We start from the raw sequence: 57,671 nt of genomic DNA on the forward strand, positions 1-57,671 counted from the left end.
ACAAATTTTGCGGATAACATGCATTTCATGCGTAATCAGCACAATCGTAAGACCTAATCGTTTATTGATATCTACAAGCAAATCCAAGATCGCATCTGTCGTTTGCGGATCAAGAGCGGATGTTGCTTCATCACAAAGCAGAACCTTCGGATCACTTGCAAGTGCTCTCGCAATGCCGACACGCTGCTTTTGCCCACCGCTCAATTGGGATGGATAAGCATCCTCTCTGCCTTCAAGACCGACAAGCTTAATCAGCTCCAATACCTTTTTCTCACGCTCTGCTTTTCCTACACCAGCAATTTCTAACGGAAAGCTGATATTCTGTTTAACTGTACGGGACCAGAGGAGATTAAAATGTTGGAATATCATGCTGATTTCCTGACGAGCCTGTCTCAGCTTGCTGCCCTTTATTTTGGAAACCTCATATCCTGCAACAGAAACTGTGCCCTCTGAAGGAATTTCAAGACCGTTAAGCATGCGGATTAATGTACTTTTTCCTGCGCCGCTGTAACCGATAACTCCAAAGATTTCTCCTTTATCTATCGTTAAGTCTACACTGTCTACTGCAGTCACTTTTCCTTTTTTCGAAGGATATATTTTTTTGACCTTTTGAATATTAATCATGTCTTACTCACCTACTTTGCTGTCTTATCAAAAGTTCCATCTACTTATTATCGTAAATAGTGTTTTACGGAATTGTCTAATCCATACTTTGGGTACAAAAAAAGCCTTCCTGCTTATATAAAATGAGCAGAAAGGCATTATGATTTAACCTTCCTCTCATCTGTCAAAGCAATTGCTTTGTGTGAATTGGCACCATGTCATACTTTGACGGTTGCCGGGCTTCATAGGGCACATCCCTCCACCTCTCTCGATAAGAGTATAGAATATATAGTTATAATAAGTTTGCTGAATAAATTTGATAGTCGTAATGTAACATGGGAAAACAGAAGGTGTCAATCATTTTTTTTAAGTTCCTAATATAGTGTTTTTTCTGAATTATATGTTTATTTATTGTAATATTTTCTAACAATAATATATATGGTTAACTTTTCTAAAAATACTGTCAATATCCCACTCAAAAGACTTACTCGACGATAATCCTCGGAAACACTTACAATTAATTAACATTATTTCAAAATAAAAACTTCCTTTAAATTAAGGAAGTTTTTGGTTAAGAGCAGCTTTTACACCAAGCTTGTTCATTAACATTCACTAGGTGAAACAGTGATTCTAATAGCAACAGTTTTCTCAAAGATGAATGAACTTCCACATCCTGCTCTTTCTTCGCACGTCGGAGCAGCACTCTGCCTTCAAAAACGTCTTCAATGGAGTTTCGGCTGCCTTTTAATAAAATAGTGTGGTTATCAGCAGTAGGCAGTACGGTAAAAACACCATTCTTTAATTCTAAATAAAAGCTGCTTTCTCCGCTTTCAACCTTAATAATAAAAGCTTCTCTTCTAAGCAGCGGTTTTATGACATGACTTTGATTCAAATTTTTCACTAACTGATTGAAAATATGCCCCATTGCTTCACACCCTCTATATTTTCATATAGTAGGTAATTCTGTTTTCTCCCATTATTCCCTCTAAAAACACCTAAATACTTTTAGACATGTTTCACCATTTCCCGGGAAATACAAAAAATCTTGTCGAATGGAATACTTGTTAGGAAGACATTTTCTCTAATAAATGTGGCACTGATTCGAAACGGTAGATTTTTTCTGTTAATTGTCCCTCCTGAAAAATTAACAGGCAGGGTACACTTTCTATTTTATACTCCTCTGCTAACTGAGGTGCATAGTTCAAATCCATTTTCCCTATCGATACATTATTGTGCATTGCTTCAACAACAGTAAGCATTTTGCTCGCCACCATGCATGTTCCGCACATCGGTGTGTATAAGTAAAGAAAGAACGGCTCCCTTTCCCGCTCCTTTAAAGCAGACCGCAGTCCGTCTTCTGTGCATTCAATCATGACTATCTCATCCTCATATCTAAAAATTTAGGGTAGATATCTATATTCGCCTGCAGCAATGCAGCCGCAATATGATGTTCAGGCGCACTTGCAACTTCCCGATACATTTTATCAATATATATATGCTCTGCTTCTGGCAATTCCTTTCTGAAGAGCTTTCTGATTTTTTCTCCAGATGCATCTGCATCAACAAGAATATAAACATCCTTGTCAAATAAGTCTTCAATAAGATCATCTAATTTCGAAATCCCGATTGTGCCATTCGTACAAATAATATCTACTGGTTCTCTTACAATATCCTTTACTTTCCGCTTATCTGATGTACCTTCGACAATAATAATTTTTTCCATTATAATCACCTGAAGTATTATTTTTGCAGCTAGTATCCCCGCATCTTGCAAGTTATATTATGTAATACTTTAACATATTGCTAATTGGAGTGAAAGTTATCGGCATTTGAAACGAAAAGAAGCACCAAAACGGTGCTTCTTTAACATCAATCTTCGTTTGTCATTTTATCATATTGTTCTGCTGTCATTAATTGCTCTGCATCGGCAATATTAGACGGCTCAATAATAACCATCCAAGCTTTTTCATATGGAGATTCATTTACGTATTCAGGATTATCACTTAAATCTTCGTTTACTTCTACTACTTTGCCGCTGATTGGCGCATATAGTTCAGAAACTGTCTTAACAGATTCTACGCTGCCGAAAGGCTCGTTCTTTGTTACTTCGTCTCCAACTTCTGGAAGCTCAACAAACACGATATCTCCCAATTCTGATTGAGCAAAATGTGTAATTCCAATACGCACATTTTCTCCTTCAACTTTTACCCATTCATGTTCTTCTGAATAACGCAAATCTTTCGGTGCACTCATGCAATATCCCTCCAAATAGATTAATATCCTTCAAGCGGCACAATTATGTCCAGCTTTCTTTAAAATCCTCTTCCTTAAACCCTAACGTAACCTTTTTTCCATCAGTTGTGAGAGGACGTTTGATCAGCATGCCATCAGAAGCCAGTATATCTAAAAGCTCTGAATCTGACATATCCTTCATTTTATCCTTCAAGCCAAGATCGCGATAACGCTGTCCGCTAGTATTAAAGAATTTCTTTAATTCCAAACCGCTGTTTTTATATAGGTCTTCAAGCGTAGAGCGTGAAGGAGGATTTTCAACTATATGTACGTCTTTGTAACTTACCCCGTTATCATCCAGCCATTTTTTGGCCTTGCGGCAAGTACTGCATTTAGGATACCAATAATATGTAAGTTCCATATGATCACCTTACTTACTTATGTATTTTTTTGAACATATAATTGAATATTATCATAAATTAGGACAAATTCATAACAATGTCTAATAAATATATCTTTATTATAAAGTAAAAAAGAGGAAAAACCTGCCGCAATTCAGGTTTCTCCTCTTTTTCGAACTTATACGACGTACTCATTGGCTTTAATAACACTTTCGGCAGCTTCACGCTTTAACGCAATCAGCGGCTTCGGCAGGAATCTAGTATATTTTTTTAAGATCGATAACGCAAAGCGCAAATCATCACCAGACTCCATATATGAAAGAGTATTAGTTGCTTCATTATGAATGATTTGGAAAGCCTCCTGGCAATATATTTCTGTATATAGAACCTTTTGTTTTTCTTCTGTATTTGATTTGGCTATAGCCTTCTCGGTCCGTAAAATACAGGATTCCATTGCATATAAGTGGGAAATCATTGTCGCAATATGAGCAAGCACCTCTTGCTGCTGGTCTGCTTCCATCATAAATTTTTTCGCCAGTAAGCCTAACAGCATGCTCACTGCTTTTTTACCATTTGTCACAAGCAGTTTTTCCTGGGAAAGAAGGCTGTCATCAGGCTCACTTGGGATAAAGGTGAACATTTCCTTTTCAACTGCTTTTGCAGCAGCTATTAACGGAACTTCCCCTTTCAGTGCTCTTCTTAAATAGTTACCTGTCACTGCCAACAGGTTAATTTCATTTGTTCCTTCAAAAATGCGGTTTATCCTGGAATCACGATACATTCTTGATATCGCATACTCCTCCATAAACCCGTTACCGCCATGAAGCTGCAGACATTCATCAACGATTTTATCCAAAGCTTCAGACGCAAAGATTTTATTGAGGCTGCATTCCATACTGTATTCATTGACAAGCTTGGCGGGGATTTTCCAATCTTCTGTCCCCTCCAATGGATCAAGAGCTTCAGACAATAAACCAGCAGTCCGGTAAACAGAGCTTTCAGAAGCATAAAGGAGTGCTGCCATTGTAGCAACTTTTGCTTTTGTTAAGGGAAAACGTGAAATGGGGGTTTGAAATTGCTGACGATTATTAATATAAGGTATAGTTACTTTCAATGCTTCCTTACTTGCGCCAATTGCTCCCATACCTAGTTTAAATCTGCCAAGATTCAAAACATTAAGGGCAATTAAATGACCCTTGCCTTTTTCCCCGAGCAGATTCTCCTTAGGTACAAGGACATTATCGAGGATGACAGAACAAGTAGAGGAGCTTCTAATGCCTAGTTTATTTTCTTCCTGTCCAATAGATACACCAGGAAATTCACGTTCCACAATAAAAGCTGAATAGTCTTTGCCATCTACCTTGGCATACACAGTAAAGATGTCTGCAATCCCGGCATTAGTAATCCATTGTTTCTGACCTTTTAATATATAGTGCGTGCCTTCTTCATTCAATACGGCAGTTGTTTTTATTCCGAGGGCATCAGAACCGGCAGTTGGTTCTGTTAAGCAATAGGACGCAATTTTTTCGCCTGTAGCTAAGGAAGGCAAATATTTCTGCTTTTGCTGAACATTTCCGAATAAAATCAGGGGCAAAGATCCGATTCCGACATGAGCTCCATGTGTAATGGAAAAACCGCCGGCTATGGACATTTTCTCGGAAATAATGGCAGAGCTAATCTTATCAAGACCTGAACCGCCAAACATCTCAGGAACATCAGCTCCTAACAAACCTAGTTCGCCAGCTTCCTTCATTAATTCAAGCACCTTTTTAAAATCATGTTTCTCCATACTGTCAAGATGTGGCATAACAGCATTTCGGACAAAATCACTCGTCATTTCTCCAACAAGTTCATGTTCTTCCGAAAAATCCTCTGGTGTGTATACATCTTTCCAGCTCGTATCTTCAAGAAGAAAACTTGCGCCTTTTTTCATCATTTCTCCACTCCTTCTTTCTTAGTCACAATGGCAGCGGTTTGCCTGCAGTCAATAAGTACAGCATTCTGCGAAGTGTCTCCCTCTCCTTCAGTAAGTCAATGAATGCCTGCCTTTCCAAGCCAAGCAAATAATCTTCCTCCACTTCTGTCTGAATAGGCACATCGCCTCCAGTCAGGACATAAGCAAGTTTAGCTGCAATAATTTCCCCATGCTTTGTGATAGCGCCTTTACTAGCAAAATCCTGCACCTTCTTTTGCAAAAGGTGGAAGCCTTCCTTGCCGGCCACTGGTATTTTCTTAACAACAGGTGGTTCATAACCTGTCTCAAACAGTTTGATTACTGTTTGCTTAGCTTCCTCCATAACATTAAGACTGTTAAAAGTAATACTATCTTCGCTGCTTAAAAAGCCAATTGTTTTCCCTTCCTCTGCTGAAGTGGATACATTGCTAGTCAATATTGCTTCAAAAGCCTTCGCTGCAGCTGTGATTAAATGACTGTGATCGATACCATCTTGTTCATCCAGCAAGTTCAAGTACAGCTCCTTTGTGCCTCCTCCGCCTGGAATCAGCCCTGCGCTTATTTCAACAAGACCGATATATGTTTCAATCGATGCATGAATTTTGGCAGCAGCAAGACAGATTTCCGCACCGCCGCCTAATGTTTTGCGATGGCTCGCTGCAACAACTGGCTTCTTACAGTATTTGATACGCTTTAGAGCTTCCTGAAACTCTTTCACCACAATTTCTAATTCTAAATAATCCTGATTTTGCCCTTCAAGCAGCATCATAGCCAAATTTGCTCCTGCACTGAAGTTCTTTCCGCTGCTTCCAATTACAAGACCTTTTATGCTGTCTGTGCTCTCTGCAATCGTTACAGCCTTATTTAGCATCTTTATCATATCCATACCGATAATATTATTTTGACTGTGCATTTCCAATAGCAGGACACCATCGTCCATATTAACTATGCTTGCTGCTTTATTACCTGCTATCACTTTTCCGCTTTGCCTTTTATGCTCTAGCCGATATTGATCGTTTGTCAGCGGTATTGGTTCATATTTGCCATTATGGTAGTAGGAGCGCTTCCCATCGACACTCTTATAAAAGCTTGTAAACCCATTTTTAATCATGTCTTCTATCCATTCTGGCAGCTTTTGGTTCTCACCCTTAAGTTTTTCGAGGGATTCCGTTAAGCCAATCTCATCCCATGTTTCAAAAGGACCTTGTTTGAAATTGAAGCCTGTTTTAATTGCTAAATCAATTTGAAAAATGTTTTCCGCAATCTCCAGTGCATGCTCACCAGAATAAAGCAGATACGGCATAACAGTTTTCCATAAAAAAACGCCTGTTGGGCTGCTGTCATAAATAAGCTCTTTCAGCTTTTCGCGGCTTTTGCTTCGTCTTGGGATTTGTTCCTCTACATATTGCATTGTATGATAATCAAGCACGAGCATTTTTTCTTTTGTTTTTTTATAAAAGCCTTGCTTTGTTTTCCTACCAAGCATCTTGTGATTAAGCATCTCCAGCAAGAAGACAGGAACCTTATACTGCTCTTTTTCCATCGTGTCTTCTGTCCTGTTCCGCACATTTTTAACAGTATGGAAAAAAGTATCTAATCCGACCATATCGAGTGTTTGGAAAGTGGCGCTTTTTGTCCTGCCAATAAATGGCCCTGTCAGCCTATCCACTTCACTTATGGTCAAATCCATTTGAACCATAGCATCTAATGTTGTAAGAAAGGCATGTGCCCCAATGCGGTTTGCAATAAAATTAGGTGTGTCCTTTGCTTCAACAACTACTCTTCCTAAGACAGTTTCAGCAAATGTTTTCATATAGGAAATTACTTCAGAGGAGGTTTTATTTGTTGGAATAAATTCAAGCAGCAATATATACCGGGGCGGGTTGAAAAAATGGGTTCCTAAAAAATGTGTTTGGAAATCCTCTGATAAGCCTTCTTTCATCTCAGTAATCGAAATTCCTGATGTATTACTGCTAATGATTGCTCCCTGTCTTCTCACTGCATCTACTTTGCAGAAAAGAGATTTCTTAGCATTTATGTCTTCTGTGATTGCCTCAATAATCCAATCAGCCTCTTTCAGGGCTTCGAAATCATCTTCCATATTGCCAATTTCTAAAAGCTGCTCGTTAGATGCCGAAGTAAGCATGCTCGGTTTGCTTAAACGGATCCGTTCAAGCGCTTGTGCAGCTAAACGGTTGCGAACCTTCTTGTCAGCAAGAGACAAATCAGCCGTTTTTTCTTCATCCAACAGGCTATCCGGGACCTTATCAAGGAGCAATGTAGAGATCCCGACATTAGCCAAATGCGCAGCAATAGCCGACCCCATGATTCCGGAGCCAATGACAGCCGCTTTCTTTATACTGTACATTCATTTTTCCTCCTTTTATTTATATTCATATGCAAATTTAGTAAATCCCTTCCTATCTACAATAAAAAACAATGATAAACTTCACAATAACCATATGCGGAAATTAGCTTACAGGAAAAAAGTTTAACCTTTAATTCTGTTCAAATAGGCCATCCTAAGGATATTAGCAAGGAGGTGACAATTATGGCTAAGATGAAAAAAAACCCTTCTAAAGGCGGAGTTAGTGCAGCTAGTGTAAAGGGAGATGCTGGCCCAACAGTAGAAAATGACGGCGACGGCAAAAGGAACAGTCAAAACAATCAGTATAAAAAATAACAACTAGCTTTCATTCTTTATATAAACTTTTACAAGATATTGGAGGTTTTATCATGCAACAGCAATCAATGAGCAGCATGAGCCAAAATCAAGGGGTTATGATGGAGCCGCCGGAAATGGTGACAGTTAAAGATTCCTTGTACTTGGCAGATATGCTTTCCTGGAATCTCCTTGCGATGAAAAAGGCCCATTTCTTTGCTCAAAATATCCAGGATCAAAACATTAAGTTACAGGCAGAAAAATGCGGGCAAATGCATCAACAGCATTATGAGAAAATCTTAGCTCATTTAAATGAATCTAACCAAAGCAGTCTACAAGGACTGCAACAGCAGTGAACGGAGGTAGAGCATGAATCAGCAAAAAGTCCAAAATCCAGAAACACAAGTAGCCAAAACTCCACAAATGAATGACAGGGATTTCATCAATGATTTGCTGGCAACCGAAAAATACATGACTGCATCCTATTCTACAGCGCTTAATGAGGCAAGCAATGAGAAACTGTACGATGATTTGCTCAGCATTTTCACTGAAACGCAAAACATGCAGAGAGAGCTGTATGATCTCATGTTTCGTGAAGGCTGGTATAAGCTGGAATCAGCCGATCAGCAAAAATTGCAGCAAGCTTATCAGCAGTTTAAAGGATATGAGTCACAATTTCCTTATGGCAGCAGTTTGCAATAATAAAAAAATGCTAGTAGGCACAGGACTAGGAATAGTTGTCCTCCTACTAGCATCATATGATTTAATTTTTATTTTGCTTTTGATTATCATTTAAATTTTTTATTTCACTAATGATATCGACCACCTGCTGTTTCGCCTCAGGAAATTGACCATTCCAATGCTTCACTAAACTCGGCATTGATTTCGCCATCTGGTTGTAAAGCATCCAAATTTCCACTTCTTTCTTTAAGTGGTCATTTCCCTCTCCCAAAAGCAGCTCGGTGTATTTTGACAGTAATGAATCAAATTTCTCGAGAAATTCCTTATCCACTATTATTGCTCCCTCCCCATTTTTTGATTTGACATTATGTTCATTATATTTTATTATAAATTTAAATCAATTGATAATGATTATCAATCTTGATTAAACCGCACTAGCAGCTCACTATTATTTTTCCCCCTCATAAAAAAATAATAGAACCTGAGTCTGTACTAGAAAAAAAGATGTCCTAAGATTAGCAAGCTCCCATGGATCAGGAGCGCTGCTTATCAAAGGACATCTTTTTTTAATGACGTTATTCATCACTTGAAAACATATATTTTTTATAATGGTATCGAATGGAGAAAATTAGCCCGATTGCTAGCATATTTCCAAGCAAAGAACTTCCTCCGTAGCTGATGAACGGCAAAGGAATACCTGTGATTGGCAAAACACCAACAGTCATCCCGATATTTTGGAACACGTGGAATGTCACCATGCTGATAACCCCAACACATATGCATGTATAAAAGGAATTTTTTGTTTCAAGTGCAACCTTCGTAATATGGTAAATGAGCAGGAAAAACAAGCTGATGATAATGCTTGCGCCAATAAAGCCAAATTCTTCTCCGACTACACTAAAGATAAAATCAGTGTGGTTTTCGGGAAGCACTACTTCATTTGTGCCTATTCCTTTTCCTGTTGTTTGACCTGATCCGATCGCAAGCAAGGATTGGGTTAAATGATAACCTGTTGAACTTTGGTAGTTATAAGGATCGATCCAAGAGTATATCCGTCCGAACTGATACTCCTTCACTCCTAAGTATTTCTCCAACCACTCAGGATGCCATATAACCATATATAAAATCGATGTAGCAAGCGTTACTCCGCCAATAAAAATGGGAGCTATTATCTTCCATGTGATGCCTGAAATGAAAATCATCCCAACCATAATAGCAATAAGTACAAGAGACGTACCTAAATCCGGCTGCTGCATGACGAGCAGCAATGGAGCAAACGTAATACCACCTATTTTCAACAGCAATAAGAAATCCGTCTGCAAAGTTTTTACCAGATGCTTTTCCTGATGGTCTACAATAACTTTCGATAAAATCAGGATTAAAAATACTTTAACAAACTCTGATGGCTGCAAGGAAAAGCCCGGAAGCGTGAACCAGCTTTTTGCTCCGTTTATTTCACGGGCAATACTGCTTGGCGCAACAATCAGCAGTAATAATAAGACAATTCCAATGCCATACAAATACCAGGATAGTTTCTTAAGCTGATCAGAATCCAGCTGCATAATCCCAGCGATAATTCCAGTTCCAATAACATAAAAGACAACCTGTTTAATTACAAAACTTGAATCAGCACTGTATATGGCAATAAGACTTGCCAAGCTTAACAACATTAATATAAGTACAAGTGTAAAATCTATTTTTGAAGTATTTCTGTTTGGGGTCATATTTCATTACTCCTCGAATATGTGAAACTTTAAGGTTTTAAAATGTCAAAAAAACAAGATAAGCTCATTAATAGTTTGTACAATTCTTCATTATATTTGTAATTGCAGCAAATAACAACTTTCGACAAGCATTTAATCAAAATTTAATGTTTGTTACCCCAAAAAATCTTTCCAATAAAAAAAGAAGCTTAGAAAAAGCTTCTTACAGAGGCTGTTGGCAAACACCTTTAAAGTAGTAGATATCTCGCTTATGAGCAACAGAAATCACTCGCTGCTTGTGTGAGACCCAGTCTCACTAATTGAAGTAGAAGTTACCCCAATTAAACTAACTGCTCCTTTTCACCAACAAATAAATAAAGAGAGTTACTTACGATATATTTGCGTCACTTCCACTAATTCATCTGCAATTTTTGCAAGTGATTGAGTGGACACTGTAATTTCTTCAATTGCAGCCAGCTGTTCTTGTGATGATGCGGATACATTCATGGAGTTTTGGCTGTTTTCTTTGGCAATGCTAGTAACTTGATCGACAGAACCTGCGACTTCGACAATGCTGGCATTGATGTTTTTCGCTGCATCAAGGATATTTTCCATCTGTGCGCTCATATTCTCCATGCTGCTTGAAATCATATTGAATTTTTCCTTCGTGTTGTTGGTAATATTGATTCCGTCTTTAACTTCATCTGTCACTCTTCTCATTGTTTTCACAGATGTGAGAGTATCTTTTTGAATTTCATTAACTAATACAGCAATTTGTTTAGCTGACTGATTTGATTGTTCTGCAAGCTTTCTGACCTCTTCTGCAACAACGGCAAAGCCTTTTCCAGCTTCTCCTGCTCTTGCTGCCTCAATAGCAGCATTAAGAGCAAGCAAATTTGTCTGATCAGCAATTTCTGTGATGACCTTCAAGAATTGGCCAATTTCTTGGGAACGTTCCTGCAGAAGTTCAATGGTTGTGTTCGACTCTTTCACTGAATTTTGTATTAAACTCATTTGCTGAACGGTGCTATCCACAACGGCTTGTCCTTCTTTAGCCCCCTGCACTGTTTCATTAGTAGATGTAACCATCGCTTCTGTGTTTTTTGCGATATCTCTTATTTCATTGTTAACAACAGCGACAGCGTCTGCTACACTCTCCATTCCCCTTGTCTGTTCCTCTGATCCAACTGCAACACTTTGAATCGCTGCAGAAATTTGTTCCGATACATGGCTTGTTTCAACTGCATTAGCAGTCAATATTTCTGCAGAGGAATTAACCATGTCTGCTGTTTCATTTACCTTATCAACCATTGCCTTAATAGAGTCCTTCATTAAGACAAATTCATCTGTAAGCTGGCCGATTTCATCATTAGATTTTTTTTGCAGAGTATTATCAAGATGTCCTTGGCGTATTTCCTTAGTCGCAGCAAGCAAACTTTTAATAGGCTTAATAATAATTCTTCGCGTAAAGAAAGAAGCAATTAACGTAGTGAATACTAAGTTAATAATTGTATTAATAATCATGCCTAATTCTGGCGCAAAGATTCCTGCCTCTCTAAGCATTTCATTTAATTGTATGGAAATAGGCGTGCTTATTATTGTAGCCAACACTATAATGAAAGCTATTTTTGTTCGTAAACTATGAAACAAATTTTTCTTTTTCATATACAACCGCCCTAACTATTTGTTTTTATAGGATATTATACCTAATTATTTTAGGTAAATATAGCACGAAATTAGTATAACAGTCATCCTTTTTGCTTTTCCTTTGAAATAATTCAAAACTTTTATACTATAACCTATAAAAAAAGGACCATTATGTGCATTGCACATAATGGTCAAAAGTGAGAGGAGGTTATGGGGTTACGGTATAAAGAAAAGCGCTGTATTTCTTTCGGAAAAGATGATACAAGCTATTCTTTATACTTATTAGATATGCTTTTTCTGACGAAAAGTGAGGGCTTTCCCCTTTTCAGCTGAAAAAGGGCAAGCATCTTACCTTTTCCTTTATAAGGTTTGTCCTGTCTCCGCTTCTAAACATACAAGTCAAGCCATATATTATACAGATTGTATTTACTTAGGGAGCTGTATGTAAGGAGGTTACTCTTTGGAAAAACTAAAAAGACTCACTAGTGTTCAATATTGCATGCTTTGGACATTTATCAGCACGCTGATCTTCTATGCTGCAACAGATATCTCCGTGTACACGGTCGCTGCACTAATTGCAGGAATTGTACTTTCCTTCATCAACCTGCTGGAAGATGAGGTCATCCATCAAAAAATACGTGGAGATTAATTTTTTTTTAATTTCATGTATAAAAACAAAAAAAAGGGACCACAATGTTATTACAAAGTGTAATTCCCCCTTTTGTTAAAGAGGTATTAGGCCATCATCCCCCCTAAGGATTTTTTAGCCGAATACCTCTTTTTTTTTATTGCAGCAACTGCAGAAATTTTTTCGTCCTTGCTTCCTTAGGAGCAGAGAAAAACTCCTCTGGAGTTCCTTTTTCCACAATATAACCGCCGTCCATAAACAGGACTTCGTCTGCTGCTTCTCTGGCAAATTTCATTTCATGTGTGACGACAATCATCGTCATCCCTTCTTTGGCAAGATCCTTCATTACCTTTAAAACCTCACCGACAAGCTCTGGGTCAAGTGCTGATGTTGGCTCGTCAAAGAGCATTACTTCCGGCTCCATTGCCAGCGCTCTTGCGATGCCTACACGCTGCTGCTGTCCTCCAGACAGCTGAAATGGATAAAAATCAAGCTTATCAGCCAAGCCAACTTTTGCAAGAAGCAGTTCCGCTTTCTTCCTTGCTTTTTCTTTGTCTTCTTTTTTGACGATAACAGGTCCTTCCATCACATTTTGCAATGCAGTCTTATGCGGGAATAAGTTATAGCCTTGAAAGACCATGCCTGTTAATTTTCGAAACTCTGTCACTTCTCTTTTGGAAACCTTTTGAGAAAAATCGATGCTTTTATTACTGATGCCAATCGTTCCTCCTGAAGGTGTTTCAAGCAAATTTAAACAGCGAAGCATTGTCGTTTTCCCTGAACCTGATGGTCCGATTACAACAATTACTTTCCCTTTATCAACATCCAAGTTGATATCCTTCAAAACTTCCAGCTCTCCAAAGCTTTTGGACAAACCTTTAATGTTAATCATATGGCATCCTCCTTTCTGCGCAAAAGTGCGTGCCTATTTAAGTAAATGCCTGCTGAATCGATCTTCCAGCCTTTGCTGAACGATGGATAATGGGAAACATATCAACCAATAAAGCAGAGCTACTTCTGAATACAATAATAAAAACTCGTAGTTGGTGCTTGCAATCTCCTGTGCTTTCCGGAACATTTCTGTCACTAGAATTAGGGCAGCAAGCGATGTATCCTTCACCAAGCTGATGAAAGTATTAGATAACGGCGGCAGTGATACTCGTGCTGCTTGTGGAAGGATAACTCTTTTTAAATTTTGTGTATATGTCATCCCAATCGAGTAGCCTGCTTCCCATTGCCCTTTAGGAATGCTGGAAATGGAGGCACGGACAATTTCTGACGCATAAGCCCCGACATTCAAAGAAAAGCCGATAATTGCTGCCGGCACCGGATCGATTGTAAGGTGTTCAGTACTTATATTTGGAAGTCCGTAAAAAATGATAAACAGCTGTACTAATAATGGCGTCCCTCTAATGATGGAAACATATATACGTGCAATAATTTGAAAAATCTTTATGCTTGATAACCGTGCTAACGCGGTTACTACTGCGAGTATAAGACCGATGATGAATGACACAATGGCTAAAGGCAACGAATACAAAAAGGCCCCCTTCAGCAAAGGCAGAAGGGAACTTGTTGCTATATCCGTATATCGTTGGAGCTGCTCCGGATCTGTGAAGATATTATTTAAGAACATCTTCCCCGAACCATTTCTCAGATATTTTTGTGTATGTGCCATCATCGATCATATCTTGAAGTGCTTTATTGACTTCATCTACTAAAGAATCGCTGCCTTTTCTGAACATTAAGCCACTTTGTGCAACATCATCTGCTGTATCAGCAATCACGATATCTACATCAGGCTTTTGTTTTTTGTAATCTAAGAAGGATAGCTTATCATTAACTGTTGCATCAACACGGTTAGAGTTTAGCAATTCAACCGCTTGGTTAAAGCCATCAATACCGACAAGTTCAGCACCGTATGACTCTGCTGTTTTCGCATAGTTGCTTGTTAAGGACTGAGCTGATTTCTTCCCTTTAAGATCCTCAAAACTCTTAATGTCTGAATCAGACTTTGTAACTAAAACAGCAGTTGAAGAAATATATGGATCAGAGAATAGGTATTTTTCTTTTCTCTCATCATTAATCCCAACTTGGTTTGCAATCATATCAAAGCGTTTTGCATCAAGACCTGCAAAGATTGCATCCCATTGTGTTTCTTTAAATTCTACGTCGACACCAAGACGCTTGCCCACTTCTTTGGCAATCTCCACGTCAAATCCAGTTAAGTCGCCTGTTTTTTCATCATGAAAAGTAAACGGAGCATATGTACCTTCTGTACCAACGACAAGCTTTCCATCACTTTTCACTTTTTCAAGAAGATTCTCACTGCTGCTGTCAGCATTTGAATCTTCTTTTTCTGCATTGCTGCCACATGCAGCCAATGCTATAGTTAAACTTAATAATAAGCATAGCAGTAAACTAAATTTCTTCATGCAAAAATCCTCCTAATTCCGATATGTCTTGTCAGACAAAAGCTATCATATTATATCGTGAAGTTATTTGTCAAAACATATTTACTTTCAACTATATTTTCACCAAAAGTCTGCTTGTTAACCGCATTTTTATAAAAGAGAGCAAAAAAATAACCATCATTTGATGGCTAGGAAATATGAATAAGTGCAAAAGAAAAATGAAAATAACTTAAAAGGAAGAGATAGGCTGCAAATGAAAATAATGTTGCAGTTTCCCTTCATATATATGCTCCATTTTATAATCATCAAGCAAGTCATACGGCGTTACTAATGATGGGTGCTTATTCCAATACAAAGCTCCGCTTTCATGAAGAACGGAAGCAACAAACTGTGAGCAAAAATACGCGTTTTTACGCGGAAAAGGAATGTTTAACATAATAAAGAATAAACCGAGCAAATTGTAGCGGTAACAATGCTTTTCTTTTTCAATCTGCTGAATAATCTCCTTCATCTTATCAAGCTGCTCTTTTGTGACGCGAATGCTGTAAATCGCGCAACACGCATTTCTAAAGAAGTCATCCCTTATATCTTCTCTGACAAATCCGCCTATAAACGGATTATTCGGCTTCTTTCGTCCAAAGCTGTAAACCTCAATCAACTGGGAGTCAAAAGAAATAGAGGCATGGTTATGCGGTTTTTTTGTAAAAAGCTTAATGCACCGTGTAAACAAGGTGCCAGTATCACTTAGTATTAAATAAACAATATGCTCATCCATTCTTTACCTCCACCAAAAAACCGTTTTATTGTATAACGACTAACATATGCAAAAAGTTTCCATTTATTGAAAAAATGGTTCATTTATATCAATAGGAATATATCCATTAAATGAAGCATTTTCCTATCTTTATCATATATACTAACAGCTTTTTGGTGAACAATCTTTAGTATTATCTTTGCTCGGACTAAAGTCTTAGAGTGGGATTAACACAAAAAAAGAGCGGACAGTTCTCCGCTCTTTTTCTTGCTGACATTAAGCAGTCGCTTCTGAAAATTGACTGTAATACAAATCTGCATAAAAACCTTTTTGCTGAAGTAATTCTTCATGATTGCCCTGTTCAATCACTTGCCCGTGTTTCATGACAAGGATGATGTCTGCATCCTTAATTGTTGAAAGCCTGTGTGCAATGACGAAGCTGGTTCGATTTTTCATTAGCTCTGCCATTGCCTCTTGAATTTGTGCTTCCGTTCGAGTGTCAACACTGCTCGTTGCCTCATCTAGAATCAGCAGGCTTGGGTTTGCCAGCAGTGCCCTTGCAATTGTAAGCAGCTGCTTTTGTCCCCCGGAAATATTCGAACCATCTTCATTAATGACTGTGTCATAGCCTTCAGGCAATGTGCGGATGAAATGCTCGGCATTTGCAAGCATTGCAGCTCTTGTTATTTCCTCATCTGTCGCACCTTGCTTACCATACGCTATATTGTCGCGAATCGTCCCTTTAAACAGCCATGTGTCTTGCAAAACCATGCCAAACATACTTCGTAAAGCTCCTCGATCCATTGTTGAGATATCAACACCATCAATCTTAATAACCCCGCTGTCAATATCATAAAATCTCATCAGCAAGTTAATCAATGTAGTTTTTCCAGCACCTGTCGGACCAACAATTGCCACTTTCTGACCCGGTTTAATTTGAATCGTTAAATCTTTAATAAGCTCCTCATCTTCTTTATAGCTGAAGTAAACTGCATCGAAGTCTACTGCGCCCTGCGGCTGCTCTATAACCTTCACTCTGCTGGTATCTTTCGGCTCCTCTTCTTCATCGAGCAGCTCAAACACCCTCTCAGCAGAAGCAATCGTCGATTGAATGATATTTGAAATATTAGAAAGCTGCTGAATCGGCTGTGAAAATTGTCTTGCATATTGAATAAATGCTTGCACGTCCCCGACAGTAATTCTGCCTGCCGAAACAAAAATCGCCCCGATAACAACAACAAATACATAGCCTAAATTATTGATGAATTGCATCAATGGCATAATAAGCCCAGAAATAAACTGAGATCTCCAGCTGGATTCATACAGCCTGTCATTAATGCTGTCGAATTCCTCCATCGCTTTTTCCTCATGGCCGAATGCCTTAACAATCTGATGCCCGGTAAACATCTCCTCGATATGCCCATTTAACGCACCGAGTGTTGCTTGCTGGCTCCGAAATTGCACTTGTGAGCGCTTAGCGATTTTTACTGTCGCTAGTATGCTTAAGGGAATAGTTAAAAAGCATACAATGGCAAGAACAGGACTAATCGTAAGCATCATAATAATAACACCGACAAATGTAATGACAGATGTAATCAATTGAGTGACACTTTGCTGCAGCGTATTATTAATATTATCAATATCATTAATGGCTCGGCTCAATGTTTCACCATGTGGTGTTCTGTCAAAATATTTAAGCGGAAGTCTTTCCAGCTTTTCGTGCACCTCTTGGCGAAGCTGGAAGATTGTCTTTTGCGAAATATTAACCATAATGATCTGCTGTATATACATAAACAACGCACTTATAATATATAAAAGAATAAGCCAGACAAGGACCTGTCCGATTGCAGCAAAATCTATTTCTGCCCCTGGCACACCGTTCATTTTATTCATCAGCCCATTAAAAAGCGTATCAATTGCTTCAGCTAATATTTTCGGGCTGAAAATGGAAAAAACAGTGCTTAGGATCGCAGCGGCAATCACAAATAAAAGCTGGATTTTATAGGTACCAAGATAACGAGCAAGCCGTTTTAGCGTCCCTTTTGCATCCTTAGCTTTTTGAACAGGCATTCTTGGGCCACCATGTCCTCTTGAGGGAATAGGTGAAGGATGCTTGCTTTGATTATTATGTCCACTCATACTGTCTCCTCCACTACACCTTGTGACTTCACGATTTCTTGATACACACTGCAGCTTGCCAGTAATTGCTCATGTGTGCCAATCCCTGCAATCTTTCCTTCGTCTAAGACGATAATAGTATCTGCATCTTTAATGGTGCTGACCCTTTGTGCAACGATTACAACATTTGCATCCGTAATTTCCTTATTCAACGCTTTTCTTAAATTAGCATCTGTTCGATAATCAAGGGCGGAAAAGCTGTCATCAAACAAGTAAATGCGCGGCTTTCTTACAAGTGCTCTCGCAATGGACAGACGCTGCTTTTGTCCGCCTGAAAGATTTGCGCCTCCTTGTGAAAGTTCTGAATAGATGCCCTTCTCCAGCTCATCGACAAACTCCTTCGATTGGGAAATCTCCAAAGCTTTCCGTATTTCTGCCTCTGTAGCATCTTCCTTTCCAAATCGGATATTATCGGCAATTGTCCCTGTAAAAAGGACAGCTTTTTGCGGCACATAACCGATTAGCTGGCGCAGATCGCCTTGAGCATACTCCTTTATATTCATTCCATCTACAAGTATTTCACCTTTATTCACATCGTAAAATCTTGCTATTAAATGAAGGATTGTGGATTTCCCTGAGCCTGTCCCGCCAATAATGGCAGTTGTCGTTCCAGGTCTCATTTGAAACGAAAGATGCTCAAGCACTGGCTTTTCTGCCAAGGGATAAGAGAAACTCACATTCCGAAATTCTACATCTCCTCTGCGTAGCATTTGACTGTTTGTTTCGTTATCCTTCATTACTGGCGAAATTTCAAGTACCTCATTGATACGCTCTGCAGAAGCAGAAGCACGAGGCATCATTACAAATATCATGCTGACCATCATAAGAGAAAACATAATTTGCATTCCATATTGGACAAACGCCATGATGTCACCGACCTGCATATTTCCTTGGTCTACCTGAATAGAACCGAACCAAATAATAGCAACTGTAGATAAATTAAGAACAATCATCATAATCGGCATGGTAATCGCCATAATTTTATTGACCTTTAAAGCAGTAGTGGTCAAATCTTCGTTAGCATGACGAAAACGTTTCTGTTCAAACTCCTCTTTATTAAAGGAGCGAATTACACGAACACCAGTCAAATTTTCTCGAAGCACACCATTAAGGTTATCAAGCTTGTTTTGCATCACCTTAAATAATGGGATGCCCTTTTTTATAACAAGATAGATAGTAAGTGCGAGTACCGGGATGGCCACTAGGAATATCAAGGACAGCTTCGCATTTTTTGATATTGCCATTACAATCCCGCCGATACACATCATTGGCGCTAACACAACCATTCTTAATATCATCATTGTTACTTGCTGCACTTGACTTACGTCGTTTGTTGTTCTGTTGATTAGCGAGGAAATTCCTACTTGATTTGCTTCCTCTATTCCGAAGCTCTCTACCTTATAAAACATCTTTCTTCTTAAGTCCTTTGCAAAAGATGATCCAACTTTAGAGGAGTAATAGCTTGAAAAACAAGCACATACCGTGCCAAAGGCAGCGACTGCAATCATCAATCCGCCTAGTTGCAGCATTAGAGGGCGGTTATCCTTTACAATTCCATTATCGACTATATCAGCCATAATTGTCGGCAAAAACAGTTCTGCCAGTACTCTGAACAGTGTTAATAACAGTACGATCGCAACCCCTATCTTATACGGTTTTAATCCTAGCAGCAGCTTCTTCATTCATTTCCCTCCAATCTTCCTTCATTGTTGCTATAATCTCTCGACAGCTTCACTGTATACCTCATTTAGCAACTCAATAAACTTATTATTAACTGCTATATCTCTTGCTCTTTTCATACATTTACTTTGTACTATCATTTCCTTTATCTTTTAAAGAAAACCTTTCAACCTGTCTGTTCCTATTTATAAACAAAGCGAAAATTCTTCCTTTCATTAGGCAGGCTAACTAATTATAGGAAAGGGTATTTTTGATGTCAATTAATATAGAAGAACAGCAATCTTGCACAAAAAAACCCGCTTTGCCGGCGGGTTTTTGTCTTACACTTTAAATTTATTAACAATCACAAGCAGCTCTTCTGCCATTTTTGTCAAAGCTTTAGCAGAGGAATTAATTTCTTCCATGCTGGCAAGCTGCTCTTCTGAAGCGGCTGCCACCTCTTGGGCACCTGCTGCATTGCCAAGTGCAATTGTGGCAATATCATTGGCTGAGGAGGAAACCTCTTGTAGGCCTGCAGACATTTGCTGTGCAGCCCCAGATACGTCTTCCATTTCCGGACCCATTTCTTTTGTGCTTTGTATAATTTGGGCAAACTTGTCAGATGTAGCTTCTGAGATGGATAATCCTGCTTCAGCATTTTTTGATACTTCTCCCATGATGACAACCGATTGATCTGTATCTTTTTGAATGTCAGCAATAAGGGCAGAGATAAGCTTAGCAGACTCCTGCGATTGTTCTGCAAGCTTGCGAACTTCATTGGCAACAACGGAGAAACCTTTGCCGTGCTCTCCGGCTCTTGCTGATTCAATGGCCGCATTTAAAGCCAGTAAATTAGTTTGATCAGCAATGGAGCCAATAACTTGAATGATTTTGCCGATTTCCTTGGAGCGGATATTTAATTCCTCAATCACTTTATTTGATTGCTTAATAGACTGGTGAATAAACTGCATTTGTTTCAAGTTTTTCTCAACAAATGCTCCGCCTTCTTCAGCCAAATGATGTGCATCCTTGGAAAGAGCTGCGACAGCAGTTGATTTATCTGCAATCTTCATTACATCTTGAAGAACTTCCTCTAACGAAGTAGAGTTTTGCCCAATACTTGTCGTAATGTTCTCTGCATCATGAGCAATTTGCTGCACAGATGTAGTCACCTGATTAGAAGCAGCTGTCGTTTGACCAGCACTTGCCACCAATTGTTCAGAAGAGGCAGTCACCTGCTCCATCGAATGATTCAGACTTGTAACAACATCTCGCAAGTGACTCTGCATGCTTGTAAAGCCTTTGGCAAGCAAACCAATTTCGTCCTTTGCTTTAATCGAAATATCTTCTGTTAAATCACCGGCGGAAATTCGTTCTGCACTTTTAGCCAACAGCTTCAATGGCATAATAATAGAGCGGATAATATAGAAAATAAGTGCGCCGCCAATTATAATTGCCGCAATCAGCACAATCGTTGTTGTTGAAAAAATAGTCGAAGACGCCTTTCCTATCTCCGATTGATCCATAACGCCAGCAATCTTCCAGCCTGTTTTTTCATCAGACTCATAAATTGCTAACCTCTCCTGCTGTTCGTCAGTAAAGGCCACTTCTCCTTCCTTCTCTTTATACATTTCCTGAATCCACTGTGAATTATCCTTTGCACCAGTATTTGAATTAGGATGATAAATATAGTTTCCTTGTGCATCCAGGAGCAGCATATATCCTTGTTCACCGATTTTCGAGCCTCTGATCATATCCTTTAAAGAACTGATCTTTAAATCGATTGCAATGGCACCTTTTTTTTCATACGTAACCTTAGAGAACGTAACAATCGAATTCCCTGTTCGCTCATCCTCCCTCGGCTGGAGCATCACAACATTCCCGTCTGAATTAACAGCTTCCTTATACCAGGTTTGATCGAGAAAATCTATTCCATCTGGCACTTCCTGATTTGCATTTATGTATACTTCGCCATCTTCCCTAACATAGTAAACATTAAGAACATCTTGGTTCTGTCCTAAGTATTGGGTGAATATTCTTCTTATTTCATTTCTGTCTCCGTCGAGCATTGAATCATCAATTGCATTCGCCATAAAGGTTGCATCCTGCTCTTTCTTAGTTGTTATAGATGCAATTTCATTATGAATAAACTTGACACTTTCATGTGAGGAAACAATTAGATTTTGTTCAATTTTATCTTTTGCTATTACATAGGAAACAATGGAAATAATTAAGCTGGGAACTAGGAGAATAGTGAGAAAGGAGAATATAAGCTTTTTTCGTATAGATACGAACTTAGTCTTTGTCTTTCTATTTTTCCCCAGTCTTGCAAACACAGTATTAATTTCTTTTTTCCAGTTTCGTATGCTAGCTGTTACTTTAGTGCCACCTTCTTTCTTTTTGAAAAATTTAGACTTTTTGCTTTTCATGAATACTACTCCTTTTGGGCTATTTATGAAAATATTCATATAAATCAAATTACCTATTCATTATAGCAAAAAACTAAATTTTTCTGAATAAATTATTTATAAAAAATATTCTTTTTAGTCGTTTATTGTCACTTTATGTTGTATTTCTCCTTTTCGTAAGTAGCTTTTAATATTTCCTAGCACCATATCTCCTATTCTCGCTGAACATTCCTCTGTAGCCCCGCCTATATGACTAGAACAGATAACATTATCAAGCTCAACTAATTCAAGCACAGGCGGTTCCTTGCTAAAAACATCTAATGCAGCTCCTTTTATCTTGTTAGCTTTTAAACAGGCGATAAGCGCCTTTTCATCGATTAAATCTCCTCTAGCAATATTGATTAAATAAGCAGAGCTTTTCATTAAGGAAAGTCTCGTTTCATTTATTAAATGATAAGTTGATTTTTTTAGACTAGTGCTGATTACTACATAATCAGATGTGGCTAGCAGTTCTTCCAGACTGACAAATTGCACACCAAGCCTTTTTGCTTCTTTTTCATCTTGGTAATTTGCAAATGCGACTATATCCATATCGAAACCTGTTGCCCGCTTGGCAACTTTTTTTCCAATTTCTCCAAATCCAATGATTCCAAGCCGCTTTCCTTCAATTTCATTGCCCATATGCAGCAGCCATTTGCCGTTTTTAACTATTTCATTTGATTTTGTTAAATTTCTTGAAACAGACAGCATCAAACCTATTGCAAGGTCTGCAACAGAAGATGCATTTTGGCCGGGAGTATTTGTAACCATAATGTCCCGTTCTGATGCAGCAGCCAAGTCAATATTATCAACACCAGTCCCAAACTTGGAAATATATTTGAGATTTGGAGCATTTGCTATCGTGTCTCGATCAATCCGCTCTACCCCAGTCACAATAATTTCTGCATCATGCAGGTAATCTGTTATACTTTCCTTTTTTGTTGTAATACTTGTTACCGAAACACCAAGCTTGCCTAATTCCTCCTCGAGCTTTCGCTTCTCTTTCGTAAAACCCTCACTTAAAGACAGTAAAATATTTGTCATGATTCTTCCCCCCATTAAATAACTGCTCACATAATAGTTGTATTATACAAAATCTTCTAACTAATTTCACATTCAATGGAATAATTTCTAACATAAAAAACCAGCTCTTTATTAGAAGAGCTGGTTTTTATGAGGATTAGTAAAAAATTTTTCGGCAATATTGCTGTAGCCTCCAATGTTAGGCAATGCTCCTGGTTCTTTGGCAATTAATGCACCCATTATGTTCCCATTGCAGGCATAATCAGCAGCCTTTTGAATGTTGGCAGGAAAACCATCTGTATAAATACAGTATAACACTGCCCCCATAAAGGCATCTCCTGCCCCTGTCGTATCAACTGCCTGTACTGCTTTGCTCTTAACATGCTGCACTTGCCCTTGAAAAACAGCATATGACCCGGCTTTTCCTGTTGTCACAAATAAAAGGGGAATATTCATTTCTTTTACTCTACTCAATGCCGCATCAAGACTTTCTTCCTCTAGTAAGAAAAGAAGCTCTTCCTCTGAAAACTTAACAATGTCAGCAATCGGCAGTAAAGACAGAATAGTGCTTCGGCAATGCTCTTCGCTCTCCCATCTTTTCAAGCGGATATTGGCATCAAAGCTAATGTAAGCACCATGGTTTTTTGCTGTCATAATTGCTTTTACTGTTGCCTCCTTTGCCGCTTCATGAAATAAGGTTCCCGAGCCAAAATAGAACAGCAATTTATTCAAGAAGGCTTCCTCTTTAATATCATCAACTGACAGGACATCATCAGGTGTCTTATTTTCATAGGAGTGGAAATGCCTGTCCCCATTTTGATCTAAATGAATGTAGACACTTGGAAGCAGCTTTCCTTTCGACAGCACACTATAATCAAGCTTAATATTTTCCTTAGCCAATTGTTCCTGTACAAACTGGCTATCTTGTTCATTTCCGAGCTTTGTCACATAAAAGCTTGGAATACCGAATCTGCTTAAATGGACTGCCAGGTTCACAGAAGCTCCTCCAAGCCGCTTTTCATAATTGTCATTGTTCTCATTAATAGACAAATAATCTATAAAAGCATCACCGATAGCAATTGCCCCTTGATGTACTATTCTCATCTTCTTATTCCTCTCTATCTGTTCATATTCTCCTATTTTATTGTAAAAACCAAATAATGTGAAACCCTTTTGGTTTTTTTCCCGTTAATATATTGGTGGACTTAGTTTAGTTCCTATGGCTTATGGAAAAGAGGGTAGATGCCTATAGAAATGGGAGTTTTTCTTTTCAAATAAATTTGTTATGATAGATAGGACATGCGCATAAAATCAATAGATTATTAATTACATATAAAGCATTAGGAGTGGATAGTTTGGACGTTTTATGGGAAATAGTTGTCGCCATCATCTTAGGGATTGTGGAAGGACTAACAGAATTTGCACCTGTTTCCTCAACAGGTCATATGATCATCGTGGATGATTTGCTGCTTAAATCTGGAGAATTGTTTAACCCTCAGGTTGCCAATACTTTCAAGGTGGTTATTCAATTAGGGTCTATTTTAGCTGTTGTCATTCTTTTCTGGGGTCGTTTTATGAATTTACTTGGCCTGAAAAAAGATATTAACGGCAAAAAAATCGAAGGACCTAAATTAAGTCTTGTACAAATTATTATCGGTTTACTGCCTGCTGCAGTTCTTGGCTTCCTTTTTGAAGACTATATCGATTCGAAGCTCTTTGGCATTCGCACAGTCGTTTACGCATTGATTGCTGGAGCTGTTTTAATGATTATTGCTGATTATGTACAAAAAAAGAAAAAAATCACAGCAGAAACTGTCGATCAAATCACTAATAAACAGGCATTCTTCATCGGCTTGTTCCAGTGTATCGCTTTATGGCCTGGTTTTTCCCGCTCTGGATCTACTATATCAGGGGGAGTGCTGATGGGCTTAAGCCACCGCGCTGCAGCAGACTTCACCTTCATCATGGCAGTTCCAATCATGGCAGGAGCAAGCTTTTTATCACTATTGAAGAACTGGGAATACATAACTGGAGATGTTCTGCCGTTTTTCATCGCAGGCTTTATCAGCGCATTTATATTCGCATTGATTTCCATTAGATTCTTCTTAAAATTAATAAACAGAGTTAAATTGGTGCCATTTGCCATTTACCGCATCCTTATAGCGGTTATCATCATTCTTGTATTCTTCTAAAAGAGAAAGCTTTTAAGCTTTCTCTTTTTTCATATAAAAACCAATCAGTATAAAAGAACTAATTTCCTTCATTTTATGGAATACTGGCAGGAAAATACTTTTTATTTCTCCCTTATTTTGTTAACATGCAAAAAGTAAGTTCAAATCCAAGGAGCCTGCCAAAAATGCCAAACATTTCGAAGGAAACGGAAGACATCAAGGAATTGCTGCGAATGATAGACCATTTAAGGGATGAGTTGGTCCAAATTGCTTCAAGCGAAGGCTTTTCAAGTCCAAATACAATCAGGACAAGCCAGCTGCTTGATTCCTATATAGTTAAGTACCAACGAATGTGCAAAAAAAAGAAAGATTAACTACAAAAAAACAAGTGCAATAAATGCACCTGTCCTTATATTAAATCCTATTTTTATCCTTAACCTCTAAAATATCCAATAAGAAAATAAAAATTGGAATACCTACAATCAGTCCCCATACCCCAAAGAAATGCTCTGAAAAAATCAGGACAATAAAGGTAAAAAATACAGGTAAGTCAGTTTTTGAGGACATAAGCTTCGGATTAAGTATATATGCTTCAATTGCATGCACTACCATTACAATAATAATGACTGTTACTACCTTCGCAATACCGCCTATCGAAAACGCAATGATACATAATGGAATCAACGAAATAATGACGCCCGCAACAGGAATAAGCCCTAATATGAAGATCATCATGGCAATGCCAAACAGCTGCGGGAAACCTAGAAAGTATAAGGAAATCGTCGTCAAGCCACAGTTTACTAAAGCAATAATGAATTGTGCCTCAATTACCTTGCCAAAGGTTCCAGCAAATTTACTCCCAAAATAACTCAATTCACGATAAATCGGAGCAATCTTGCTTTCATTGAACTTATGAGAAAACTGCTTGAGCCGGTCTTTCTCCAATAAGTAAAACAAGCTTAAAATAATAGCCAAAAACAGCTGCAGACCAAGTTTACCGATATTCGTAAAATAACCGAGAACGAAGGAAAAGCCCTGCTCTAAATAATTAAGGACCTGATAACGGCTAATTGTCTCTATCATGTAGTTGATAACCGGATTATCATTCGGTCTCATGTAAAAACGGATTATATTGCGCACCAATTGTTTAATTTCTTCAATAAAGACTGGCAAATAGGCGGAAATTCCGTACACTAGCGCACCTATGACAATGATATATAATGCGATGGCAATAATGCTCCGCTTTATAGGAAGTCTTTTGGAAAATAACTCGACAAATCGATCCATCAAAAAAGCAAAGATGAACGTAAATAATATTAAGTTAATCATACTGCTCACTGCATAGAGGATGACAGCAAACAAAACAAGAATAAAGAATCTCTTTATATCCTTGTTAGCAAAGATATTTTTGTACTCACCCATAAAAAGACTCCTGACACCAATAAAATAAGCGATTCAAGTTAATCACTTCAAACATGAAATTTCTTCCAGCGTTATCCAAAAATTTTTTAACTTTAAAAACTTTCCTATATCTTATTATCAATTTAGTTGCACAAAATAACAAGTGTAATTTATTAAGGATGGGAGGAAATTCGAATCATTCATCAGGACAACCCCCTTTCAACACTTGTCCTTTTCTCCTACTGTTTGGTAAATAGTGGTTGTTTTTTCACAAAGCTGTCAAACTCAGCATTTTCAAGCAATAATGTTTATATTTTTTTGAAAATTTCTTCTTTACAGTTTATTAAAATCCTAGTAAACTGGACAAAAGTTTCAACTTTAGATAATTTTCGATCTATTTCGACATCAGGAGGTTCTTATGAACATTTTTCGTAAAAAAGCTGTTTCCACTAGCTCAGCTACTTCGTTAAATCGTGTACTTGGCGCATTTGACTTAACCATGCTAGGTGTCGGCGCAATTGTTGGAACAGGGATATTTGTTCTGACAGGTGTAGCAGCAGCAAAGTATGCCGGACCTGCACTTATACTTTCATTTATTATCGCTGGGCTTGCATGTACATTCGCAGCTTTATGCTACTCTGAGTTTGCATCGATGATACCAGAATCAGGCAGTGCATACACATATAGTTATGTAGCTTTTGGAGAGGTTATCGCATGGATACTCGGCTGGGACTTAGTGCTAGAATACGGACTCGCATCGGCTGCGGTTGCAAGCGGATGGTCCGGATATTTCCAAGGCTTGCTTGCAGGATTTGGCATCCATTTGCCGACCTTCATGACAAGTGCTTATAATCCTGCAGCAGGCACGTATATTGATATCCCTGCCATAGTAATCGTATTTATTATTACACTCGTATTAACGAGAGGGATTAAAGAATCATCGAAGCTGAACATCGTGATGGTTGTCATCAAGATTGCTGTTGTTCTATTATTTATCGCAGTTGGGGTTTGGTACGTAAAACCAGATAACTGGGCACCGTTTATGCCATTCGGTTTCCAAGGTGTCGCCACAGGTGCAGCAGTTGTTGTGTTTGCATACTTCGGTTTTGACGCAGTTTCCACAGCAGCTGAAGAAGTAAAGAATCCGCAGCGGAACTTGCCGATCGGAATCATATCTGCATTAGCTATCTGTACAGTTCTATATATTATTGTATCCCTTATTTTGACTGGAATTGTGCCTTTCGCACAGCTTGACGTTAAAGATCCAGTAGCATTCGCATTGGCTTTTATAAATCAAAACTGGGCTGCCGGTCTCATTTCACTAGGTGCCATCATTGGTATTACAACCGTTTTAATGGTAATGATGTTTGGGCAAACTCGTTTGTTCTATGCAATCAGCAAAGACGGTCTATTACCGAAACCTTTGCAAAAAGTCAGCCCAAAGAGCCAAGTGCCAATTGTCAGCACATGGGTCACTTCTGCTTTAGTTGCTACTTTCGCAGGGCTTGTCCCACTTAACCAGCTAGCAGAGCTTACAAATATCGGTACATTATTCGCATTTTCAGCAGTTTCACTAGGAGTCATCGTATTGAGAGTCAAACAGCCTGATTTAAAGAGAGGCTTTAGAACACCGTTTGTTCCGCTTATCCCAGGCTTGGCCATTGTTTTCTGTGTATACCTTATGCTTCAGCTAAGCTCATTTACATGGAAAGGATTTGCTGTATGGCTGACAATCGGACTAGTTATCTATATCGGATACGGCTACAGAAACAGCAAGCTTAACGCAAATAAAGCATCATCCTAATAAAAAAAACGGGAATCAGATGATTCCCGTTTTTTTTACTCATTATTTGGCCGTTTAAATGGCCACCAGTTTGCTTCACCGAAATTCTTGACCATAACAGGGATAAATAGCGGCAGGATAATCAATGCATACAGGAACAAGCCAACTAAAACAATGCTTGCTATTTGCAGCAGTGACAGCATGCCAGATGGCATCATCGCTGCAAACGTCCCACCTAAAATGACTGCTGCTGAGATAATGACAGTCCCCATTTTCTTCATTGCTTCAAGCATTGCTTCTCCAATCGATAAATCTCTGTATTCATTGAAGCGATCCATTAAGAAGATACTATAGTCCACTCCAAGTGCGACAAGAATAACAAATCCGAAGAACGGAACAGCCCAGCTTATTCCCGTGTATCCTAACAGATTGACGTAAATCGCTTCATTGATTCCCATCGCTGTATAGAATGTCAAAATAAGTGAACCGATAATATATGCCGGCATGATGATGGAACGGAATAAGAAAATGAGGACGATTCCAATTCCTACAAGCATCCACAGCACCGTTTTCGAGTAATCCTGATTAGACATTGTGCGCAAATCCGCATTGGTGCTGGTAATTCCCCCAACTGCCACTTCTGCATTTTCTAATTTCGTTCCCGTAGTTGCTCTTTCCACCGTATCCTTTATATCGTCAATTTGGTTGATTGCTTCATTAGAATAAGGGTTCGCTGAAAAGACTACATCCATTGTCATAATTTTATTATTTTTAGATAAGTAAGCATCTAAAGCCCCTTGGAAGTCATCACTTTCTAGCACCTCCTCAGGCAAATAAAATTGATTTTGGTCATTTTTGGATAAACCAGATAAATAATCTGTTGCTGAGTTCAAGCCGTCTGACACTTGATCAAGCCCGTCAGCACTTTGATTCAAGCCCTCAGTCAAATCGCCAAGCTGTCCGTTAATGTCACCAAATCCATCAAGCAGCTGCTTTTGTCCATCACTAATGCTTGTAAGTCCGCCTGTCAGCTTCGGCATATTATCGACAATTTGTCCTTGGCCGTCAGCTAATTGGTTTAAGCCGGCTTGTTGTTGTTCGATGCCTGCGATGAGCTGTTCTAGGCCTGTACTTACAGCAGCTTGATTTTCTAAAATTTCGCCATATGTGTTGTTGGCTTCACTGACACCTGCTTGAAGTTTAACTAAGCCTGCGTTTATGTTCATAATACCACTATATAAATTAGGTAAGTTATTTTGTGCGCCCTGCACTGCCTCTTTTATACCTTTATAAGCAAGGTCACTGCTAATACCATTGTATCTTTGTTCAAGACCGGTAAAGTAATCAGGCTCAATCTTAGCAAAACCGTCATTAAGTTCTTTTAAACCATCTTCAGTCTTCTTGTAATTAGTAAGAAGTGTAGACAAGTTTGATTCTGTTTGTTCATAGCCAGCCAGCAATTGCTGATGATACTTAAGAAGATCTTCAGCACCTGACTTCGCTGTCTCCAGTCCTGCTTTAATCTCATCAGACCCAGCAGAACCTTGACGGATACCGTCTTCTATTTTAGCTAAGTTCGTCTGTATTGTACCTAAATTTGTTTTAACTTCATCAGTACCTTTAATCAAGTCATTAATGCCACTTGTTGCGTCATTTAACTGAGGTCCTGATTTGGACAGCTGATCGCCTGCTTCATGCAAGCCATCGCTGATTTGATCAATGCCGTCCTTTCCTTCGCCAAGGCCTTCTTCTAATGTTTCAGCCTGCTTGGAAATATACAAATCTTCGATTGGTTCTCCTGTAGGTCTTGTGACAGAGCGGACATCTTTAACAAGGTCTACTTTCTCTAATTCCTTGCTGATGTTTTCTGCCAAGCCTAGATATTCAATAGAATCCATTTCTTCATCATTTTTAATGGTAATGGTTGTTGTCATCGATTCACCTGGACCAAAGCTGTCAGCAATTGCGTTGAAAGCTTTGATGGACGGTGCATCGTCGCCGATTTCATCCAATGAGTTAAAGGAAAGTGTTCCATCATATGTAACAAGGAATGGAACAGTGATTGCAGCAACAATGGCAAGTGCAATAATAGGGCGCTTGATGGAGAAGCGGCCGGCAATCTCCCAGATTTTACTGTCACCATGCTCTGCACTGCCTTTTGAAGGCCAAAAGATCTTCTTCCCGAGCAGCACCATAATGGCAGGTACGACTGTAAATAACGCTACTAATAATAATGCTACACCAACAGCAACTGCTGATGCTGATTGATACAGCTTAAACTGAGAGAAGCCGATAGCAGCAAACCCGATCATAACTGCTATTCCGCTGAACAGCACTGTTCTTCCTGCATTTCGATATGTCTCAACAATAGCTTCTGCAATACTTTCGCTATGCATCATCTCTTCCTTAAATCTGCTTAATAAAAGAATGCAGTAATCTGTACCGATACCAAATAGAACGGCAACAAGGAAGATTTGTGTGTAATTAGAGATAGGGAAATCGAATTTATCAACAAGGATAGATACGATTGACTGGGAAGCCAAATAGCTCAATCCGACTGTTATAAGCGGTATGAACGGCGCTATAACCGAACGGAATACTATTAAAAGTACAGCAAGTATAAATACGACCGTTATACCTTCTGTCTTTTTTAAGCCTTCTTCTGAGCTTGTTGTTAAGTCTTGGTCAATCATCCAATTACTTGTATAATAATGATCTACTTTAAACTCTTCTAATTCGTCATATAATGCCTTACTGACTTCTTCTGCTTCTCTGTCATTCCAGCTGACCTTTAGTGATACAAGAATGGTTTTGCCATCGTCAGAGACGAGCTGGTCTTTAAGACTTTCATCTGTGAAAGAGGAGAGAATTTCTGTGATGCCAAGCTTTTCCTTGTCTGCTTCTAGCTTTTTAACAGCCTTCTCAGTTTCTGCCTTTTCCTCTGCAGTCAATTTCTTGCTGCTATGAAAAACAAGTGCAACTGACGACTGATCACCTTGGTTCTCTTGGCTTTGAATCTCATCCATGATTTCTGTTGCTTTTGCAGAGGAAAAAGTATCTGGCACACTTACCTGCCCTTTCTCTCTGACAAGATCCCCCATATTCGGAGCAATCATAAACAGCCCGACAATAGCTGCTATCCACAGAACAAGAACAATCCATTTTCCTTTGAGAATGCTATTCACTCTTTGACCTCCGTCTTCGTATCTTTATTTTCTTCTATTAATTTGTCCAGCTTTTCAAACGTTGCTAAAAAGCCTGAAATTTCCTGATCATCAAATTTATTGATAAGACTCTCCACTAAGCGATGTATTCTTTCTTCCATTTTCGTAAAAATCGCATTGCCTTTTTCTGTTAATGTCAAATAAATGACTCTTCGATCTTTTTCATCCCTTGTGCGTTCAATCCATTCTTTTTCAAAAAGTCTATTAATAATAGATGTAATCGCACTTTTATTAACACCGAACACTGCAGCCAGTTCAGAAGATGTACAAACCTTCACTTGGTTAATGTGGCGCATTGTGTAGTGCTGTTCACAAGTGAGAACATCTCCGATTTCCATTCTAATGAGATTATCCAATTTCCGGTTTACAGAGAAATTGATGTCTACATACCTATCGACGACATCTTTAATTTTTTTGCTGCTGATTGCTTTCACCCCCAAATAATAGTTCAACTACTTAACTATTAAACATTTTAACTTTCTCCTTGTTTTTATGTCAATCAGTTTCTTTTTATTCTTTTATTTTTTCTCATTGCATAGAGACTATGCTATAATGACCTCAAAATGAAGGGGCTAATGCATATGAAATTCACTAATGAAAACACACTTATGGAAAGACTGGGAATTGAAATAACAGAAGTAAAAGAAGATGGAACATGCATTGCCACAATGCCTGTTGATGAAAGAACAAGACAGCCTTTTGGCTACTTGCACGGCGGCGCTTCTGTTGCCTTAGCAGAAACGGTTGCAAGCTTAGGTGCTGCAAGTCTTGTCGATTTAGAAAGCACAGCTGTCTTTGGCCAGGAAATTAATGCTAATCATATCCGCTCCAAAAAAGACGGAATCGTTACAGCAATCGCTTCTGTCATCCATCAAGGAAAAAGCAGCATGGTATATGAAATAAAAATTCAGGATGAAGAAGGCAAACTCATATCGATTTCCCGCTGCACGATTGCAGTCGTGAATAAGCGTAAATAAAAGGGCGCATCCATAAGATGCACCCTTTCTTTATATGAATTAGTTTGTACTTATATCCCTGATTTCAGGCGGACTGTCCAGAACAGTTTCTATATAATTTTTACCCCAATTGTACATGCTGTCGAGGATAGGCATTAAGCTTTCCCCTTCTTTCGTAAGGGAATATTCAACCTTCGGCGGAACGACTGGATAAACGACTCTTTTTACAATAAGATCTTCCTCTAGTTCACGAAGCTGGTTTACAAGCATTCTTTGTGTAATACCTGGCATTAATGCCTTTAACTCACCAAATCTTTTCGTCCCCTCTTTGCCGAGATGCCATAAAATCAGCATTTTCCACTTTCCGCCGATAATACCTAAAGTCAGCTCTTTCTCACAATTGAAGACCTTATCTTCCATGCGGCTCATAGACACTCCTCCATTCCTTTTCCCATACTTAGTATACTTTTAGACACTATATATAAATAAAGTGCGTACTTACGTATTAAAATTATAAGCCGTATAATCGACATTGTACAAGAAATAGGAATCAAGGCGGCTTTGTTAGGCAAATAATAAAAAGCCCCAATCAAAAAAGGAGTGTTTAAAATGAAATTACAATTAGCATTAGATTTAGTAAATATCCCGCAAGCAATTGAAGTAGTATCTCAAGTAGCAGATCATGTTGACGTTGTTGAAATCGGAACACCGGTTGTTATAAACGAAGGTCTTCGCGCTGTTAAAGAACTGAAAGATGCATTCCCAAACGTGACAGTTCTTGCTGATTTAAAAATCATGGACGCTGCTGGTTATGAAGTAAGTCAAGCTGCTGCTGCAGGAGCTGACATCGTAACAATTCTTGCCGTTGCAGAAGATGAATCCATCAAGGGTGCTGTAGCTGAAGCGAAAAAGCAAAACAAACAAATCCTCGTTGATATGATTGCTGTAAAAGATATTAAAGCACGTGCTAAAGAACTAGATGAGCTCGGTGTAGACTATATTTGTGTACACACTGGCTATGATTTGCAAGCAGTCGGCAAAAACTCTTTTGAAGACTTGAAAGCAATTAAAAGTGTCGTAAAAAATGCAAAAACAGCTGTTGCAGGCGGAATTAAGTTAGATACTCTTCCTGAGGTTATTGCAGCACAGCCTGATTTAATTATTGTCGGCGGCGGCATCACAGGCCAAGATAACTTACAAGAGACTGCTGCTAAGTTTAAAGAATTGATCCTTCAAGGGTAACAGACTATGAACACAAGCGGATACTTGGAGGCTGTTTTAGCTGAGCTGAAAGAAGCCTCCACACATGTTTCCACTGAGCAGACTGACTCTCTAGTTGAGGCAATTTTGTCAGCCAAAAAGGTATTTGTTGCAGGAGCAGGCCGCTCTGGTTTTATGCTTAAATCCTTTGCAATGCGAATGATGCATATGGGCATTGATGCATATGTAGTCGGTGAAACTGTAACTGCCAACTTCGAAAAGGAAGACTTGTTGATTATCGGCACTGGATCAGGTGAAACGAAGGGCCTTATTTCGATTGCTGAAAAAGCGAAAAGTATTGGCGGCAATGTCATCGCTGTGACGATTTTTCCAGAATCCACAATCGGCAAAATTGCTGATGCAGCGATTAAACTGCCTGGATCACCAAAGGATAAAACAAACAGTGACTTTAAAACAATTCAGCCAATGGGCTCCTTATTTGAACAGCTTATGCTGCTTACACTGGACAGTGTCATCCTGAAATATATGGAAGTAAGAAATCTTGATTCCAATACAATGTATGGTAAACATGCCAATTTGGAATAAACTTATATAGGCTGCCTTATAAGCCAAAGCCAATTGATTGTATAATGGTTCCATTATATAGTATATTGGCTTTGGCTTTATTTAGTCTGTCTCTTGTAGACTTAACTAACTTGATAAAGGAGTAAATAAATTATGCAATCACTTAAAGGAAAAACGGCATTAATTACAGGTGCTGGCAGAGGCATCGGACGTGCGACTGCTATTGCACTTGCACAGGAAGGCGTAAACCTAGGATTAATTGGGTTAACAGAAGGCAATTTAAAAAAAGTTGCAGAAGAAGTAAAGCAGTATGGTGTATCTGTTGCAATTGCAACAGCAGATGTATCTGACAACCAATCTGTTATTGATGCTGTAAACAGTATCAATCTTGAGTTAAAGCAAATAGATATCTTAATTAACAACGCTGGCACTGCTAAATTCGGCGGCTTCCTCGACCTATCTGCTGAAGAATGGGAGAATATCATTAAGGTAAATCTAATGGGTACTTACTATGTAACAAGAGCGGTGCTTCCAGGAATGATTGACAGAAAAGCTGGAGATATCATTAATATTTCCTCAACAGCTGGACAAAAGGGCGCACCTGTTACAAGTGCATACAGTGCTTCTAAGTTTGCTGTATTGGGATTGACTGAATCGTTAATGATGGAAGTGCGCAAGCATAATATCCGTGTAACGGCGTTAACACCAAGCACAGTGGCTACAGATCTTGCCATCGATACAAACCTGACAGACGGAAATCCAGAAAAAGTAATGCAGCCAGAAGATTTGGCTGAATACATGGTTGCACAATTAAAGCTTAACTCTCGTGTATTTATTAAGACTTCTGGTATGTGGTCTACTAATCCATAAGAAAAAAGCAAACTCGGCGGACGAGTTTGCTTTTTTTCACACCTTTTTCGCATAAATAATATAGCGCTGCGGCGCATTGCCAACAAAGCTGAAAGGATAGCAAGTGGTCAAGACGAGCTCTTCTTTCGTATTATCCAACGTAATAATAGTCTGATCATCTGCTTCAACAATCTTTGTGGACGTGATTTCATAGGAGAAGCTTCCATATGGAAGCACCACTCTCAGCTCATCACCGAGTTCTAATTCACCAGCCCTTCTGAACACCGTATCACGATGTCCTGATAAGACAATTTGACCATTTTCGTTCGGATAATAGCTGCCCTTAAAGTGTCCGACACCTTTTTCCAAATCATCCGGATCTGTTCCTTCTACAATCGGCAAGTTCCCTTCGATTTTTGGTATTTCCAAAATGCCGACCGATTCCCCTGTAGGAGGCACGAAACGATTATCCTGCTCCTCATCCACCCAATCGTCCTTTTTCTCTTTAACCACAGCTTCTGCCTTTGATAATGATTGCTCTGTTTTCACCTTTGTTTCAGCTATATTCCATGCTCCCAATCCGAGAAAAACCGCTCCTCCTACTATAAGCAGGAGGGCAAACCATTTCAATTTTTTCATTATCAGCTTACGCCTTTCTTCTTTTTACGAATAGTACAACACTTCCTACTACTAGCATCATACACCCAATCAGAAGATAATTATAGTCCATTGTTGCTGTATTCGGCAGCACAGGTGTTGGATTTGTCTCTTTATCAGGTGTTTCTGGACTCTCACCTGGCGTTTCTGGACTCTCACCTGGTGTTTCTGGATTCTCACCTGGCGTTTCTGGATTCTCACCTGGTGTTTCTGGACTCTCACCTGGTGTTTCTGGATTTTCACCTGGTGTTTCTGGACTCTCACCTGGTGTTTCTGGATTTTCACCTGGTGTTTCTGGATTTTCACCTGGTGTTTCTGGATTCTCACCTGGTGTTTCTGGATTCTCACCTGGTGTTTCTGGATTCTCACCTGGTGTTTCTGGACTTTCACCTGGTGTTTCTGTGTCTTCATCAGTGATTTCAGAAATTCGTTTTTCTGCACTGTATGAAATCGGCTCTGTAAATGACTTAACAAAATCTACTGTCGCCTGCAGATCATCCGGTCCTTGTACAGGATTTTCACCGAATTCAGTTAAACGGTATTTGTCCGTAGTATGTGGGTACATATAGTTATTAACAACAACTGTATATGTTTTAGACAAGTCTAATTTTGAGCCGTCTGGCAGCATTAAATCAACTACTTCTCCAAATTCACCAAGTGATGCATCCCACGTATACTTAAAGCCTGCAATGCTTACATCTGGACCGTATGAGCTGAATTGAGTATTAAGCACTTCTTTTAATTCAGCACCTGTCAGCTCTAATTTAACTAACGTGTTACCGAATGGTTGAATATTAAACAATTCCTCCCATGTGATTTCACCTTGAAGCAAGTCATCACGAATTCCTCCGCCGTTCATTAAAGCAAAATCACTGTCCATTGCTGCTACCATGCCATCAGCAATTAAGTTACCAAGTGCATTGTCACCGACTTCCCCTTTAGAAGCGTAACCACCTAAAATATCCGTTGCCGCTACTCCAACAACTTCCTTCAGCTTAGGGCCAACTATGTCTTGATATTTATCAAGAATTGCTTGCACTTTTGCATCTGGTGTAACTCCCTCTTGTTTCACATCTACTATTTCAGCAGATTTCTTCACAATGTCCTTCGTAACTGGATCGATTTCTAAATCAATATCAGAAAACGCCTTGCCATATTCCCACGCTTGAACAATCAGCTTATTATCAACTAAACCGTTTATTTTCACATGATTATGTGCTGCAAAGATAACATCAACCGCATCATCCACTTTGTTCGCGATATCAGCGATAGTTCCTGTAATTTCTCCACTGTTTGCATCTTGATTTCCAGGAACATGAGTAACCACTACAATTGCCTCTATTCCTTGCTTTTGAAGCTCAGGAACATATTTATTGATCGCTTCTGCTTCATCTGTGAAACGAACATTTTCATTTCCTTTTGCAATAATCTGGCTTGGTGTATCAATATTTGCCACACCGATAAAGCCTACTTTTACGCCATCCACATCTTTAATTGTATATGGATCAAGCACAAGCTTACCTGTATCCTTATATTCCACATTTGCTGCAACAATTGGGAAGTTCATGCCGTCATAACCGGCAGTGCCATTCGGGTGCTCGCCGCCATTAATCATGCGGAGCATCTCGTCCACACCTTCGTCAAACTCATGGTTCCCAACAGTTCCGACATCAAAGCCTAATGCTTCCATTATCTCAACTGTCGGCTCATCTTGAAGCAATGCAGAAACTGGTGAGCTGCCGCCAATCATATCGCCTGCATGAACAAGTAATGTGTTTTCATTTTCTGCTTCATGCTGTTTTAAATAGGTTGCCAAGTAAGAAGCATAACCATAATTAACGCCATCTACTGTTCCAGTAACATCTATTTTACCGTGTAGGTCATTTACACCTAATAGCTGTGCTGAAATATTGCCTGTTGGACCATCAGTAGCATTCACTTCTGAGATTCTTCCCGTATTGTAAGAAATCGGACCATTGAAGCTTTTCACATAATCAACAGTCGCTTGCAGGTCTTCTCCCCCTTGAACAGGGTTTTCACCAAGCTTAGCAAGCAAATACTTATCGCTGCTATGTGGGTACATATAGTTATTCACTGTTATTGTGTATTTGCCATCTGGATCAATTTTTTCTCCATTTGGCAAGAAGATATCAACAACTTTACCGAATGATCCTTGCTTGCTGTCCCATGTATAGGAGAAGCCGCCAATACTGACATCAGGACCATAGCTGCTGAATTGGCTGTTCAAAATTTCCCGTAAGTCATCACCACTTATTTCCAGCTTAACTAAAGTATTGCCAAATGGCTGAATATTGAACAATTCATTCCAAGTAATGTCACCAGCATTTAAGTCATCACGAATGCCGCCGCCGTTCATCAGCGCAAAGTCACTATCCATTGCAGTAAGCATGCCGTCTGCAATCAAGTTTCCGAGCGCATTATCGCCAACTGCACCTTTTGTAGCATAGCCACCTTCCATAATCGTTGCTGCTTCTCCAATTACCTCATTCAGCTTCGGACCAACTTCCTCCGAATACTTGTTTAAGATTGCAGAAACCTCTGGATCAGGTGTGACACCCGCCTGCACTACATCAACAATATCAGCAGATTTTTTAACGATATCACCAGTTGCTGGGTCAATTTCAAGCTCTACATCTGCGAATGCTTTGCCATATTCTCCAGCTTGAACAATCAGCTTATTATCAACAACTGCATCAATCTTCACATGATTATGGGCTGCAAATAGAACATCGACTGCATCGTCTACGTTTTTCGCAATATTAGCAATATCACCTGTCGCACTGTCACCTGATTGATTGCCAGGAACGTGAGCAAGGACGATGATTGCTTCAACACCTTGACTTTGCAGCTCTGGTACGAATTTGTTGATTGCTGCTGTTTCATCTGTGAAGCGAATATTTTCATTTCCTTTACTGATAATCATATTTGGCGTATCAGTCGTTGCAACACCGATAAATCCAACTTTCACGCCTTCAACTTCCTTAATTGTGTATGGATCAAGCACTAGCTTACCTGTATCCTTGTATTCTACATTTGCCGCTACCATTGGGAAATTAATGCCATCATAGTTTTCCGTTCCGTTTGGATGCTCTCCGCCATTAATGAGGCGCAGCATTTCGTCCACACCTTCATCGAACTCATGGTTTCCGACTGTCCCAACATCGAACCCTAATGATTCCATAATTTCTACAGTTGGCTCATCTTGCAGCAATGCAGATACAGGAGGACTACCGCCTACCATATCACCAGCATGTACAAGCAGTGTATTAGGATTTTCAGCTTCTCGTTCACGTAAATATGCAGCTAAATAATCCATTCTGCCAATTGTGTTTGAACCATCTGCATATTCTTCGCTGATCTTCCCATGCAAATCATTAACGCTTAAAAGCTGCAGTTTAATATTTTCCTTGCTTCCTTGATTTTTAGCTTTATAGCCATTTGTTTCTGCTTCTTCTGCACTTGCAAAGAAGATGCGTTTTTCAACAGGCACCTCTGCAAATTTAGAAGGCTCCACATATTCCTTTGTCTCAGAATTTCCGACATATCTCGTTAATCCTTTACCTTGCTCTCTTGCCCGGAATTCAAATGGCAATTCTTCTAGAGGATTCTCTGCATTCCAGATACCTTTGCCATTGTCCTTTGCTTCTTTTACCGCAGATTGAAACTGATTATATTCAGCTTCCTCTCCGATTGGCCAAATGAAGTAAGTCGATGCATACCCTTGTTTAACCATTTCCAAGTTTGTATTCAAGTTATCGCTCTTGCGGATGATTTGAGCAAGCAGTCTTCCATAGTCATCTGTTGCCTCTTCTCCGACCTTAACGATTACTTTATCACCTGGTTTTAATAGGGAATTTAAATATGCCTTTGCTTCTTGTCCATGCTCTAGCTGACTTTCATCAGCAGCATTTTTTGGAGTATGATACGTTTCCGGTGTATCAATATTCACGTAACGCACCTTTGTCGCCCCAAGAACTGGTGATTCAAGATGAATAGTATCTCCGTCTACTACACTGCTAACAGTAGATTCATATTCTCCTGCTGAAGTTGGTGCATCAGGCTGCTCAGCAAGCAATGTTACGTCAGATGCCTTTCTTGGCAACACTTGGTAAGTATTATATTGACTCAATACACCTGTAAACTCATACCATTTTCCTGCTTCAATAGCAGATATAGCCTGTGTTCCTTCCATTACTCGCAATGTTGTTCCATTAAAGTTCTCATCAATTACGGAAACATTATAGCCCCCTCCAGCTGGAGTGGCAGGAATGGATTGTACATACCCTTTAAACTTAACTAACTGGCCTTCTTTTTGCTCAGCAAGACTAGCATCTGCCATGTTTTCTAGTGAAAATTCAATTGGTGCTGGTACTGCGTTTCCTTCTGATATGATTTCAATTCCATCAGCATTTGGTGCTATTTCCAGCAATTTGTTATATTCTGTGACTTTTCCTGTTACTTTTACTTTTTGTCCCTCTTTTAGGGCCGGGAAACTGCCAGCATTATTTGCATATAGATTGATACCTGCTGTATCATCTTGAATATATGTTGATAGCTTACCGCCGCCGATTCCTTCATTATCAGCAGTTACAACACCTTCAACTGTTACAACTTGTCCATTTTTTGCTCGTGCATCAGAAATAGAGATTTTGTCTGTTGGAGTGGAAGGAGTTTCCTCTTCCTCTTGTCCTGGGTTTTCACTTCCATTGTCTGTATCTCCAAAAGTATGCTTGCCAAGATCAGCAAAATGATCAATATCATAGATATCCCATTCTAATGCTGGATCAAAGCTCTCACTTCCAATGCTTCCTTTCGTTACAGAGCTTTTGCGAATAAGAGTATGGTTTTCAGCAGCACCATCTCCCCATTTTTCTTGCACACCAACAGTGCCAAACATATCGATGACTGCATCATTTTTTTTGAGCTCAATTACATCGTCACCATTAAAGTTGACGACACCATGCTGAATATCAGCCTTTTCCTTTATTGCGGCGCTGGCAGAGCTATGTGTGATAACATACACATCTCCATCTGCAAGCTTCCCTTCAAGCTTTAATGTTGTATTAGGTTCTGTCTTACCATTGGCATAAAGTACCAGACTATAGCTGGCAAGATCTACTTCACTGCCAGTCCCATTAAAAATTTCAATTGCTTTATTGTTTGAGCTGCCTTCTATGTATTCAGAAATAAATAAGTCATCAGCCGTTTGGCTTGCAGCAGAAACACTTGGAGTAAAATTGCCTAAGAAGTTCGGTATAACTAAAGTGAAAATTAGCAATATTGACAAAATTTTAAAACTTTGTTTCCCCTTCATCTATATCCTCCTTGGTCCATAAATTGCCTTACCAATTAAAGATATCTTAATATTGTAAAATTCACACTAGAATTCTGTAAAAATATTAGATAATTTGTATTATTTTGATTAAAATGATTAATTTTTCCTATAATTTGTCATTGTTACCTCTACAAAACTACCAATTTATCGACAATTTATATTTTACATTATTTGTAAACCTCTTCATTCACAGCTTACTCCTTTCAAGACAAAATCACTAAATTTTTTTAGCAATATAATAAATTCCCCTTTTTTATTCCATAAAAAAACTAGCCTAATCATTTTCCGGCTAGCTTAACACTTCTATACAGCTGTTATTCTTCAGATGGAATATTTAAAATCTTAACTGTCTTAAATGCAGGTATAATCTTAAAATTCAGGTTCCAATTGGAAGAAACTACTTCAAACTCCTGGTCTGTGACAGAAAATTGCATTACTACATCATTTTCTTCATCCAGCAGGACATAAGAATTCTGATTTGCGAACATTTTGTAGGATCTGTCCGCTAGAAGCGTCCAGCCATTTAATAATTCATGCGTTTTATTGGCCAATCTTTCTCCTCCTTTTTCTTTCCTATAATCGATTGTCATTATAACATGCAGTCTGCCCAATTTTTCCGTTTTCTTTCAAGAACACATTTTTAATGTCAAAGTTATGCAGAGATTATGAGTCTGCATGGGATGATCCATTTCAATATTGAGATTTCCTCTCCAAAATATATATATAATGATTAGAGTTTACTTAGTCCATCATTGAGGAGCTTGGAACATGTACAATACAATTTACCTAGTCAACTTCAGTTTTTATAAGATTATGGAGGACAATGTCAAACTGATCGATACTCATGTAAATCAGCAGGCAACAGAGAATAAAGAAAGCTTGGAGAGCCTTTTACGACTGCTTGGGTTTGAATTCATTGGCAATGATGATCTTTGGGGAGTTAGAACAGATAACATCATTATCATCGCTGAAATAAGCCAGAAAAAAAGCAGGGCCAATAAGCACTACCCATTTCAGCCGCTTTAATAGCAATCATAAAAATAGAAATGTCTTGTGCCATTTAATGAGGAGCACTGAAGTTGTACGTTGAATAAAATAACACATCAAGTTCCTGCACAACTAATGTGCAATCAGCCCCTTTCCCCATTGTTCAGTTTCAAATTCTAAGAATGGAACAATATAAATCAAGCTGGCAGTAAGCAAACGAACGAGCCTAGCCTTTGAATTAAGAAGTGTTACTGTTAACATTCTCTGTATTTTCATACATAGAATACGCAATTTCAAAAAAACCTCTAATCGGCTGCTGCTCACTCATGGGGAGTTGCTCTTTTTCAACACGGGGACTTATAAATTCAGATCAGGTTATACTATCTGTAAAAATTTTTTAAGGAGGCATCACCTATGATTGATAAAGTCTGCACCATTGGACCTGCAAGCAGCAAAGAAGAAATCCTCCAAGGGCTTGTCGAAAAAGGAATGACTATTATCAGGTTAAACATGTCACATGGCAGCCAAACAGATCATCTCGCTGTTATAGAAGCGGTTCGAAGCATAAGCAAGACAACAGGAATTGCCATCAAGATACTAGGAGATTTGCAAGGGCCGAAAATCCGCTTAGGAAAAATAACGGGAGATAAGGTATTGTTGAAGGATGGGGACAGCTTCATGCTGACCGTTGATGAAATAGATGGAGATAACACACAGGCAAGTGTTGATTACAAGGGGTTTATCCAAGATATAAAGGTTGGAAGCAGAGTCCTTATTAATGATGGTGAGGTAGAGCTTCATGTTGTTGAAACAGGGGAAAGCACCGCCAAAACGATTGTTAAAGCAGGGGGAAGCATCGCATCTCGAAAAGGTGTCAACGTTCCAGGAACATCCCTGTCGTTACCTGCTATTACAGAAAAAGACAAAGGGGATATTGAGTTTCTGTTAAAGCATGATATAGATATTATCGCATGCTCCTTTATTCGAAAAGCAAATCATTTACAGGAAATAAGAGAATATATAAAAACATTCACCAACACTCCGCCAAAGCTGATGGCAAAAATTGAGACATTAGAGGCAGTATCCAGCTTTATTGATATTTGTGAAGCAGCAGATGCTATCATGCTGGCAAGGGGTGACTTAGGTGTGGAGCTTCCTTATTATTGGATACCTCTCTTGCAAAAAGCGATACTTGCTGAATGTAATAAAAGCGGAAAATTCGTTGTGACTGCTACACAAATGCTTCAGTCTATGACAGAAAATGCTGTTCCTACAAGAGCAGAAGTAACAGATGTATTCCAAGCTGTTTTAGACGGCACAAATGGTGTAATGCTTTCAGCAGAGAGCGCTGTCGGAAAGCATCCGCTAGAAAGCATTCATGTGCTTACCACAGCAGCTGCTTTCTCTGAACGTTTTAAACAGACTATGCCTGACAGCTACACTGATCTCATCGATTTACTAAAGCAAGAACTATGATATACAGCTGGAGGATCACCCTCCAGCTGTATTGTCATTTCCTTAAAGGAAGCCACTCAAGCACATCCTGAATTTTTTTATCCCAATATCCCCATTCATGTTCTCCTGGAGAGAATTCATACGTATAGTCAAATGCAGTATGTTCACAAGCCTGCTTAAACCGCTTATTATCTTCAAATAGAAAGTCCTCTGTGCCGCAGCATTGGTAAAGGGAAGGTTTCACGTTCTGATCCTTTACCTTTTCTACAAGAGAAAATAGATCATGCTCTGTCCCTCTAATGCTGTTTTCTCCAAAGATAAGCTGATAAAGGCCACCTTCTGATCTATCTTGAAGTGTTTCTACATCCATTGCACCTGAAAGGCTGGCTGCTGCGATAAAACTATCGGGCTTATTCAGAGCCCATTTGAATGCTCCATAGCCGCCCATCGACAGGCCTGCCACAAAATTATCTTCCCTTGCTTCTGATAAAGGAAAAAAAGACCTTGCGACCATAGGCAGCTCCTCTGTCAAAAAAGTCCAATATTTGTTGCCGTAAGCCATATTTGTATAAAAACTTCTGTCAACCTGCGGCATAACTACTGCTAAGCCAAGGGGTGCCGCATAGCGCTCAATAGATGTCCTTCTTGTCCATATCGTGTGGTCATCACTCAGCCCGTGAAGTAAATAGAGTGTCTGGTGCTTATTCCCGCTGACAGTATTTTTCATGCCAATTTGTGCGTTTGTTTCCTGCGGCAGAATTACTGTCATCGAAGTGCTCAATTGCAAGCTTTCAGAGAAAAAATCACATTTAATCAATGCCATATTGCCTGTCACCTCTCCTATTATTTAAACGCTTTCACATAAGGGAATTATAGCCGTTTTTTTCCTGTTTGGGAATTCATCTGCTCTTTCCATCCCTTTCCTAAAAGAGAAATACAAGCAGGCTTAATGAAACATATTTTTTTCTGTTTTTGCAAAAGCTAAAACAGAATCCTTATCGTTATGAAGGAGAGAAAAATGTGGACATAAATTGGTATATACTGTGTGCGGCAATTCTGTCAGGGGCAGCAGGATGTACACTCGTGCTTTGGAAAAAGTTCCAGTACTATAAAACAACCCTTCTCATTCATGCCGTGCTTTCCATCCTGCTTTGTTTATTCTTTTATTTTAATGGCTTTTACCGCTATGCACTTCCCGTCAGCTATATTCTGCCAGCTGTCGTAATAAATTTCGGGCTGTTTATTACATTTCTAATTCGATTTGAACCGAAGGGAGATACATTCCGCTTCTATTTTGTCTTAATTACCTGGACCTTCAGCCTTGAAATTGTGCTGGAATACTTCGGCTTTATCCGTTTTAGAAATGGCTGGGATTTTTGGGATTCTTACAGCCTTTATTGGATTTATGCAAGAATATTTAGTCATATCGGCAAACGATTGGTCCCGATGGATGGAAGAACACCTGTCAATATTTCCAACCGAGGATTTCGTACTCTTTATTACATGACCATCTTCTTTTTCTTTATCGGACTGTTAATCTTGCTCCGAACTGCTGCCTAACATGCTAAAAGCACAGCAAAAAAAGCTTGAACAAAACGCTTCAAGCTTTTCATCACTACATAAAGGTACTTGTTTGGACAGGAAAGAGCTGACCGTCAATGGAGAAGGAGATTCTCCCTGTTTCTTCTGAAACAACGATAACCAATGCATCTGTCTGCTCTGTTATGCCGATAGCTGCTCTATGTCTTGTACCGAGTTTATCTTTCCCATTATAAAATTGAGACGTAGGAAAAATATTAGCAGCCGACACAATCATATCTTTATCAATCAATACACCGCCATCATGTAGCGGGTTCCCTGGATAGAAAATGGCTTCAAGTAGGTTGGAAGACAGTTGTGCATTTAAGGTAATCCCGGAATGGACGAAATCCTCTAAATTATCCTTTCTTTTCATAGCAATCAGCGCACCATGCCGCTTCTCCGAAAATTGCTGGGCAGATGCCGTAAGCATCTCCATATAATCTGTGAACGGCTCCAAATAGGATTGCAAATAGTAAGAGGCTGCGAAGCTGTGAATGCTTTTAAACTGCTTGTTCATTTTCTCAAAATCATTTAAAACACAGCAATCTCGTTCACCAATGGAGTCATACAGGCTATGGAGATTTGCTAATAGAGAATGCAAATCTGCTTTAAGCTGACTCTTAATAAAAAGCGGCATATTCATATCCTCTGCAGACAAGCTAACACTCCTTTTTCCTCATGCTCCTTTTTCTATACTATTTCCACTCTATTGCCTTTCTATTCAGCAGCTGCTTGTTGGTGAAGGAATGAAATTCTCCTAATAAATTTGGTTTTTTAGCATATTTACCTTTCTTATGAAGGATTTTCCACTCTATTAGCGAAATGATAGACAAGACATAACGAAACATCAACATAAGGGGTTGATTTAGATTGCAATGGAAAAAAATGATTATCTGGCTTATCGGGATAGTGATTGGCATTGGGGGATTGACTGCCTCCGTCGTTTTCGCTGTCTTGATATTCTTAGAAAAAGATAAACCTTTAGAATCAAAGAGTGAAAAGCCTGCCGTGAGTGCAGCTTCTTCTCAGTCGGCAGGGTCAGAAGATATGAGCACAGAACCAGTCCATGAACCAATGGATGAAAGCATCGTTACATTGGCTGACGGCTCAAGCGGCCATGACTTTATCTCTGATTGGCATGATTTCTATAATGAAACACTAGGCTGGGGTAAACTTGAGACAGCGGATTATACAGAACAAAAAGAAGCGGCAGAAAGCATACTGTCCCAAGCTGAGAATATGGTCATTAATAACAGTCAAATCTCTGCTGATTTAGACCTTATTAAAGAAGCGGCAAACCTTGTAGCAGCAAACGACAATCGAGATGCTATGCGCAGCCTCCATCGATACTTTCACGACTTAGACATATATTTTAATGGCTACGATTATACCCAAACTTTTGGTGTTACTTCCTTTAAAGGAGAATAACGAACAATGCCTAATTTTTTCGCCTGTTGAAGAAATTAGGCTTTTTTATTTCATTGTTATAGCGTTTATGAAAGATGTGCGTCGCAGCAGGAGACAGAGGCGGAATCAGCCAAGCCCAATTTCCAGTTATATCCCGGCCTGCCTCCACCTCCTTGCCTTCAAATATTTTAAACTGCTGTGCCGCTGTATGATGATCAACAATGGTCACACCTAATTGCCGAAATGATTCCAAAACGGCAATATTCAATTCGACAAGCGCCTTGTCTTTCCATAAAGAGGCAGACTTTTTCGTTTGAAGTCCCATTGCTTCCCCAATAGCTGGAAGCATATTATAACGGTTTTCATCAGCAAGGTTTCTTGCGCCGATTTCTGTTCCCATATACCAGCCGTTAAATGGGGCTGCAGTATAAGAAATGCCGCCAATCTCCAGCCTCATGCTCGAAATGATCGGCACAGCATACCACTGCAGCTCTAAGTCGGCGAACCAGCTATATTCCGGATGGCAGATGGGCACTTGTAATACAAGCTCTGCCGGGATTTCAACCAGCTTCGGTTTATTTTGATTGATTTGCACGACGAGCGGCAATATATCAAAATTCGTTCCCTGCCCTTTCCAGCCAAGTGTCTCACAGTATTCTGTAAAGGAGATGGAATCAGGATCTCCTACTATTCCATATTTTGTATTATAGCCAGCATAACGAAGCAATTGATGATTCAAAATATGGAAAGACTCGCCTGCTTTCTCTTGCGGAAATACAGTGATAGTCGGCCTTATTTTTCCCCCATTAGTTGCATACTCCATATGTTCAAATAATGAATTAATCATTTCCTCTTCCGATCGTACAGATCTCCTATCGATTACATGGAGATTCTTCCAAAATAATCTGCCGATACAGCGATTGCTGTTTCTCCAGGCAAGCATTGCACCATATGCCAGTTCTTCATATGTATGCTCATAGTATCCTTGGGATAAAATTTGCGATTTTATTTCTGCCAATCTACCTTCAATCCGATCATTTTGCTCCCATTCAGAGTAGCATAATTGAATAAAGGCTGAAGCTTCCTCGAATAAATCAATTTCCAACGAAAGTCCTCCTGTTTTAAAAAGTCTTTTTTATATTTTACAATTTTATGGAGAAAAACCATCATTTCAAAAACCGTCGGACAAGCTTGAGCTGCTGATCTGTATATGGAGGAAAGAGGTCTGTCATCTTTAAGCTTTTTCCCCTTTTTAAAACACTTCTCTTATGGGAAAAAGCCTCAAAGCTGTAGATACCATGATAGGAACCAATACCTGAGGTTCCAACGCCTCCGAACGGCAAATTAGGATTTGCCAAATGTGTCAGTGTATCATTTATGCTGACACCGCCAGATGGGACAGTGTTTAGCCAATACTCTTCCTCCATCTTATTTTGTGTGAAAATATACATCGCGAGAGCCTTTGGCATGCTTGTTACCTTTTTTACTGCTGCCCTTTTTTCTGAATAGCCGATAATCGGCAAGATTGGTCCAAAGATTTCATCCTGCATGGAAGGTGAATCCCAGTCAGCACTTATTATTGTTGGCTCAAGGAACCTTTCGTCTTCCTTCCCGCCACCGCCATGCACAATGCTTCCTTCTTCCGCTTTCATAATTTGCTGAAGCCGCGCAAAATGCCTCATATTAACAATTCTTCCGAAATGCTCACTTCTTTCAACTGATTCTCCATAAAAACGAGTTATCGTCTTTTTCATTTCCTCGATAAGTTCATCTTTTATACGTTCATGTGCTAACACATAATCTGGAGCGACACAGGTTTGTCCTGCATTGACTGTCTTTCCCCATATAATCTTGTCAGCAGCCAGCTTTATATCTGCCGTTTCATCAACAATTGCCGGACTTTTGCCTCCTAATTCTAACGTTACAGGAACGAGGTTTTCTGCGGCTGCCTTCATAACAAGCTTCCCAACAGCTGGACTTCCCGTAAAAAATATATAATCGAATTTCCCTTGAAGGAGTGCCTTGTTCGTTTCTACTCCTCCTTCGACTATACACACAAAACTTGGATCAAATGTGGCTGAAATCATTTCTGTTACAGTCTTTGATACAGCAGGTACTAGTTCGGACGGTTTTAAGACAGCACAGTTTCCTGCTGCGATTGCGCCAATGAGCGGTTCAATCAGAAGCTGAAACGGATAGTTGAAGGGACCAATAATCAGCACTGTGCCATACGGCTCGTGACGGATATAGCTTTTGGCTGGAAAAAGCGCTATTGGCGAGCTTACTTTTTTTATTTTTGTCCATTTTGATAAGTTTTTTATCGTATAGGTGATGCTTTGCAATACAAAGCCTATTTCTGTTGCATAGGACTCAAATGGATGCTTGCCTAAATCTGATTGCAAAGCATCTATAAGCTTTCCTTCATTATCAAGAATAGCCTGCCGTAATTTTTTAAGCTGGTTTATTCGGAAGCTAACATCTAATGTTTGTTTTGTTTCAAAAAACTCTTTACTCTTTTTTATGATTTCTTTCACTTCATACAATTCAATGTCTTTTTCGTTCATATCAGGTCCCTTTCTGAAATTAGATTATAAAAAAGGAGAATCCTTAACAGATTCTCTATGTTGTCATATGCTGTCATGCAAGATAGCCATTGCTTGTTTTAATTTCCCGATCGGTATTTGTCCAGGAGCAGAGGCTTTTTTGGCGGCGCCAAATGTAAGAGCCGAACCAAAAGCTTCGCCGGCAATACGGCTTATAGCTCCTTGTCCTCCCATTGACATAGCTATGATTGGTCTGTCCGCATATTTCTCTTTCATCGTATTTACTGCATCCAACAGTGTAATCACATCTTGCATGCTTTGCGGCATGAGTGCAATCTTAGGCAGGTCCCCGCCCAATTCCTGTGCCTTTTTCAGCCGGGCAATGATTTCTTCTTTCGCCGGTGTCTGACCAAAATCATGATTGGAAAGGATGACCGCAACTTGGTGGTCATGAGCAAACTTAATAAGCTCCACTACATCTTCTTCTTGCCCAAACAGCTCCACATCTATTAAATCAGCAGCTCCTGAACTTGCTGCCGCTTTATTTATCATACTATAAGCTTCCCGCTCAATCTCTCTTTCGCCGCCTTCCTTCTTGCTTCGGAAGGTAAAAACAAGAGGCGTATCACCGATCCAATTTCTAATATATGTGAGCGTACGAAGTACTTCGTTTACATCGTCTCCATTTTCAAAAAAGTCAACGCGCCATTCAATTACATCGACTCCTTCGCTCATCAAAAATTCTGCTTCTTCCTTAAGCTGGCTTGCTGTTTCACCAATTAATGAAACACAGATTTTGGGTATGCCTTCACCGATTGTAACAGCTCTAATTTTTAACGGTCTAACCATTTATGCACCTCTATTGTTATTGTTGATCTTCGTTTTAATTACCTTGGTTCATATAAATCCCAAGCATATTTTAAAGAATCAACAATATAATCTGCAATTTCTTCCATATCCTTGCTGTCTGTATCTACCTTCGAATGGTGGTCAGCATAAATTTGTTTCCTGCTGTTGAACAGCTCCTCCATATCATCAAGCGATTTATCCTTAAGGACAGGTCTGCTGTCAATGATAAGATTAATTCGATCCTTCCAAGAATCCCAAGATAGGTCTAGATGGATAACAATACAGTTGTCTAAGCAAGCCTGCTTAATTTCTTCCTGCAAGAAGGAACCGCCGCCAAGTGAAAGAACAAGGAGCTTTTTTTTGCTCAGCTCTGTCACCACTTGCTTTTCTTTTTCTCTGAATGCTTTTTCTCCAACCTGTTCGAAGATTTTTGAAACAGGCATGCCATACTCTTCTTCAATAACATGATCTACATCCAAAAAGTCGCGATACAGCTTTTTGGCAACTATCTTCCCTATACTTGTTTTGCCAACGCCCATAAAGCCAATGAAAACTACACTTTTTTCCCTTAATGGTACCCGATTGTTTTCCAAGATGATGCCTCCTACTATTTTCGTGACAGCAAAATATTTTTTACGTCGTATTCTACTACTCATTATAAAATAATTATAGGGCTAATCCTAGTTTATTCTTCTGAATATTCTATTGTCTGCATGCATACATATGATTGATTGGATGATGATGAAAAGAACTGCCTCTTTCTCAATCGTTGTAAAATTTTCTCCTTTATCATTCAATTCCCTGTAATAGCTGTTCTATTTTCTCTGCTGTGTAACCCCTTCCTTTCTTATCATTACAAGAATCTTTCATTTTAGCATTCTATCATTCAAAAAAAGTTATTTATAATAATTATAAAATAGTATTGATTTTTTAATTATAGATGATATTATTATGTACATAAGATAAAGAACCAACAAATTACGAGGTGATTATATGTCAAACAATAAACTAACTACTAGCTGGGGTGCACCAGTAGGAGACAACCAAAACTCTATGACTGCTGGCGACCGCGGACCAACATTAATCCAAGATGTTCATTTGCTTGAGAAATTAGCTCATTTTAACAGAGAACGTGTACCTGAGCGTGTTGTTCACGCAAAAGGAGCTGGCGCACACGGCTACTTCGAAGTGACAAATGACTTAACAAAATATACAAAAGCTAACTTCCTTAATGAAGTAGGTAAAAGAACTCCAATGTTCATTCGCTTCTCTACAGTTGCAGGTGAGCTAGGTTCTGCTGATACAGTTCGTGACCCACGCGGTTTCGCTGTTAAGTTTTATACAGAAGAAGGTAACTATGATATCGTTGGTAACAATACGCCTGTATTCTTTATCCGTGATGCAATCAAGTTCCCTGACTTTATTCATACACAAAAAAGAGATCCAAAAACACATTTGAAAAACCCTACTGCAGTTTGGGATTTCTGGTCTCATTCACCAGAATCACTGCACCAAGTTTCAATCTTGATGTCTGACCGCGGTATCCCTGCAACACTTCGCCATATGCATGGTTTCGGAAGCCATACCTTTAAATGGGTAAACAAAGAAGGCGAAGCTGTTTGGGTGAAATATCACTTCAAGACAGAGCAAGGTGTGAAAAATCTTGATGTTGCAACTGCAGCAAAATTAGCTGGTGAAAACCCAGATTATCATACAGAAGATTTATTCAATGCTATTGAAGCTGGCGACTTCCCTGCTTGGACATTATATGTACAAATCATGCCTGTTGAAGATGCTAACACATACCGCTTCGATCCATTTGATGTAACAAAAGTATGGTCTCAAAAAGACTATCCATTAATTGAAGTTGGTCGCATGGTGCTTAACCGCAACCCAGAAAACTATTTTGCTGAGGTTGAGCAAGCAACATTCTCACCTGGAACATTCGTACCAGGAGTTGAAGCATCACCAGATAAAATGCTTCAAGGCCGTCTGTTTGCATATGCTGATGCACACCGCTACCGTGTTGGTGTTAACCACAATGCACTTCCAATCAACCGTCCGCAAAGCCCTGTGAATAACTATCAACGTGATGGTCAAATGCGCTTTGACGGCAATGGCGGAGGCTCTGTATATTATGAGCCAAACAGCTTCAGCGGTCCTAAAGAATCTGCCGAGGACAAAACATCTTCATTCGCAGTTTCTGGAGTAGCTGACAGTGTTGCATATGATCACAATGACCATTACACACAAGCTGGCGATTTATACCGCTTATTATCAGAAGAAGAGCGTGCTAGATTGGTAGAAAACATTGTTGGTGCAATGAAACCAGTAGAATTAGAAGAAATCAAACTTCGTCAAATCGGACACTTCTACAAAGCAGATCCAGAATACGGAACACGCATTGCAGAAGGACTTGGCTTAGCTGTTCCTGAAGCAGTAAAATAATTAATTTCTCTCATATAAGCCCTTAACATTTATTTGTTAAGGGCTTTTTGCATTTTTTCTAAGTCAACTTAATACATATTCATTGAAAAAATCTGGTACAAGCTATACTCTTTAAATATGTAAGGGCTTTTAACATGGCCAATTTAAACCTTTAGAGGAGCTGATAAGATTGTCATTAACACTTAGCAGTACAAAAAAACTTAGCAATGGTGTAGAAATCCCTTATTTAGGCTTAGGAGTCTTTCTTGTGAAAGATCCTGCAGAATGTGAAAATGCAGTGAAAGCTGCGATTAAAAACGGCTACCGTTCCATTGATACGGCAACCCGGTATGAAAACGAAAGCTTCGTTGGCAATGCACTACAAGCAGTTGATGTGCCGAGGGAGGAATTATTCATTACAACAAAGGTATGGCTGAGCGACTTTGGCTATGAAGAAACGAAACAAGCACTGCGCCGATCATTGCAAGAAATGCAGCTTGAATATCTTGATCTTTATCTTATTCACTGGGCTGCTCCAAACTATGCCGAAACATGGCGGGCAATGGAGGATTTGTACGAGGAAGGACTTGTGAAGGCCATCGGTGTGTGTAACTTCCAAATTCACCATCTTGAAAAGCTTGCAGAAACGGCAAGAATTACACCGATGCTGAATCAGATTGAAACACATCCTTTATTCCAGCAAAAAGAATTACGCGAATATATGGAAAAGCATGGGATTGCACATGAAGCATGGGCACCGTTAGCTCAAGGCAGAGATGGACTTTTTGAAAATCCGACATTGCAAGGTATCGGAGATAAATACGGAAAATCAACAGCGCAAGTTATGCTAAGATGGCATCTTCAAAGAGATACAATCATCATTCCGAAGTCTGTTCATGAGCATCGCATTATTGAAAATGCCAATCTGTTCGACTTTACTTTAACTGATGAAGATATGAAAGCGATTGAGCAGCTTGATACTGGTTCACGTGTTTTCGGTGATCCTGATGATATTGAAAGATTAACTGCCTTACAGCAGCAATAAAAATAAAGAATGCAATGGCTAAAAAGCCGCTGCATTCTTTTTTTGCTATTCTACTGATTTTTTGTTAGTAGATGCCCACTGGTTATCAGTAGCTGTTTTTTCTTCTCTTTTACTTGTAACTTCTGCATTAGCTGCAGCCCATTGATTATTTGTTTTTGTCTTTTTTTCCTTCGCCATGATTTTGCCTCCCATGCTAATGATATAGTGATGCATAATTAGTATGAGATAAAAAAGAGCAGATTATGAACAATCACAAGCAATTTCGCAACAAACACAAACTACCATGTTCATCGCATATGTCTCCTAGATAAAGTTGCTGTTCTGTAAAGCAACTGGTGTCAGCATTTCAATTTCTTTTCCATGCACTTATTTAACTAAAGTTTACTTGACCCTATTATGTGTCAAATTGAAAATTATGATATATTGTTTGTATGAAAAATATTTCTCAAATCAGCAGAATTTCCTTAAGAGATCAAGTATACCAACAGTTAAAGCAGGCCGTAATTCATCTCGAACTCGCCCCTGGCGAAAAGATCAGCGACAAGCTTCTTGCTGAACAATTCGGCGTCAGCAGGACACCAGTAAGAGAAGCGTTGAAAAGATTGGAGGATGAGGGACTAGTCATATCTTCTCCTGGTTCAGAAACAAAGGTTAGCTTGATTGACATTGAACAGGCTAAACATGCCTTTACAGTCGTTGCAGCCTTAAATGCTTTAGCTGCAAAACTCGCTCTGCCTTATTTAACGGAAGCACACTGCAAGGAACTAATCACCTTAAATGAAGATTTTGAAAAAGCAATAATGAAAGAAGATAAATATGAAGCAATTAAAAAAGACGATCAATTTCACTCTGTGCTATTGCATGCATCCAATAATCCAGAGATTGAAATGGCGCTTGAGCGCCTTCTTCCGAAAATTAGAAGACTTGAGTTGCTTAAATTTAATAAGGTGGACGGTCTTTCATCCATCCGCCAACATAACGAAATAATTGCCTGCCTCGAAAACGGAAACCACCAGGAGCTTTCAAAGCTTGTGGAAGAAAACTGGCTGAGTCTGGCATCCTACTTAACAAAAGTATAAAAAGACCAGATGATTGAAATACCTCAATCACGCTGGTCTTTTCGTTTACCCCTCATAAGCTAGTATAGTGGAGAATAGCATCTCTTAAAAAAACAGCCGCACCTTGTTCAACCTTATCGTAATAGGCAGTAAACCGCTCATCGTCCACATACATTCTGGCAAGATTAGCATGAGCTTCTTTGCTGTAGGAATTCCAATAAAACGTGAGCCAGCGCTTATGAAGCTCTGCAGTCATTTGTGCTGCCGCACTTTGTGGATCTCCTGTTTTCATTGCTTCTTTTAATCTTTCCAACACCTCTTCCCCAAGCCTTTCTGCTTCTGTGAATTCGGCTTCTGTCATCTTCAGCAATTTCTTGTTAGACTGATCGATTGTGTCCTCCCCATACTTTTGTCGAAGCTCTTTGCCATACTTCTGTTCGTTTTCTTCGACCATTTTTTGCTTTAAACCTTCAAACCTGTCTTTATCGCTCATTCTCACTCTTCCTTTCGTCTCTTCTAACGTTTTGTCGACATTTTGAATAATCATGTCTATACGGTTTCGTTTTGCCAGGAGATTCGCCCTATGTTCCTCTAACGCTCCTTTAATATCAAAGGAAGGGGAAGAAATAATTTGTTTAATATCCTCTAAACTGACTTCAAGCTCTCGATAAATCAAGATTTGTTGAAGCAGCTCTACCTCTTTTTTTCCATATATACGGTAGCCTGATGAATTGACCCTTGCCGGCTTAAGCAGACCAATTTCATCATAATACCTTAATGTTCTGGTGCTGATTCCAGCTATTTGACTTAAGCTTTTAATCGTGTATTCCACTAAGCATCTCCTCCTGACTATTTCATCTTAAAGGTTTACGCAGCGTTAATGTAAATAGGTATTTTGAAAAAATATTATAATTTTTATTTTATTATGGCACAAAAAAAAAGGCCGGAAACCTCCAAAGCCTTTTAAATATTTCAGCGCTTAATATTTACTGTTGTTACCTCAAACTTATCATATCGATGCCTTGAAAAGGAATACTCGAACGGAACTCCATTGTTTAAAAAACCCACATGCTCTACTTCCAAGATAGGGTCATCCTTCATACATACAAGATGAGCTTGATCTAACTCATTGGACTTGCATGCCCGTATCTTACGATGTGAGCCGGCAATCGTGAGACCTAAGCTTTTCGTGATATGCTCATAAATGGAACCGTCCAATATCTCATCCGTAATGCCTGTAATAAGGGTTGTCGGCATATACGTTATCTCCATAACGTAAGGCTCCCCGTTTACAAGCCTTAACCGAATCAAATAGTAAACAGGTGTTTTCAGGTCGATAGCAAGATGTTCAGCAACGTCTTCTGATGGAAAACCAACTTCAAACTTAATGACCTTGCTTGTCACCTGCTGCCCCTCCATCAGTCTGGACAAACCTGTGACCTCATTGCTCAATACATTTACGCGGCTGTCTTGAATGGCTGATTTGACAATAAATGTGCCATGTCCTCTTTTCCGGTAAAGAAGCCCTTCAAGGACCAATGTGTCAAGCGCTCTTTTCATCGTCATCCTGCTGCAGGAAAACTCTTTCGAAAGAGTTATTTCATCAGGAATTGGCTGATCGAAAGCATAGTAGGACTCTTTAATTCTTTTCTTCATTTCTGCTGAGATTGCTTCGTACTTGTTCATGATGGAACCACCTTAAAAAATAGATAGTTATATTATAAATTTATTGGTTTGAAATTGTTAGCTATCCCAGTGTTTTTTTGAAAGATGGCTTTATAGTCCAGAATGGCGAAAACACATGTAAGGGATACGCTGCAGGGATTCACTGCTCCGAGCAGCGTAAATCCTCCTGTAAGAAATTCTAGTAAAGGGCATCTTTCTTATTTCTGTCCAACTATTCTTCCAACCATTCATCAACTACATTATGATAATGAGACTGTTTCTGATTCCTCCAGATTTTCGCCGTTTGCTGCAATAACTTCTTTGTACCAGTTGAAGCTCTTCTTTTTGTAGCGTTTTAAGTCTCTTAAATCTGTCTCTCCTCTGTTGACGAATATAAAACCATAGCGCTTCTCGAATTGTCCGCCTGAGCTTATTAAGTCTGTCGAGCCCCATGTCAGGTAGCCGAACACTTCCACTCCTTCTTCCATCGCTAGCTTCATCTGTTTAATATGTTCTCGCAAATAATCGATGCGGTAATCATCTTCAACTGTGTTTTGCTCATTCAATTCTTCTCTAACGCCAATCCCGTTTTCTGTAATAAAAATCGGCAGCCTGTATCGCGCGTACATATCCTTCAGACTAACTCTAAAACCAATAGGGTCGATCGCCCAGCCCCATTCATTCGCCTTTAAGTTCGGGTTAGGCGTGATACCTGAAATGATTGCATCCTCTTTGACTTTCTCACTGCTGACAGTCTGACTTTGATAATAGCTGATACTAATATAATCAACAGTATTTTCTTTAAGAAGTTCTGCATCGCCTTCTTCAAAATGAGGCATAATGCCTTTTCGCTCAAGATTGCTTGTCACATAGCTTGGGTATTCACCGTTTGCAAACACATCTAGATAGAAATCAACCAGCAGTTCTTTTGCTTTCATGTTGGCAATAACATCTTCTGGAAGACAGCTGTTCGGGTATGTCGTCATATACGTGACCATTCCTGCCATTTGACCACCTGGCACAAGTTCATGCAGTGCTTTGACTGCTTTTGCATGTGCAATAAAGGAATTATGTGTAACTTGATAGCGCAACGCCTCTTCATTGTCTGCTTCATCAGTAGAAACGCCCCAAAATTGAAGATTTGTTAATACAAGATTCTGCTCATTAAATGTAAGCCAATATTTGACCTTTTCCCCATAACGGGCAAAGACTGTGCGTGCATATTTTTCGAACAGGTCAACAACCTTCCTTGATGCAAACCCGTTGTATTTTTGTGCAAGTTTTAGAGGAAGATCAAAATGATATAAAGTAATAACAGGCTGAATGCCGTTTGCAATCATTTCATCAAATAAATCATCATAGAATTGCAAGCCTTCCTCGTTCGGCTCTCCTTCTCCATCAGGGAAAATCCTTGCCCATGAAATGCTTGTACGATATGCATTAAAGCCCATTTCTTTAAAAAGAGCAATATCCTCCTTATAGCGGT

General features: G+C 39.2%; 55 protein-coding genes and 1 riboswitch (2 of these 56 running past the window's edge). Of the genes, 18 read left to right on the forward strand and 37 right to left on the reverse strand.

The features are described 5' to 3' along the window. The 8 genes from L8T27_RS15870 to L8T27_RS15905 form a co-directional block, all read right to left on the reverse strand. On the reverse strand, positions 1 to 624 hold the 5' portion of the coding sequence (locus L8T27_RS15870) for a methionine ABC transporter ATP-binding protein (RefSeq protein ID WP_233316505.1). The gene continues 399 nt to the left of window position 1, outside the view; only the first 624 of its 1,023 coding nucleotides appear in the window; it begins with the start codon at positions 622 to 624; the stop codon falls past the left edge of the window. Positions 625 to 777: 153 nt separating this feature from the next. Further along, positions 778 to 881: riboswitch (SAM riboswitch) on the reverse strand. Positions 882 to 1,174: 293 nt separating this feature from the next. Continuing rightward, on the reverse strand, positions 1,175 to 1,528 hold the full coding sequence (locus L8T27_RS15875) for a hypothetical protein (protein ID WP_233316506.1): 354 nt from the start codon (positions 1,526 to 1,528) through the stop codon (positions 1,175 to 1,177). Between the two features lie 139 nt (positions 1,529 to 1,667). Continuing rightward, positions 1,668 to 1,976 carry a thioredoxin family protein gene (locus L8T27_RS15880; protein ID WP_233316507.1) on the reverse strand — a complete coding sequence of 103 codons (309 nt, stop codon included), beginning with the start codon at positions 1,974 to 1,976 and terminating at the stop codon, positions 1,668 to 1,670. A gap of 2 nt (positions 1,977 to 1,978) precedes the next feature. Further along, positions 1,979 to 2,326, reverse strand: a complete 348-nt coding sequence (locus L8T27_RS15885) for a toprim domain-containing protein (protein WP_233316508.1) — start codon at positions 2,324 to 2,326, stop codon at positions 1,979 to 1,981. 146 nt (positions 2,327 to 2,472) lie between these two features. Beyond that, positions 2,473 to 2,856, reverse strand: a complete 384-nt coding sequence (gcvH, locus tag L8T27_RS15890; protein WP_233316509.1) for a glycine cleavage system protein GcvH — start codon at positions 2,854 to 2,856, stop codon at positions 2,473 to 2,475. Positions 2,857 to 2,899: 43 nt separating this feature from the next. Continuing rightward, complete coding sequence (locus L8T27_RS15895) at positions 2,900 to 3,256, reverse strand: arsenate reductase family protein (RefSeq protein WP_233316510.1); 357 nt, start codon at positions 3,254 to 3,256, stop codon at positions 2,900 to 2,902. A gap of 158 nt (positions 3,257 to 3,414) precedes the next feature. Next, the gene (locus L8T27_RS15900) at positions 3,415 to 5,169 is read right to left on the reverse strand and encodes an acyl-CoA dehydrogenase family protein (protein ID WP_396953780.1); all 1,755 of its coding nucleotides are present in this window, start codon (positions 5,167 to 5,169) and stop codon (positions 3,415 to 3,417) included. Positions 5,170 to 5,194: 25 nt separating this feature from the next. Beyond that, the gene (locus L8T27_RS15905; protein ID WP_237941852.1) at positions 5,195 to 7,558 is read right to left on the reverse strand and encodes a 3-hydroxyacyl-CoA dehydrogenase/enoyl-CoA hydratase family protein; all 2,364 of its coding nucleotides are present in this window, start codon (positions 7,556 to 7,558) and stop codon (positions 5,195 to 5,197) included. A 183-nt stretch (positions 7,559 to 7,741) separates the two neighbouring features. Here L8T27_RS15905 and L8T27_RS15910 point away from each other — a divergent pair, with 183 nt between their 5' ends. From L8T27_RS15910 to L8T27_RS15920, 3 genes are read left to right on the forward strand one after another with little or no spacing between them, the layout of a single operon-like run. Then, entirely contained in the window at positions 7,742 to 7,873 is a 132-nt protein-coding gene (locus tag L8T27_RS15910; protein WP_237941853.1) for a YuzL family protein, read from the forward strand. A 53-nt stretch (positions 7,874 to 7,926) separates the two neighbouring features. Continuing rightward, positions 7,927 to 8,208: a hypothetical protein gene (locus L8T27_RS15915; RefSeq protein ID WP_233316514.1), complete on the forward strand. Its 282-nt coding sequence runs from the start codon at positions 7,927 to 7,929 to the stop codon at positions 8,206 to 8,208. A gap of 13 nt (positions 8,209 to 8,221) precedes the next feature. Further along, positions 8,222 to 8,554 (forward strand): spore coat protein, encoded by a 333-nt coding sequence (locus tag L8T27_RS15920; RefSeq protein WP_237941854.1) that lies wholly within the window; start codon positions 8,222 to 8,224, stop codon positions 8,552 to 8,554. 61 nt (positions 8,555 to 8,615) lie between these two features. Here the strand turns inward: L8T27_RS15920 and L8T27_RS15925 are convergent, their stop codons facing one another. The 3 genes from L8T27_RS15925 to L8T27_RS15935 all read right to left on the reverse strand — a co-directional run bounded on the left by L8T27_RS15925 (position 8,616) and on the right by L8T27_RS15935 (position 11,901). Continuing rightward, positions 8,616 to 8,864: a DUF2573 family protein gene (locus L8T27_RS15925; protein WP_233316516.1), complete on the reverse strand. Its 249-nt coding sequence runs from the start codon at positions 8,862 to 8,864 to the stop codon at positions 8,616 to 8,618. Positions 8,865 to 9,108: 244 nt separating this feature from the next. Continuing rightward, entirely contained in the window at positions 9,109 to 10,257 is a 1,149-nt protein-coding gene (locus L8T27_RS15930) for an FtsW/RodA/SpoVE family cell cycle protein (RefSeq protein ID WP_233316517.1), read from the reverse strand. Positions 10,258 to 10,620: 363 nt separating this feature from the next. Beyond that, entirely contained in the window at positions 10,621 to 11,901 is a 1,281-nt protein-coding gene (locus L8T27_RS15935; protein ID WP_233316518.1) for a methyl-accepting chemotaxis protein, read from the reverse strand. A gap of 442 nt (positions 11,902 to 12,343) precedes the next feature. Between L8T27_RS15935 and L8T27_RS15940 the strand changes: the two genes are divergently transcribed. Then, positions 12,344 to 12,532 carry a hypothetical protein gene (locus tag L8T27_RS15940; protein ID WP_233316519.1) on the forward strand — a complete coding sequence of 63 codons (189 nt, stop codon included), beginning with the start codon at positions 12,344 to 12,346 and terminating at the stop codon, positions 12,530 to 12,532. Between the two features lie 136 nt (positions 12,533 to 12,668). Here the strand turns inward: L8T27_RS15940 and L8T27_RS15945 are convergent, their stop codons facing one another. The 9 genes from L8T27_RS15945 to L8T27_RS15985 form a co-directional block, all read right to left on the reverse strand. Continuing rightward, entirely contained in the window at positions 12,669 to 13,403 is a 735-nt protein-coding gene (locus tag L8T27_RS15945) for an amino acid ABC transporter ATP-binding protein (protein ID WP_233316520.1), read from the reverse strand. Positions 13,404 to 13,436: 33 nt separating this feature from the next. Next, positions 13,437 to 14,147: an amino acid ABC transporter permease gene (locus tag L8T27_RS15950; protein ID WP_233316521.1), complete on the reverse strand. Its 711-nt coding sequence runs from the start codon at positions 14,145 to 14,147 to the stop codon at positions 13,437 to 13,439. Then, positions 14,134 to 14,946 carry an amino acid ABC transporter substrate-binding protein gene (locus L8T27_RS15955; protein WP_237941855.1) on the reverse strand — a complete coding sequence of 271 codons (813 nt, stop codon included), beginning with the start codon at positions 14,944 to 14,946 and terminating at the stop codon, positions 14,134 to 14,136. The genes L8T27_RS15950 and L8T27_RS15955 overlap by 14 nt, the downstream gene beginning before the upstream one ends. Positions 14,947 to 15,154: 208 nt before the next feature. Continuing rightward, positions 15,155 to 15,700, reverse strand: a complete 546-nt coding sequence (locus L8T27_RS15960; RefSeq protein WP_233316523.1) for a hypothetical protein — start codon at positions 15,698 to 15,700, stop codon at positions 15,155 to 15,157. A gap of 255 nt (positions 15,701 to 15,955) precedes the next feature. Beyond that, positions 15,956 to 17,818, reverse strand: coding sequence for an ABC transporter ATP-binding protein (locus L8T27_RS15965; protein WP_411228842.1), 1,863 nt, complete (start codon positions 17,816 to 17,818; stop codon positions 15,956 to 15,958). Continuing rightward, on the reverse strand, positions 17,815 to 19,539 hold the full coding sequence (locus L8T27_RS15970; protein ID WP_237941856.1) for an ABC transporter ATP-binding protein: 1,725 nt from the start codon (positions 19,537 to 19,539) through the stop codon (positions 17,815 to 17,817). The genes L8T27_RS15965 and L8T27_RS15970 overlap by 4 nt, the downstream gene beginning before the upstream one ends. A 318-nt stretch (positions 19,540 to 19,857) precedes the next feature. Beyond that, complete coding sequence (locus L8T27_RS15975) at positions 19,858 to 21,945, reverse strand: methyl-accepting chemotaxis protein (protein ID WP_237941857.1); 2,088 nt, start codon at positions 21,943 to 21,945, stop codon at positions 19,858 to 19,860. A 114-nt stretch (positions 21,946 to 22,059) separates the two neighbouring features. After that, entirely contained in the window at positions 22,060 to 23,007 is a 948-nt protein-coding gene (locus L8T27_RS15980) for a phosphoglycerate dehydrogenase (protein ID WP_237941858.1), read from the reverse strand. Positions 23,008 to 23,118: 111 nt separating this feature from the next. Continuing rightward, entirely contained in the window at positions 23,119 to 24,090 is a 972-nt protein-coding gene (locus tag L8T27_RS15985) for a carbohydrate kinase family protein (RefSeq protein ID WP_237941859.1), read from the reverse strand. Between the two features lie 251 nt (positions 24,091 to 24,341). Here L8T27_RS15985 and L8T27_RS15990 point away from each other — a divergent pair, with 251 nt between their 5' ends. After that, complete coding sequence (locus L8T27_RS15990) at positions 24,342 to 25,178, forward strand: undecaprenyl-diphosphate phosphatase (protein ID WP_233316528.1); 837 nt, start codon at positions 24,342 to 24,344, stop codon at positions 25,176 to 25,178. A gap of 164 nt (positions 25,179 to 25,342) precedes the next feature. Beyond that, positions 25,343 to 25,531, forward strand: coding sequence for an aspartyl-phosphate phosphatase Spo0E family protein (locus tag L8T27_RS15995; protein ID WP_237941860.1), 189 nt, complete (start codon positions 25,343 to 25,345; stop codon positions 25,529 to 25,531). A gap of 40 nt (positions 25,532 to 25,571) precedes the next feature. Here L8T27_RS15995 and L8T27_RS16000 read toward each other — a convergent pair whose 3' ends face one another. Then, positions 25,572 to 26,579 carry an AI-2E family transporter gene (locus L8T27_RS16000; protein WP_233316530.1) on the reverse strand — a complete coding sequence of 336 codons (1,008 nt, stop codon included), beginning with the start codon at positions 26,577 to 26,579 and terminating at the stop codon, positions 25,572 to 25,574. A gap of 397 nt (positions 26,580 to 26,976) precedes the next feature. Between L8T27_RS16000 and bcaP the strand changes: the two genes are divergently transcribed. Further along, entirely contained in the window at positions 26,977 to 28,362 is a 1,386-nt protein-coding gene (bcaP, locus tag L8T27_RS16005; RefSeq protein ID WP_237941861.1) for a branched-chain amino acid transporter BcaP, read from the forward strand. A 35-nt stretch (positions 28,363 to 28,397) separates the two neighbouring features. On the opposite strand, the gene L8T27_RS16010 is transcribed toward bcaP, so the two are convergent. Both L8T27_RS16010 and L8T27_RS16015 read right to left on the reverse strand, forming a co-directional pair. Then, entirely contained in the window at positions 28,398 to 31,526 is a 3,129-nt protein-coding gene (locus tag L8T27_RS16010) for an MMPL family transporter (protein WP_237941862.1), read from the reverse strand. Next, on the reverse strand, positions 31,523 to 32,017 hold the full coding sequence (locus L8T27_RS16015) for a MarR family winged helix-turn-helix transcriptional regulator (protein WP_233316533.1): 495 nt from the start codon (positions 32,015 to 32,017) through the stop codon (positions 31,523 to 31,525). Before L8T27_RS16015 ends, L8T27_RS16010 begins: the two co-directional genes overlap by 4 nt. Positions 32,018 to 32,146: 129 nt before the next feature. Between L8T27_RS16015 and L8T27_RS16020 the strand changes: the two genes are divergently transcribed. Beyond that, positions 32,147 to 32,542, forward strand: coding sequence for a hotdog fold thioesterase (locus tag L8T27_RS16020; protein ID WP_396953776.1), 396 nt, complete (start codon positions 32,147 to 32,149; stop codon positions 32,540 to 32,542). A 39-nt stretch (positions 32,543 to 32,581) separates the two neighbouring features. Here L8T27_RS16020 and L8T27_RS16025 read toward each other — a convergent pair whose 3' ends face one another. Continuing rightward, complete coding sequence (locus L8T27_RS16025) at positions 32,582 to 32,950, reverse strand: winged helix-turn-helix transcriptional regulator (RefSeq protein ID WP_233316535.1); 369 nt, start codon at positions 32,948 to 32,950, stop codon at positions 32,582 to 32,584. Positions 32,951 to 33,130: 180 nt separating this feature from the next. Between L8T27_RS16025 and hxlA the strand changes: the two genes are divergently transcribed. From hxlA to L8T27_RS16040, 3 genes are all read left to right on the forward strand, one after another. Beyond that, positions 33,131 to 33,763: a 3-hexulose-6-phosphate synthase gene (hxlA, locus tag L8T27_RS16030; protein ID WP_233316536.1), complete on the forward strand. Its 633-nt coding sequence runs from the start codon at positions 33,131 to 33,133 to the stop codon at positions 33,761 to 33,763. Positions 33,764 to 33,769: 6 nt separating this feature from the next. Next, positions 33,770 to 34,327 carry a 6-phospho-3-hexuloisomerase gene (gene hxlB, locus L8T27_RS16035; protein WP_233316537.1) on the forward strand — a complete coding sequence of 186 codons (558 nt, stop codon included), beginning with the start codon at positions 33,770 to 33,772 and terminating at the stop codon, positions 34,325 to 34,327. A gap of 132 nt (positions 34,328 to 34,459) precedes the next feature. Further along, on the forward strand, positions 34,460 to 35,176 hold the full coding sequence (locus L8T27_RS16040) for a 3-ketoacyl-ACP reductase (protein ID WP_233316538.1): 717 nt from the start codon (positions 34,460 to 34,462) through the stop codon (positions 35,174 to 35,176). Between the two features lie 36 nt (positions 35,177 to 35,212). Here L8T27_RS16040 and L8T27_RS16045 read toward each other — a convergent pair whose 3' ends face one another. The 3 genes from L8T27_RS16045 to L8T27_RS16055 form a co-directional block, all read right to left on the reverse strand. After that, complete coding sequence (locus tag L8T27_RS16045; RefSeq protein WP_233316539.1) at positions 35,213 to 35,794, reverse strand: class D sortase; 582 nt, start codon at positions 35,792 to 35,794, stop codon at positions 35,213 to 35,215. Between the two features lie 7 nt (positions 35,795 to 35,801). Then, on the reverse strand, positions 35,802 to 41,147 hold the full coding sequence (locus tag L8T27_RS16050) for a 5'-nucleotidase C-terminal domain-containing protein (RefSeq protein WP_237941863.1): 5,346 nt from the start codon (positions 41,145 to 41,147) through the stop codon (positions 35,802 to 35,804). Positions 41,148 to 41,482: 335 nt separating this feature from the next. Beyond that, the gene (locus tag L8T27_RS16055; protein ID WP_233316540.1) at positions 41,483 to 41,719 is read right to left on the reverse strand and encodes a hypothetical protein; all 237 of its coding nucleotides are present in this window, start codon (positions 41,717 to 41,719) and stop codon (positions 41,483 to 41,485) included. Positions 41,720 to 41,936: 217 nt separating this feature from the next. Here L8T27_RS16055 and L8T27_RS16060 point away from each other — a divergent pair, with 217 nt between their 5' ends. Further along, the gene (locus tag L8T27_RS16060) at positions 41,937 to 42,194 is read left to right on the forward strand and encodes a hypothetical protein (protein WP_233316541.1); all 258 of its coding nucleotides are present in this window, start codon (positions 41,937 to 41,939) and stop codon (positions 42,192 to 42,194) included. A gap of 375 nt (positions 42,195 to 42,569) precedes the next feature. After that, positions 42,570 to 43,631: a pyruvate kinase gene (gene pyk / locus L8T27_RS16065; protein WP_237941864.1), complete on the forward strand. Its 1,062-nt coding sequence runs from the start codon at positions 42,570 to 42,572 to the stop codon at positions 43,629 to 43,631. A 34-nt stretch (positions 43,632 to 43,665) separates the two neighbouring features. Here the strand turns inward: pyk and L8T27_RS16070 are convergent, their stop codons facing one another. Next, positions 43,666 to 44,433, reverse strand: a complete 768-nt coding sequence (locus L8T27_RS16070) for an alpha/beta hydrolase (RefSeq protein WP_233316543.1) — start codon at positions 44,431 to 44,433, stop codon at positions 43,666 to 43,668. A 197-nt stretch (positions 44,434 to 44,630) separates the two neighbouring features. Here L8T27_RS16070 and L8T27_RS16075 point away from each other — a divergent pair, with 197 nt between their 5' ends. Continuing rightward, a complete protein-coding gene (locus L8T27_RS16075; protein ID WP_233316544.1) occupies positions 44,631 to 45,170 on the forward strand; it encodes a hypothetical protein in 540 nt (179 codons plus the stop codon). 55 nt (positions 45,171 to 45,225) lie between these two features. On the opposite strand, the gene cdaS is transcribed toward L8T27_RS16075, so the two are convergent. Beyond that, positions 45,226 to 45,849, reverse strand: coding sequence for a sporulation-specific diadenylate cyclase CdaS (cdaS, locus tag L8T27_RS16080; RefSeq protein WP_233316545.1), 624 nt, complete (start codon positions 45,847 to 45,849; stop codon positions 45,226 to 45,228). 212 nt (positions 45,850 to 46,061) lie between these two features. Between cdaS and L8T27_RS16085 the strand changes: the two genes are divergently transcribed. Further along, complete coding sequence (locus L8T27_RS16085) at positions 46,062 to 46,619, forward strand: hypothetical protein (RefSeq protein WP_233316546.1); 558 nt, start codon at positions 46,062 to 46,064, stop codon at positions 46,617 to 46,619. Positions 46,620 to 46,629: 10 nt separating this feature from the next. On the opposite strand, the gene L8T27_RS16090 is transcribed toward L8T27_RS16085, so the two are convergent. From L8T27_RS16090 to L8T27_RS16105, 4 genes are all read right to left on the reverse strand, one after another. Continuing rightward, entirely contained in the window at positions 46,630 to 47,703 is a 1,074-nt protein-coding gene (locus tag L8T27_RS16090) for a nitric oxide synthase oxygenase (protein ID WP_237941865.1), read from the reverse strand. Between the two features lie 61 nt (positions 47,704 to 47,764). Continuing rightward, complete coding sequence (locus L8T27_RS16095) at positions 47,765 to 49,162, reverse strand: aldehyde dehydrogenase (RefSeq protein ID WP_237941866.1); 1,398 nt, start codon at positions 49,160 to 49,162, stop codon at positions 47,765 to 47,767. A 63-nt stretch (positions 49,163 to 49,225) separates the two neighbouring features. Further along, the gene (gene aroD / locus L8T27_RS16100; protein ID WP_233316549.1) at positions 49,226 to 49,990 is read right to left on the reverse strand and encodes a type I 3-dehydroquinate dehydratase; all 765 of its coding nucleotides are present in this window, start codon (positions 49,988 to 49,990) and stop codon (positions 49,226 to 49,228) included. A gap of 38 nt (positions 49,991 to 50,028) precedes the next feature. Continuing rightward, positions 50,029 to 50,583, reverse strand: a complete 555-nt coding sequence (locus L8T27_RS16105; protein ID WP_396953777.1) for a shikimate kinase — start codon at positions 50,581 to 50,583, stop codon at positions 50,029 to 50,031. Between the two features lie 400 nt (positions 50,584 to 50,983). Between L8T27_RS16105 and katA the strand changes: the two genes are divergently transcribed. Both katA and L8T27_RS16115 read left to right on the forward strand, forming a co-directional pair. Continuing rightward, on the forward strand, positions 50,984 to 52,438 hold the full coding sequence (katA, locus tag L8T27_RS16110) for a catalase KatA (protein ID WP_233316550.1): 1,455 nt from the start codon (positions 50,984 to 50,986) through the stop codon (positions 52,436 to 52,438). 169 nt (positions 52,439 to 52,607) lie between these two features. Continuing rightward, positions 52,608 to 53,462 (forward strand): aldo/keto reductase, encoded by an 855-nt coding sequence (locus L8T27_RS16115; RefSeq protein WP_233316551.1) that lies wholly within the window; start codon positions 52,608 to 52,610, stop codon positions 53,460 to 53,462. Between the two features lie 45 nt (positions 53,463 to 53,507). Here the strand turns inward: L8T27_RS16115 and L8T27_RS28725 are convergent, their stop codons facing one another. Then, the gene (locus L8T27_RS28725; protein ID WP_267913432.1) at positions 53,508 to 53,639 is read right to left on the reverse strand and encodes a hypothetical protein; all 132 of its coding nucleotides are present in this window, start codon (positions 53,637 to 53,639) and stop codon (positions 53,508 to 53,510) included. Positions 53,640 to 53,893: 254 nt separating this feature from the next. On the opposite strand from L8T27_RS28725, the gene L8T27_RS16120 reads away from it, so the two are divergent. Then, positions 53,894 to 54,541, forward strand: coding sequence for a GntR family transcriptional regulator (locus tag L8T27_RS16120; RefSeq protein ID WP_233316552.1), 648 nt, complete (start codon positions 53,894 to 53,896; stop codon positions 54,539 to 54,541). 52 nt (positions 54,542 to 54,593) lie between these two features. Here L8T27_RS16120 and L8T27_RS16125 read toward each other — a convergent pair whose 3' ends face one another. The 3 genes from L8T27_RS16125 to L8T27_RS16135 all read right to left on the reverse strand — a co-directional run. Then, the gene (locus L8T27_RS16125) at positions 54,594 to 55,352 is read right to left on the reverse strand and encodes a MerR family transcriptional regulator (protein ID WP_237941867.1); all 759 of its coding nucleotides are present in this window, start codon (positions 55,350 to 55,352) and stop codon (positions 54,594 to 54,596) included. Between the two features lie 140 nt (positions 55,353 to 55,492). Then, complete coding sequence (locus L8T27_RS16130; RefSeq protein WP_233316554.1) at positions 55,493 to 56,206, reverse strand: GntR family transcriptional regulator; 714 nt, start codon at positions 56,204 to 56,206, stop codon at positions 55,493 to 55,495. 239 nt (positions 56,207 to 56,445) lie between these two features. Next, positions 56,446 to 57,671 carry the 3' portion of a glycoside hydrolase family 1 protein gene (locus L8T27_RS16135; RefSeq protein WP_233316555.1) on the reverse strand. Its footprint extends 166 nt past the window's final position, so the window shows 1,226 of its 1,392 coding nt (coding positions 167-1,392); the start codon falls outside the window, past its right edge; it ends in the stop codon at positions 56,446 to 56,448.

Origin of the sequence: Niallia sp. Man26 (assembly GCF_022049065.2) — a bacterium.
Taxonomy (GTDB): Bacteria; Bacillota; Bacilli; order Bacillales; family Cytobacillaceae; genus Niallia.

Bases quoted from the DNA above. Each gene is read 5' to 3' on its own strand.
- L8T27_RS16040 (WP_233316538.1), top strand. From the start codon at position 34,460: ATGCAATCACTTAAAGGAAAAACGGCATTAATTACAGGTGCTGGCAGA.
- L8T27_RS16120 (WP_233316552.1), top strand. From the start codon at position 53,894: ATGAAAAATATTTCTCAAATCAGCAGAATTTCCTTAAGAGATCAAGTA.
- katA (WP_233316550.1), top strand. From the start codon at position 50,984: ATGTCAAACAATAAACTAACTACTAGCTGGGGTGCACCAGTAGGAGAC.
- L8T27_RS16050 (WP_237941863.1), bottom strand. From the start codon at position 41,147: ATGAAGGGGAAACAAAGTTTTAAAATTTTGTCAATATTGCTAATTTTC.
- L8T27_RS16045 (WP_233316539.1), bottom strand. From the start codon at position 35,794: ATGAAAAAATTGAAATGGTTTGCCCTCCTGCTTATAGTAGGAGGAGCG.
- L8T27_RS16070 (WP_233316543.1), bottom strand. From the start codon at position 44,433: ATGGCATTGATTAAATGTGATTTTTTCTCTGAAAGCTTGCAATTGAGC.
- L8T27_RS15995 (WP_237941860.1), top strand. From the start codon at position 25,343: ATGCCAAACATTTCGAAGGAAACGGAAGACATCAAGGAATTGCTGCGA.
- hxlB (WP_233316537.1), top strand. From the start codon at position 33,770: ATGAACACAAGCGGATACTTGGAGGCTGTTTTAGCTGAGCTGAAAGAA.
- L8T27_RS15975 (WP_237941857.1), bottom strand. From the start codon at position 21,945: ATGAAAAGCAAAAAGTCTAAATTTTTCAAAAAGAAAGAAGGTGGCACT.
- L8T27_RS15935 (WP_233316518.1), bottom strand. From the start codon at position 11,901: ATGAAAAAGAAAAATTTGTTTCATAGTTTACGAACAAAAATAGCTTTC.
- L8T27_RS16000 (WP_233316530.1), bottom strand. From the start codon at position 26,579: ATGGGTGAGTACAAAAATATCTTTGCTAACAAGGATATAAAGAGATTC.
- L8T27_RS15980 (WP_237941858.1), bottom strand. From the start codon at position 23,007: ATGACAAATATTTTACTGTCTTTAAGTGAGGGTTTTACGAAAGAGAAG.
- L8T27_RS15885 (WP_233316508.1), bottom strand. From the start codon at position 2,326: ATGGAAAAAATTATTATTGTCGAAGGTACATCAGATAAGCGGAAAGTA.
- L8T27_RS16130 (WP_233316554.1), bottom strand. From the start codon at position 56,206: ATGAACAAGTACGAAGCAATCTCAGCAGAAATGAAGAAAAGAATTAAA.
- L8T27_RS16060 (WP_233316541.1), top strand. From the start codon at position 41,937: ATGTACAATACAATTTACCTAGTCAACTTCAGTTTTTATAAGATTATG.
- L8T27_RS15970 (WP_237941856.1), bottom strand. From the start codon at position 19,539: ATGAAGAAGCTGCTGCTAGGATTAAAACCGTATAAGATAGGGGTTGCG.
- L8T27_RS15960 (WP_233316523.1), bottom strand. From the start codon at position 15,700: ATGGATGAGCATATTGTTTATTTAATACTAAGTGATACTGGCACCTTG.
- L8T27_RS15880 (WP_233316507.1), bottom strand. From the start codon at position 1,976: ATGATTGAATGCACAGAAGACGGACTGCGGTCTGCTTTAAAGGAGCGG.
- pyk (WP_237941864.1), top strand. From the start codon at position 42,570: ATGATTGATAAAGTCTGCACCATTGGACCTGCAAGCAGCAAAGAAGAA.
- L8T27_RS15915 (WP_233316514.1), top strand. From the start codon at position 7,927: ATGCAACAGCAATCAATGAGCAGCATGAGCCAAAATCAAGGGGTTATG.
- L8T27_RS15910 (WP_237941853.1), top strand. From the start codon at position 7,742: ATGGCTAAGATGAAAAAAAACCCTTCTAAAGGCGGAGTTAGTGCAGCT.
- L8T27_RS15895 (WP_233316510.1), bottom strand. From the start codon at position 3,256: ATGGAACTTACATATTATTGGTATCCTAAATGCAGTACTTGCCGCAAG.
- L8T27_RS16095 (WP_237941866.1), bottom strand. From the start codon at position 49,162: ATGAACGAAAAAGACATTGAATTGTATGAAGTGAAAGAAATCATAAAA.
- hxlA (WP_233316536.1), top strand. From the start codon at position 33,131: ATGAAATTACAATTAGCATTAGATTTAGTAAATATCCCGCAAGCAATT.
- L8T27_RS15950 (WP_233316521.1), bottom strand. From the start codon at position 14,147: ATGTTCTTAAATAATATCTTCACAGATCCGGAGCAGCTCCAACGATAT.
- aroD (WP_233316549.1), bottom strand. From the start codon at position 49,990: ATGGTTAGACCGTTAAAAATTAGAGCTGTTACAATCGGTGAAGGCATA.
- L8T27_RS15965 (WP_411228842.1), bottom strand. From the start codon at position 17,818: ATGAGTGGACATAATAATCAAAGCAAGCATCCTTCACCTATTCCCTCA.
- L8T27_RS15920 (WP_237941854.1), top strand. From the start codon at position 8,222: ATGAATCAGCAAAAAGTCCAAAATCCAGAAACACAAGTAGCCAAAACT.
- bcaP (WP_237941861.1), top strand. From the start codon at position 26,977: ATGAACATTTTTCGTAAAAAAGCTGTTTCCACTAGCTCAGCTACTTCG.
- L8T27_RS15985 (WP_237941859.1), bottom strand. From the start codon at position 24,090: ATGAGAATAGTACATCAAGGGGCAATTGCTATCGGTGATGCTTTTATA.
- gcvH (WP_233316509.1), bottom strand. From the start codon at position 2,856: ATGAGTGCACCGAAAGATTTGCGTTATTCAGAAGAACATGAATGGGTA.
- L8T27_RS15900 (WP_396953780.1), bottom strand. From the start codon at position 5,169: ATGAAAAAAGGCGCAAGTTTTCTTCTTGAAGATACGAGCTGGAAAGAT.
- L8T27_RS15875 (WP_233316506.1), bottom strand. From the start codon at position 1,528: ATGGGGCATATTTTCAATCAGTTAGTGAAAAATTTGAATCAAAGTCAT.
- L8T27_RS15945 (WP_233316520.1), bottom strand. From the start codon at position 13,403: ATGATTAACATTAAAGGTTTGTCCAAAAGCTTTGGAGAGCTGGAAGTT.
- L8T27_RS15905 (WP_237941852.1), bottom strand. From the start codon at position 7,558: ATGTACAGTATAAAGAAAGCGGCTGTCATTGGCTCCGGAATCATGGGG.
- L8T27_RS28725 (WP_267913432.1), bottom strand. From the start codon at position 53,639: ATGGCGAAGGAAAAAAAGACAAAAACAAATAATCAATGGGCTGCAGCT.
- L8T27_RS16020 (WP_396953776.1), top strand. From the start codon at position 32,147: ATGAAATTCACTAATGAAAACACACTTATGGAAAGACTGGGAATTGAA.
- L8T27_RS15930 (WP_233316517.1), bottom strand. From the start codon at position 10,257: ATGACCCCAAACAGAAATACTTCAAAAATAGATTTTACACTTGTACTT.
- L8T27_RS16025 (WP_233316535.1), bottom strand. From the start codon at position 32,950: ATGAGCCGCATGGAAGATAAGGTCTTCAATTGTGAGAAAGAGCTGACT.
- L8T27_RS15955 (WP_237941855.1), bottom strand. From the start codon at position 14,946: ATGAAGAAATTTAGTTTACTGCTATGCTTATTATTAAGTTTAACTATA.